The organism is Streptomyces sp. NPDC033270, from assembly GCF_055576575.1.
The window spans coordinates 1-57671 of the sequence record NZ_JBVIRA010000003.1; the positions used below are offsets into that span (position 1 = coordinate 1).

General features: G+C 70.0%; 41 protein-coding genes and 6 pseudogenes (1 of these 47 running past the window's edge). 33 read left to right on the top strand and 14 right to left on the bottom strand.

What is annotated here, in order from left to right:
- Window positions 1–344: 344 nt before the first annotated feature.
- Entirely contained in the window at window positions 345–1010 is a 666-nt protein-coding gene (locus ACZ5XZ_RS06195; protein ID WP_468974916.1) for a bifunctional 4-hydroxy-2-oxoglutarate aldolase/2-dehydro-3-deoxy-phosphogluconate aldolase, read from the top strand.
- 191 nt (window positions 1011–1201) lie between these two features.
- Window positions 1202–2029: a transporter substrate-binding domain-containing protein gene (locus ACZ5XZ_RS06200; protein ID WP_468974917.1), complete on the top strand. Its 828-nt coding sequence runs from the start codon at window positions 1202–1204 to the stop codon at window positions 2027–2029.
- Between the two features lie 9 nt (window positions 2030–2038).
- Here ACZ5XZ_RS06200 and ACZ5XZ_RS06205 read toward each other — a convergent pair whose 3' ends face one another.
- Window positions 2039–2407 (bottom strand): VOC family protein, encoded by a 369-nt coding sequence (locus ACZ5XZ_RS06205; protein WP_468974918.1) that lies wholly within the window; start codon window positions 2405–2407, stop codon window positions 2039–2041.
- A 239-nt stretch (window positions 2408–2646) separates the two neighbouring features.
- Here ACZ5XZ_RS06205 and ACZ5XZ_RS06210 point away from each other — a divergent pair, with 239 nt between their 5' ends.
- The 9 genes from ACZ5XZ_RS06210 (at window position 2647) to ACZ5XZ_RS06250 (ending at window position 11752) form a co-directional block, all read left to right on the top strand.
- Window positions 2647–3366 carry a GntR family transcriptional regulator gene (locus tag ACZ5XZ_RS06210; protein WP_468975310.1) on the top strand — a complete coding sequence of 240 codons (720 nt, stop codon included), beginning with the start codon at window positions 2647–2649 and terminating at the stop codon, window positions 3364–3366.
- 352 nt (window positions 3367–3718) lie between these two features.
- Window positions 3719–4744, top strand: a complete 1026-nt coding sequence (locus tag ACZ5XZ_RS06215; RefSeq protein WP_468974919.1) for a sugar ABC transporter substrate-binding protein — start codon at window positions 3719–3721, stop codon at window positions 4742–4744.
- Between the two features lie 221 nt (window positions 4745–4965).
- Window positions 4966–5979: a sugar ABC transporter substrate-binding protein gene (locus ACZ5XZ_RS06220; protein ID WP_468974920.1), complete on the top strand. Its 1014-nt coding sequence runs from the start codon at window positions 4966–4968 to the stop codon at window positions 5977–5979.
- A complete protein-coding gene (locus tag ACZ5XZ_RS06225; RefSeq protein ID WP_468974921.1) occupies window positions 5976–7046 on the top strand; it encodes an ABC transporter permease in 1071 nt (356 codons plus the stop codon). Before ACZ5XZ_RS06220 ends, ACZ5XZ_RS06225 begins: the two co-directional genes overlap by 4 nt.
- Window positions 7043–7906: an ATP-binding cassette domain-containing protein gene (locus ACZ5XZ_RS06230; protein WP_468974922.1), complete on the top strand. Its 864-nt coding sequence runs from the start codon at window positions 7043–7045 to the stop codon at window positions 7904–7906. Before ACZ5XZ_RS06225 ends, ACZ5XZ_RS06230 begins: the two co-directional genes overlap by 4 nt.
- 229 nt (window positions 7907–8135) lie before the next feature.
- Window positions 8136–9257, top strand: coding sequence for an ROK family glucokinase (locus ACZ5XZ_RS06235; protein ID WP_384436056.1), 1122 nt, complete (start codon window positions 8136–8138; stop codon window positions 9255–9257).
- The gene (locus ACZ5XZ_RS06240) at window positions 9254–9826 is read left to right on the top strand and encodes a hypothetical protein (RefSeq protein WP_468974923.1); all 573 of its coding nucleotides are present in this window, start codon (window positions 9254–9256) and stop codon (window positions 9824–9826) included. Before ACZ5XZ_RS06235 ends, ACZ5XZ_RS06240 begins: the two co-directional genes overlap by 4 nt.
- Window positions 9827–10299: 473 nt before the next feature.
- Complete coding sequence (locus ACZ5XZ_RS06245; protein WP_468974924.1) at window positions 10300–10857, top strand: hemerythrin domain-containing protein; 558 nt, start codon at window positions 10300–10302, stop codon at window positions 10855–10857.
- Between the two features lie 337 nt (window positions 10858–11194).
- Window positions 11195–11752, top strand: a complete 558-nt coding sequence (locus tag ACZ5XZ_RS06250) for a hemerythrin domain-containing protein (RefSeq protein ID WP_468974925.1) — start codon at window positions 11195–11197, stop codon at window positions 11750–11752.
- Window positions 11753–12209: 457 nt separating this feature from the next.
- On the opposite strand, the gene ACZ5XZ_RS06255 is transcribed toward ACZ5XZ_RS06250, so the two are convergent.
- Window positions 12210–12560 (bottom strand): darcynin family protein, encoded by a 351-nt coding sequence (locus ACZ5XZ_RS06255; RefSeq protein WP_468974926.1) that lies wholly within the window; start codon window positions 12558–12560, stop codon window positions 12210–12212.
- Between the two features lie 251 nt (window positions 12561–12811).
- Between ACZ5XZ_RS06255 and ACZ5XZ_RS06260 the strand changes: the two genes are divergently transcribed.
- Window positions 12812–13540 carry a TetR/AcrR family transcriptional regulator gene (locus ACZ5XZ_RS06260; protein WP_468974927.1) on the top strand — a complete coding sequence of 243 codons (729 nt, stop codon included), beginning with the start codon at window positions 12812–12814 and terminating at the stop codon, window positions 13538–13540.
- Window positions 13541–13875: 335 nt separating this feature from the next.
- Here ACZ5XZ_RS06260 and ACZ5XZ_RS06265 read toward each other — a convergent pair whose 3' ends face one another.
- The 3 genes from ACZ5XZ_RS06265 to ACZ5XZ_RS06275 form a co-directional block, all read right to left on the bottom strand.
- Window positions 13876–14727: a hypothetical protein gene (locus ACZ5XZ_RS06265; protein WP_468974928.1), complete on the bottom strand. Its 852-nt coding sequence runs from the start codon at window positions 14725–14727 to the stop codon at window positions 13876–13878.
- Between the two features lie 197 nt (window positions 14728–14924).
- Window positions 14925–16421: a hypothetical protein gene (locus tag ACZ5XZ_RS06270; protein ID WP_468974929.1), complete on the bottom strand. Its 1497-nt coding sequence runs from the start codon at window positions 16419–16421 to the stop codon at window positions 14925–14927.
- Window positions 16422–17114: 693 nt separating this feature from the next.
- Window positions 17115–17489 (bottom strand): cupin, encoded by a 375-nt coding sequence (locus ACZ5XZ_RS06275; RefSeq protein WP_468975312.1) that lies wholly within the window; start codon window positions 17487–17489, stop codon window positions 17115–17117.
- A 334-nt stretch (window positions 17490–17823) separates the two neighbouring features.
- Here ACZ5XZ_RS06275 and ACZ5XZ_RS06280 point away from each other — a divergent pair, with 334 nt between their 5' ends.
- A complete protein-coding gene (locus ACZ5XZ_RS06280) occupies window positions 17824–18270 on the top strand; it encodes a MarR family winged helix-turn-helix transcriptional regulator (protein ID WP_468974930.1) in 447 nt (148 codons plus the stop codon).
- 26 nt (window positions 18271–18296) lie between these two features.
- Window positions 18297–18823: pseudogene (locus ACZ5XZ_RS06285) on the top strand (MFS transporter).
- A gap of 171 nt (window positions 18824–18994) precedes the next feature.
- On the opposite strand, the gene ACZ5XZ_RS06290 reads toward ACZ5XZ_RS06285, so the two are convergent.
- The 4 genes from ACZ5XZ_RS06290 to ACZ5XZ_RS06305 all read right to left on the bottom strand — a co-directional run bounded on the left by ACZ5XZ_RS06290 (window position 18995) and on the right by ACZ5XZ_RS06305 (window position 22912).
- Window positions 18995–19537, bottom strand: a complete 543-nt coding sequence (locus tag ACZ5XZ_RS06290; RefSeq protein WP_468974931.1) for a restriction endonuclease — start codon at window positions 19535–19537, stop codon at window positions 18995–18997.
- A 306-nt stretch (window positions 19538–19843) separates the two neighbouring features.
- Window positions 19844–20053 carry a hypothetical protein gene (locus ACZ5XZ_RS06295; protein WP_468974932.1) on the bottom strand — a complete coding sequence of 70 codons (210 nt, stop codon included), beginning with the start codon at window positions 20051–20053 and terminating at the stop codon, window positions 19844–19846.
- A gap of 727 nt (window positions 20054–20780) precedes the next feature.
- A complete protein-coding gene (locus ACZ5XZ_RS06300) occupies window positions 20781–21017 on the bottom strand; it encodes a hypothetical protein (RefSeq protein ID WP_468974933.1) in 237 nt (78 codons plus the stop codon).
- Between the two features lie 44 nt (window positions 21018–21061).
- Window positions 21062–22912: a Hint domain-containing protein gene (locus tag ACZ5XZ_RS06305; RefSeq protein ID WP_468974934.1), complete on the bottom strand. Its 1851-nt coding sequence runs from the start codon at window positions 22910–22912 to the stop codon at window positions 21062–21064.
- 493 nt (window positions 22913–23405) lie between these two features.
- Between ACZ5XZ_RS06305 and ACZ5XZ_RS06310 the strand changes: the two genes are divergently transcribed.
- Entirely contained in the window at window positions 23406–23789 is a 384-nt protein-coding gene (locus tag ACZ5XZ_RS06310) for a hypothetical protein (protein WP_468974935.1), read from the top strand.
- A gap of 103 nt (window positions 23790–23892) precedes the next feature.
- On the opposite strand, the gene ACZ5XZ_RS06315 is transcribed toward ACZ5XZ_RS06310, so the two are convergent.
- A complete protein-coding gene (locus ACZ5XZ_RS06315) occupies window positions 23893–24015 on the bottom strand; it encodes a hypothetical protein (protein ID WP_468974936.1) in 123 nt (40 codons plus the stop codon).
- A 163-nt stretch (window positions 24016–24178) separates the two neighbouring features.
- Here ACZ5XZ_RS06315 and ACZ5XZ_RS06320 point away from each other — a divergent pair, with 163 nt between their 5' ends.
- From ACZ5XZ_RS06320 to ACZ5XZ_RS06330, 3 genes and pseudogenes are all read left to right on the top strand, one after another.
- Window positions 24179–27307 (top strand): hypothetical protein, encoded by a 3129-nt coding sequence (locus ACZ5XZ_RS06320; protein ID WP_468974937.1) that lies wholly within the window; start codon window positions 24179–24181, stop codon window positions 27305–27307.
- A gap of 86 nt (window positions 27308–27393) precedes the next feature.
- Window positions 27394–27636 (top strand): annotated as a pseudogene (locus tag ACZ5XZ_RS06325) (hypothetical protein); the annotation flags it as partial.
- Window positions 27636–27731, top strand: a pseudogene (locus ACZ5XZ_RS06330) (DUF2267 domain-containing protein); the annotation flags it as partial. The pseudogenes ACZ5XZ_RS06325 and ACZ5XZ_RS06330, both read left to right, overlap by 1 nt.
- Before the next feature lie 158 nt (window positions 27732–27889).
- On the opposite strand, the gene ACZ5XZ_RS06335 reads toward ACZ5XZ_RS06330, so the two are convergent.
- From ACZ5XZ_RS06335 to ACZ5XZ_RS06345, 3 genes and pseudogenes are all read right to left on the bottom strand, one after another.
- A complete protein-coding gene (locus tag ACZ5XZ_RS06335) occupies window positions 27890–28048 on the bottom strand; it encodes an STAS domain-containing protein (RefSeq protein WP_468974938.1) in 159 nt (52 codons plus the stop codon).
- A 79-nt stretch (window positions 28049–28127) separates the two neighbouring features.
- Window positions 28128–28244 (bottom strand): annotated as a pseudogene (locus ACZ5XZ_RS06340) (STAS domain-containing protein); the annotation flags it as partial.
- Window positions 28245–28385: 141 nt separating this feature from the next.
- Window positions 28386–28775 carry an ATP-binding protein gene (locus tag ACZ5XZ_RS06345; protein ID WP_468974939.1) on the bottom strand — a complete coding sequence of 130 codons (390 nt, stop codon included), beginning with the start codon at window positions 28773–28775 and terminating at the stop codon, window positions 28386–28388.
- An 870-nt stretch (window positions 28776–29645) separates the two neighbouring features.
- Between ACZ5XZ_RS06345 and ACZ5XZ_RS06350 the strand changes: the two genes are divergently transcribed.
- The 11 genes and pseudogenes from ACZ5XZ_RS06350 (at window position 29646) to ACZ5XZ_RS06400 (ending at window position 44324) form a co-directional block, all read left to right on the top strand.
- Window positions 29646–29984: a MerR family transcriptional regulator gene (locus ACZ5XZ_RS06350; RefSeq protein ID WP_468974940.1), complete on the top strand. Its 339-nt coding sequence runs from the start codon at window positions 29646–29648 to the stop codon at window positions 29982–29984.
- A 135-nt stretch (window positions 29985–30119) separates the two neighbouring features.
- Window positions 30120–30209 (top strand): annotated as a pseudogene (locus ACZ5XZ_RS06355) (3-oxoadipate enol-lactone hydrolase); the annotation flags it as partial.
- Window positions 30200–30319, top strand: a pseudogene (locus ACZ5XZ_RS06360) (hypothetical protein); the annotation flags it as partial. The pseudogenes ACZ5XZ_RS06355 and ACZ5XZ_RS06360, both read left to right, overlap by 10 nt.
- A gap of 630 nt (window positions 30320–30949) precedes the next feature.
- Complete coding sequence (locus ACZ5XZ_RS06365) at window positions 30950–32431, top strand: DUF3375 domain-containing protein (protein ID WP_468974941.1); 1482 nt, start codon at window positions 30950–30952, stop codon at window positions 32429–32431.
- Window positions 32428–33054 (top strand): DUF4194 domain-containing protein, encoded by a 627-nt coding sequence (locus ACZ5XZ_RS06370; RefSeq protein ID WP_468974942.1) that lies wholly within the window; start codon window positions 32428–32430, stop codon window positions 33052–33054. Before ACZ5XZ_RS06365 ends, ACZ5XZ_RS06370 begins: the two co-directional genes overlap by 4 nt.
- Complete coding sequence (locus tag ACZ5XZ_RS06375) at window positions 33051–36467, top strand: ATP-binding protein (protein ID WP_468974943.1); 3417 nt, start codon at window positions 33051–33053, stop codon at window positions 36465–36467. Before ACZ5XZ_RS06370 ends, ACZ5XZ_RS06375 begins: the two co-directional genes overlap by 4 nt.
- 1 nt (window position 36468) lies before the next feature.
- The gene (locus tag ACZ5XZ_RS06380) at window positions 36469–37701 is read left to right on the top strand and encodes a Wadjet anti-phage system protein JetD domain-containing protein (RefSeq protein WP_468974944.1); all 1233 of its coding nucleotides are present in this window, start codon (window positions 36469–36471) and stop codon (window positions 37699–37701) included.
- Window positions 37702–38482: 781 nt separating this feature from the next.
- Window positions 38483–40054, top strand: coding sequence for an ABC transporter substrate-binding protein (locus ACZ5XZ_RS06385; protein WP_468974945.1), 1572 nt, complete (start codon window positions 38483–38485; stop codon window positions 40052–40054).
- Between the two features lie 32 nt (window positions 40055–40086).
- Window positions 40087–41043, top strand: a complete 957-nt coding sequence (locus ACZ5XZ_RS06390; protein ID WP_468974946.1) for an ABC transporter permease — start codon at window positions 40087–40089, stop codon at window positions 41041–41043.
- On the top strand, window positions 41040–43553 hold the full coding sequence (locus ACZ5XZ_RS06395) for an ABC transporter ATP-binding protein/permease (protein ID WP_468974947.1): 2514 nt from the start codon (window positions 41040–41042) through the stop codon (window positions 43551–43553). Before ACZ5XZ_RS06390 ends, ACZ5XZ_RS06395 begins: the two co-directional genes overlap by 4 nt.
- An 18-nt stretch (window positions 43554–43571) precedes the next feature.
- On the top strand, window positions 43572–44324 hold the full coding sequence (locus tag ACZ5XZ_RS06400; protein ID WP_468974948.1) for a thioesterase II family protein: 753 nt from the start codon (window positions 43572–43574) through the stop codon (window positions 44322–44324).
- Here the strand turns inward: ACZ5XZ_RS06400 and ACZ5XZ_RS06405 are convergent.
- A complete protein-coding gene (locus tag ACZ5XZ_RS06405; RefSeq protein WP_468974949.1) occupies window positions 44311–46008 on the bottom strand; it encodes an MFS transporter in 1698 nt (565 codons plus the stop codon). The genes ACZ5XZ_RS06400 and ACZ5XZ_RS06405 overlap by 14 nt on opposite strands.
- A gap of 127 nt (window positions 46009–46135) precedes the next feature.
- On the opposite strand from ACZ5XZ_RS06405, the gene ACZ5XZ_RS06410 reads away from it, so the two are divergent.
- The 4 genes in view from ACZ5XZ_RS06410 to ACZ5XZ_RS06425 are tightly spaced (each overlapping or abutting the next) and all read left to right on the top strand, a layout consistent with a single transcriptional unit that may run on beyond the window.
- Window positions 46136–53722 (top strand): amino acid adenylation domain-containing protein, encoded by a 7587-nt coding sequence (locus ACZ5XZ_RS06410; protein WP_468974950.1) that lies wholly within the window; start codon window positions 46136–46138, stop codon window positions 53720–53722.
- Entirely contained in the window at window positions 53719–54819 is a 1101-nt protein-coding gene (locus ACZ5XZ_RS06415; RefSeq protein WP_468974951.1) for a saccharopine dehydrogenase NADP-binding domain-containing protein, read from the top strand. The genes ACZ5XZ_RS06410 and ACZ5XZ_RS06415 overlap by 4 nt, the downstream gene beginning before the upstream one ends.
- Entirely contained in the window at window positions 54816–57080 is a 2265-nt protein-coding gene (locus tag ACZ5XZ_RS06420) for a Gfo/Idh/MocA family oxidoreductase (RefSeq protein ID WP_468974952.1), read from the top strand. The genes ACZ5XZ_RS06415 and ACZ5XZ_RS06420 overlap by 4 nt, the downstream gene beginning before the upstream one ends.
- Window positions 57074–57671, top strand: partial view of a VOC family protein gene (locus ACZ5XZ_RS06425; protein WP_468974953.1) — the 5' portion only. Its footprint extends 110 nt past the window's final position; only the first 598 of its 708 coding nucleotides appear in the window; it begins with the start codon at window positions 57074–57076; the stop codon falls past the right edge of the window. Before ACZ5XZ_RS06420 ends, ACZ5XZ_RS06425 begins: the two co-directional genes overlap by 7 nt.

Below are 57671 nucleotides of genomic sequence, written 5' to 3' on the forward strand. Positions count from 1 at the left end.
CCCCCCCCCCCCCCCCCCCCCCCCCCCCCCCCCCCCCCCCCCCCCCCCCCCCCCCCCCCCCCCCCCCCCCCCCCCCCCCCCCCCCCCCCCCGCCGTGCTGTGCGCCCCCTTTTACCTGCCTTTTCTCGCCTTCTTGGCGGAAGGGGCGCATGGGGCGCACCCCCGAGGCACGATTGTCAGTGGTTCCCGGTAGCGTTTCGGTAGAAACGAGGAGCGGGCGGGCATCGGCGGACAAGGGACCATGTGCGGTCAGCTGCCGCGGCGCGCCCCGTAAAGGCCGTATCCGCCATGGGTCTGGCGAGTCGGCATGAGGCGCTGAAGAAAAGGAAGGACGGCGAACTGCCGTGTATCGCTGGGAGATCACCCGGGCCGCACTGGCGCAGCGAGTTTTCGCCATCGTCCGCAGCACGACGTACGACGAGGCGAGCGCCACGGCCGACACCCTGCTGTCCGCCGGCATCACGAGCCTGGAGATATCCCTCACCACCCCCTTCGCGCTGGAGGCGGTCACGACGCTGACCCGCGAGCTGGGTGATGACGCGGTCATCGGCGCGGGCACGGTCCTTGACGGGGTGTCGGCCCGGATGGCGGTCGACGCAGGCGCCCGCTACCTGGTCTCACCGAGCCTGGACGCCGAGGTCATCCGCACCGGCCACCGCTACGGCGTCCCGGTCTTCCCCGGAGTGTCGACGCCGACCGAGATGGTCCGCGCACTCGAACTGGGCGCGGACGCCGTCAAGCTGTTCCCCGCCTCGGCGCACGACCCGTCCTGGCTCAGGGACGTCCGCGCCGCCCTGCCGCAGGTGCCGCTGCTGCCGACGGGCGGGGTGACGCTCGACAGCGCACCGGAGTGGATCGCTGCCGGCGCCGTCGCCGTCGGCATGGGCTCGGCGCTCTCCGAAGGCGACCGCGACACCGTCGCCAAGCGCGCCGCCGAACTCCTCACTCGCCTCGCCGAGGCCACTCCGGATCAGGAGTCAGGCCCCGCCGTGGGCCTCTACGACGACTGACGGCCCCGAGGCTTCCGCGGCGGTCCCCTCCCACCGGCCGGTCGAGGGGTTCACCGCGGCCAACGGCTCTGCCACGCTGAGCGCTTCGGCCATGTGATCATGCCGCCCTGCGCGCCGTTTCCTGCCCGGCGCGCACCGCGGCCGAGCGCGTGACCGCCCGACCAGGAGCCACAGGAGCCACAGGAGCCCATATGAAGCGCGCCGCCACCCTGTCCGCCCTCGCCTGTCTGCTCGCCGTCACCGCCGCCGCCCCGGCCGCCTCCCAAGCCCCCGCCGCGCCCGGGGGAGCCGTATCGGCGGCCGGCAAGAAGGCCACGGCCCTCGACACCGTCCCCCGGCGCGGCGTGCTGCGCGTCTGCACCACCGGTGACTACCGCCCCTTCAGCCACCTCGACCCCGCGACCGGCAGGTACCGCGGAGTGGACATCGAGATGGCTCAGGACCTCGCCAAGAGCCTGGACGCCAGGCCCCGTTATGTCGCCACGACCTGGGCCCGGCTCGTCGCCGACCTGTCGGCCGGCCGCTGCGACATCGCCATGGGCGGGGTGTCCATCACCCTCCCGCGCGCCCGCTCCGTCTCCTTCAGCGAGCCGACCCGCACGGACGGCAAGACGCCCATCGCGCGCTGCACGGACCAGGACAGGTACCAGACCCTGGAGCAGATCGACCGGCCGGGCACGACCGTCATCGTCAACCCCGGCGGCACCAACGAGGAGTTCGCCCGCGCCCACATCAAGCGAGCCACCCTCAAGGTCCATCCCGACAACACCACGATCTTCGACGAGATCGTCGCGGGCCGCGCCGACGTGATGATGACGGACGCCAGCGAGACCCGCTACCAGGCCAAAATCCACCCCGAACTCTGCCCGGTCCACCCGGACAAGCCCTTCACGTTCTCCGAGAAGGCCTACGCCCTGCCCCGCGGCGACACCGAGTTCACGGCCTATGTGAACCAGTGGGTCCATCTGGCCACCCACGACGGGACGTACCACGGGTACGAGGAGGAGTGGATGAAGTAGCGGGAGGGCTCAGGTGGCCGTGCCGCGCTCCGCCGCATGCCCGAGCACATTCACGACCCGGCCGTTGGGGTCCTTGGTGAAGAAGCGGCGTACGCCCCACTCCTCGTTCTGGAGGGGGTGGACGATCTCGGCGCCGGCGGCCAGCAGGGTGGCGTACACCGCGTCCACGTCGTCGACCTCGATGCTCATGTCGGGGGTGACGGGGGCGGTCCGGTCCTCGGTCATGAAGATGAGCTGTGCGGTGGGGTTGGCGGGGGAGGCGAGGGTCATGACCCAGCCCAGGTTCATGACCTCCTCGAAGCCCAGCAGGCCGTAGAATGTGCGGTTCTCCTCCAGGGCGTCGGAGTGGATGTCGGGGACGACACGGCGTACGGACACGGGGCTTCCTCGGTCGGGGTCTCACTGGCTATCAGAAAAGGCCACGCGTGCGCAGGGACTCGGCGCGGGCGCGGCCTGCCCTGGCCGATCAGCCGATCACAGGCCCTCGGGTGGTAGTCCTTGTCCGGACAATGTGACCTCTGGACTTCCCGTCATCTGCCGGGGCGGATACGCTCGCCAGCGTGGGGAAACGCGATACAGAAGATGCCCTGGGCGCCGAGAGCCCCGTCCAGTTCAGCGTGGACCGGAGCAGCCCGGTCCCGCTGTACTTCCAGTTGTCCCAACAGCTGGAGGCGGCGATCGAGAACGGCAGGCTCGCCCCCGGCAGTCTGCTCGGCAACGAGATCGAGCTGGCCGGCCGGCTCGGGCTGTCCCGGCCGACCGTGCGGCAGGCGATCCAGTCGCTGGTCGACAAGGGGCTGCTGGTGCGCCGCCGCGGCATCGGCACCCAGGTCGTGCACAGCCAGGTCAAGCGCCCCCTGGAGCTGAGCAGCCTCTACGACGACCTGGAGGCGGCCGGGCAGAAGCCGGCCACCCGCGTGCTGCTCAACACCACCACCGAGGCCGACGCCGAGGTCGCCGCCGCGCTGGGCATCGCCGAGGGCGCGGAGGTCGCGCTGGTCGAGCGGCTGCGGCTGACGCACGGTGAGCCCGTGGCCCATCTGCGCAACCACCTGCCCGCCGGGCTGCTCAGGCTGGAGACCGCCGAGCTGGAGGAGACCGGCCTGTACCGGCTCATGCGGTCGGCCGGGATCACCCTGCACAGCGCCCGTCAGGCCGTCGGCGCCCGGGCCGCGACGGCCGAGGAGGGGCAGCGGCTCGACGAGCCCGAGGGTGCCCCGCTGCTCACGATGCAGCGGACGACGTTCGACGACACCGGGCGCGCGGTCGAGTTCGGCTCGCACGTCTACCGCGCCTCGCGCTACGCCTTCGAATTCCAGCTGCTGGTCCGCCCCTGAGCGCTTCGGGAGGGGCGCGTCGGTATGTCGTCTTCGGGGTCGCCGGAAAGTCCGGCGGCCCCTTCGTTGTGCCGTGGTTGTGTCTTCGCCGTGATTTCGTGATGTTTTCTGTGGGTGTTTGCGTGGGTGTTTTGCGTGGGGTTTTCGGCGGGGATTGTCGGGCGGGTGATCCTCTTTCGGAGTCCGGCCGGCGCCTGCCCTGGGCCCGTAGGGAGGGGTGATGCGAGTGGCTATGTCCGGATATGGTGCAGGCCCGCGTCAGAATGTTCGGACAAAGTATTGACGTGGCTCCGTGGGCGCCTTAGAACTCTTCCAGCCGCATTCAGGCGGCCGGGAGAAAGGCGGTCCCACGATGATCGGCGTGCGAAACGTACGTATGGCTCGACCCGTCAATGTCCTCAGCGCGGCGGCCCTGGTGGCGGCCCTCGCGCTGGTCACCGGATGCAGCAGCTCCGGGGGAAAGGGCTCCGAAAGCAAGCCCGGGGCGTCCGGCAGCGGCGGCAAGACCGCCGGTACGCCCCGGCTGACCATCGGCATGGTCAGCCACTCCGGTGAGGGCGACACCTTCTGGGACATCGTCCAGAACGGCGCCAAGGCGGCCGCCGCCAAGGACAACGTGAAGTTCCTCTACGCCAGCGACAAAGAGGGTTCCAAGCAGGCCCAGCTGATCCAGTCCTACATCGACGCGAAGGTCGACGGGCTGATCGTCACCCTCGCCAAGCCGGAGGCCGTCAAGACCGCCGTCCGCAAGGCCGTCGCGGCGGGCATCCCGGTCGTCACGATCAACTCCGGCGGCGAGTTCTCCAAGGCGTACGGCGCGCTGACGCATATCGGCCAGGACGAGTCGGTGGCCGGCGAGGCCGTCGGCGAGGAGCTCGCCGGCCGGCACGCCAAGAAGGTCCTGTGCGTCATCCACGAGCAGGGCAACGTATCGCTGGAGGACCGCTGCGCGGGCGTCCGCAAGGGCTTCGACGGCAAGGTCGAGAACCTCAACGTCGACGGCACCAACGCCCCGGCCTCGCAGTCCTCGGTCGAGGCCAAGCTGCAGTCCGACACGTCCATCGACTCGATCGTCACGCTCGGTGCCCCGATGGCGGCGATCTCCGTCAAGGCCAAGGAGGAGGCGGGCAGCGACGCCCAGGTCGCGACGTTCGACCTGAACCCCGCCGTGGTCAAGCTCCTCAAGGCCAAGGACGTCGCCTTCGCCGTCGACCAGCAGCCCTACCTCCAGGGCTACGAGGCGGTGGACCTGCTCTGGCTGAACAAGACCAACGCCGATGTGCTCGGTGGCGGAAAGCCGGTGCTCACCGGCCCGGCCCTGGTCGGCCAGGAGGACGTGCCGACGTTGGAGGAGTACACCGGGCGCGGGACCCGGTGAAGCCGTAACGGAAGGCGGGACCCGATGAACCGGTACAGATCGCCGGTAACGGATACTTGGGCGGTTGGAGCCGGCCGCCCGGTAGCGGCGTGCGACACCGTGAAGGCGCAGCCAGGACGGCCCGGAGGGGCCGGAAGGGCGAGACAGCCAGGACGGCCGGAGCAGCCAACACGGCCTATACAGCCAACACAGCGTGACATCAGCGGGAAGGGCAAGTCCTCGTGGCAAGGGTTCGAAGAAGGGGACGCGTCGTGAGCGCCGTGGTGGCGGCGACGCTCGGCGCCTCGCTGGCGGGATGCAGCGCCACCGGCGGCAAGCGGGCCGAGGAGGAACGCGCTGCCCAGGCCGCCGGCGGCAAGGCCGCGGTGAACACCCCCAGGTGGACGTTCGCGATGGTCACCCACTCGGGAGACGGCGACACGTTCTGGGACATCGTGCAGAACGGCGCCGAGCAGGCCGCCACCAAGGACAACATCAAGTTCGTCTACGGGCACGACAAGGAAGCCAGCCGGCAGAGCCAGCTCGTGCAGTCCTACATCGACCAGAAGGTCGACGGGCTGATCGTTTCGCTGGCCAAGCCGGACGCCATGAAGGACGTCGTCCGCAAGGCCGAGAAGGCCGGTATACCGGTGATCACGGTGAATTCCGGGGCCGAGGAGTCCAAGGCGTTCGGCGCGCTGACGCATATCGGCCAGGACGAGACGGTGGCCGGCGAGGCCGTCGGCGAGGAACTGAACAAGCGCGGTAAGAAGAAGGCGCTCTGCGTCCTGCACGAGCAGGGCAACGTCGGCCATGAGCAGCGTTGCGACGGTGCCGGGAAGACGTTCAAGGGCGATCTTCAAAAGCTCTACGTCGAGGGCACGAACATGCCCGACGTGCAGTCCTCGATCGAGTCCAAGCTCCAGTCGGACCGTGGCATCGACTCCGTGGTCACCCTCGGCGCGCCGTTCGCCGCCACCGCGGTCAAGGCCAAGGAGCAGGCCGGCAGTGAGGCCGAGATCGACACCTTCGACCTCAACGCGCAGGTCGCGGACGGCCTCAAGAACGACTCGCTGGGCTTCGCGGTCGACCAGCAGCCCTATCTGCAGGGCTACGAGGCGGTCGATCTGCTCTGGCTCTACAAGTACAACTCCGACGTTCTCGGCGGCGGCAAGCCGGTGCTCACCGGCCCCCAGGTGATCACCAAGAAGGACGCCGCCGCGCTGCAGGAATACACGAAGCGGGGAACACGATGAGCGCCACCGACGCACCACCTCTGCAGCCCGCGGGCCCGCCTGCCAAGCACGCCGACGAACGCCTGCTGCACCGCTCCCTGGCGCGCCGCCTGATGGGCCGCCCCGAGCTCGGCTCGGTCGTCGGCGCGGCCGCCGTCTTCCTCTTCTTCTCCTTCGTCGCCGAACCCTTTCTGCAGGCCTCCAGCCTCTCCACCGTGCTGTACGCCTCGTCGACGATCGGCATCATGGCCGTGCCCGTGGCGCTGCTGATGATCGGCGGCGAGTTCGATCTCTCGGCCGGTGTCATGGTCGTCAGCTCGGCGCTGATCTCGTCCATGTTCAGCTACCAGATGACGGCCAACACCTGGGTCGGCATCGGGGTGTCGTTGCTGGTCACCCTGGGCATCGGGGTCTTCAACGGATTCCTGCTGACCCGTACGAAGCTCCCGAGCTTCATCATCACGCTCGGCACGTTCTTCATGCTGACGGGCCTCAATCTCGGCTTCACCAAGCTGATCAGCGGCACCGTCTCCACGAAGTCGATCTCCGACATGGAGGGCTTCGAGTCGGCACGGGCGGTCTTCGCCTCGCATCTGACGATCGGCAGCGTCGACGTCCAGATCACCATCCTGTGGTGGATCGTGCTGGTCGCGGTGGCCACCTGGATCCTGCTGCGCACCCGCGTCGGCAACTGGATCTTCGCGGTGGGCGGCAACTCCGACGCCGCACGGGCGGTGGGCGTCCCGGTCACCAAGACCAAGATCGGCCTCTATATGGGCGTCGCCTTCGCCGCCTGGGTCTCCGGACAGCACCTGCTGTTCTCGTACGACGCGATCCAGTCCGGCGACGGGGTGGGCAACGAGTTTCTCTACATCATCGCCGCGGCGGTCGGCGGCTGTCTGATGACCGGCGGCTTCGGCTCGGCGATCGGTGCCGCGGTCGGTGCCTTCATCTTCGGCATGACCAGCAAGGGCATCGTCTACGCCCAGTGGAACCCGGACTGGTACAAGTTCTTCCTCGGCGCGATGTTGCTCCTCGCCACACTCCTGAACGCATGGGTCCGCAAGCGGGCGGAGGAGAAGTCATGACAGACCTGGACAAGAAGACCGCCGAGGGCGACGGCGAGGGTGAGGGCGGGAAGACGGCCCTGGTCGAGCTGACGGATGTCAGCAAGTTCTACGGCAACATCAAGGCCCTGGAGGGTGTGTCCCTGGAGGTGCACGCGGGGGAGATCTCCTGTGTGCTCGGCGACAACGGCGCCGGCAAGTCCACCCTCATCAAGATCATCGCGGGCCTGCACCAGCACGACGCCGGCACCTTCACCATCGAGGGCGAGGAGACCACCCTCTCCTCCCCGCGCGAGGCCCTGGACCGCGGTATCGCCACCGTCTACCAGGACCTGGCCGTGGTCCCCCTGATGCCGGTGTGGCGCAACTTCTTCCTCGGCTCCGAGCCGACCACCGGTGTGGGCCCCTTCAAGCGGCTCGACGTCCGAACGATGCGCGAGACCACCCGCAGCGAACTGCTGCGGATGGGCATCGACCTGCGCGACGTCGACCAGCCGATCGGGACCCTCTCGGGCGGTGAACGGCAGTGCGTCGCCATCGCCCGGGCCGTCTACTTCGGCGCCAAGGTCCTCGTACTGGACGAGCCGACGGCGGCGCTCGGCGTCAAGCAGTCCGGCGTCGTGCTCAAGTACGTCGCGGCCGCCCGGGACGCCGGGCTCGGCGTGGTGTTGATCACCCACAACCCGCACCACGCCTACCTCGTCGGCGACCGTTTCGTCCTCCTCAAGCGCGGCACGATGGCCGGCAGCCACGCCAAGTCGGAGATCGCCCTGGAGGAGCTGACCCGCCAAATGGCGGGCGGCAGCGAACTGGAACAGCTCAGCCACGAGCTGGCCCGCACCGCGACACCGGAATTCCCCGGCGGCCACCGCCCCGACTGATCACCGGCACATGCTTCCGCGCCCCGCGACGCACCGCGGGGCGCGGAAGCATGTGCGCGATGCGCCGCACTGCCCTGGTGATGCACAATCGCAGCGAACCAGCACATCGAGGCCCCGGCCTCCCGAGACCCGCAGGGACGAGACGACTCTTGCGCGCACGCAGCAGCCGCACGGGGGCACCACCCACGCCCTTCAGGCAGTGGGGGAGCAACGGCGAAGAGGTGGGTCGATGAGCATGTACCGGGACCGGGTGCACCGGGGATCCGCCAGAGCCACCGTGCTGCGCACGGTCGGCACCCGCGAGCGGCGCTCGCATCTGACCGCGCCCCGCGTGCCCACCGTCGGCATCGACATCGGCGGCACCAAGGTCATGGCGGGCGTGGTCGACGCCGACGGAACCATCCTGGAGAAGGTCCGCACCGAGACGCCGGACAAGTCCAAGAGCCCCAAGGTCGTCGAGGACACCATCACCGAGCTGGTGCTCGACCTCTCCGACCGGCACGACGTCCACGCGGTGGGCATCGGCGCGGCCGGCTGGGTCGACGCCGACCGTTCCAATGTGCTCTTCGCCCCCCATCTGAACTGGCGCAACGAGCCGCTGCGCGACCGGCTCGCCGGCCGCCTGGCCGTCCCCGTCATGGTCGACAACGACGCCAACACCGCCGCCTGGGCGGAGTGGCGGTTCGGCGCCGGCCGCGGCGAGGACCACCTCGTGATGATCACCCTCGGTACGGGCATCGGCGGCGCCATCCTGGAGGACGGCGCGGTCAAGCGCGGCAAATACGGTGTGGCGGGCGAATTCGGCCATATGCAGGTCGTCCCCGGGGGCCACCGCTGCCCGTGCGGAAACCGCGGCTGCTGGGAGCAGTACAGCTCCGGCAACGCCCTCGTACGGGAGGCCCGGGAGCTGGCCGCCGCCGACTCCCCGGTCGCGTACAACATCATCGAGCGGGTCGGCGGCCGTATCGGCGACATCACCGGGCCACTGATCACCGAGCTGGCCCGGGAGGGCGACGCGATGTGCGTCGAGCTCCTCCAGGACATCGGCCAGTGGCTCGGCGTCGGCATCGCCAACCTCGCCGCCGCCCTCGACCCGTCCTGCTTCGTCATCGGCGGTGGTGTCAGCGCCGCCGACGACCTGCTGATCGCCCCGGCCAGGGACGCCTTCCGGCGCCACCTCACCGGCCGCGGCTACCGCCCCGAAGCCACGATCGCCAAGGCCCAGCTGGGCCCGGAGGCCGGAATGGTCGGCGCCGCCGACCTCGCCCGCCTGGTGGCCCGCCGTTTCCGCCGCGCCAACCGCCGGCGCGTGGAGCGCTACGAACGCTACGAACGGGCCGGCCGCCGATGACCGAAACCGAGTCGCCCACCATGCACGACGACCACCACCCCGCCCCGCCGCCCCGCGTCAAGCGCCGCCGCCCCCTGCTGACGGCGCTGATCGTCTTCCTGCTGATCGCGATCCCGGCCGGCTACATCGTCATCTCCGCCGAGCAGAGCCGCGACAGCGGCGAGGGCAAGGAGCAGGAGGCCGCCGCCACCGGCCTGACCAACGCCTTCCCCTCCAAGGTCCAGCAGCGGATCTACAACGTGCCGGTCCCGATCGGCTCCACCCCGGTCTGGTACTACGAGACCAACTCCTGGCAGACCAGCTCGCTCTTCGTCCAGTTCCGGACCAACGACTGGGGCCTGGAGCACTACCTCGAGGCCGTCGGCACCAGCACCGCAGCCCTCAAGAAGGACCGGCAGACGATCCCGCCCGCACAGGCGGCGAAGGTCGGCTGGGACTTCGGCGTCGACTGGCCCTGGGCGGGCACGACAACCACGAGCAAGGCACCGCACCCCTACCAGCGGATCATGGTCAGCTACGACGAACCGGGGCACCCGGTCGTCTACACCGTCTCGACCGTGAGGTTCTGACCTGCGCGGACCCCGCTCCGGACGGGGGCGGCGGGGCGCTGCGGGCCCGTGACGGGTCAGGGTGGCCGCCTCCCTATGGCAGGCAGCTCCGCGCTGCGCTCCGCGGCCGCCGGCTTTCGCCGTGGAGCGCCGTGCGACAGGCGGCCGGGGGGAGGCTTGCGTAGCGCCATGGCAGCACCACCTCCTCCTGTCTCCCATGGCGCCTTCCAGGCGCGAAGATCGCACGCGGGCGGTTTGACCCGCGCTTCGGGCAAGGGCCCACCAAACAGGTCGCATGCATCGGCGAGGGACTCCGCAGCCTCTTCGCTGTACATCGAGCGGCCAGCCGGTAAAGCGACTCACTGAGCGGCATCTGTTCCTGCATCCGGTGCAATCTCCGCCGGCTTGGCGACATCCGCCGCCTGGCGGGGAACTCGTCCTCCGTGGCGCACCGATGACCAGCGCGTCACGGAGGACGGAAGGCGGGGCGGAGGGTGAAGCACGACAGGGACGTCATCGAGGAACTGACCCATGACCACCGGGAGGTGGACGAGCTCTTCGAGCAGCTCGACGAACGGCCCCCCGGATGCCTTGAGCGCAGGATGCTGCTGGACGCGCTGACCATCGAGCTTGTTCGGCACTCGGTCGCCGAGGAACAGCACCTCTACCCCGCCGTGCGCGAACACCTCGAAAACGGAGACCTGCTGGCCGACAACGAGATCGCCGACCACAGCCGCTTCGAAGAGCTGCTCAAGGACCTCGAAGGACGCCCGGCCGACGACCGGGACTTCGACCGCCTCGTCCGCGAGCTGCGCACCGTCGTCAGCGCCCACGTGGAGGACGAGGAACGCAGCCTCTTTCCCCAGCTGCGCGCTGGTGTCCACCCCTTCGTCCTGGAGAGCCTCGGCAGGAAGATCCGCGACGCGAAGAAGACCGCCCCCACGCGCCCCCACCCCAAGGCACCCACGACCCCGCCCGCCAACAGACTCCTGACCCCCGGCCTCGGGCTGGTCGACCGCATCCGCGACTACGTCACCGGCCGGGGCCAATAGCGCGCTATCGCTCAGCGGACCAGGGCGGCGAGTTCGCTCAGGTGGGGCGGAGGGCGGCGGGCGGCGCGGAGGTGATCGGCGCGTGATGGGGCGACGAGGCCCACGTTGCCGCCCGCCACCAACTTGCCTGGCAAACGACGCCTCTCGGGAGGGCGACGCAAGCGGTTGCGGGCAGGGGCGACGGTGGGGAGGGAAACGAACTCGTTTGGCCTTGTCGTCCTGCCCATACGCCTGTATTCGGCGGCAAGCCGTTACGGGTCGGCAGCTGGGGGAAACCGTTCCCTGGAGGAGTGCCAGGAACGGGCTGCGCCCGCACCGAGGGAAGGCGAGATGGGGCATGGAACACAGCCCGGATGTCATTGCGGAGCTGACTGCCGATCATCGCGAGATGGATGAGCTGTTCACGCGGATCGAGGAGAGCATGCCGGGGTCGGCGGAGCGCAAGCAACTGGTCGACCAGTTGACCATCTTGCTGGTGCGGCATGCGGTGGCCGAGGAGCAGTATCTCTACCCCGCGGTGCGTGAGCATCTGGAGGACGGCGATGCGCTGGCGGACAGGGAGATCGCCGACCACGGCCGGGTGGAGCAGCTGCTCAAGGACCTGGAGGGCCTGGACGCCGAGCACCTCGATTTCACTCGCCTTCTGGTCAATCTGAAGATGGAGGTCTTCGCTCACGTCAGGGACGAGGAGGCCGACCTCTTCGCACAGCTGAGCAAGGGGTGCCACCCCTTCGTCCTGGAAGCCCTCGGGGAGAAGGTCCGGCTGGCGAAGAAGACCGCCCCCACGCGTCCCCATCCCGCAGCCCCTACTACTCCGCCGGCCATCAAGCTCCTGGCACCCGGTGTGGGATTGGTCGACCGCGTCCGGGACTTTGTCACCGGCCGCGGTAAGTAGGTCGACGGACTCGACGGACCCGCTCATGGTGGCGCACCCGAGGACCGTGGCAGGCGACATCATGTCGCGCAGTATCGAATGCGTCGACGCTGAGGACGGCATCGTGGACGGCGCCCTCGTACCCTGCTCGCCCTCCACACCGGACCGGAAGACTGCTCGCGCGGCGCCTGGGTGTTGAAGGACCCCGCCCACCCGGCCTGACCGACCACAAACGAAGGCGTGACCGACGCCGCCGCCCGCGGCTTTCTGCGGCAGCTGCTGCGCTGGATGCGTAACTCTCCTCACGAGCGGCCTCGGTGGCCCGCTTTACCAGTGTGCCGGTGGGTTCGGGTGGGGCGGCCCCGTCATGGGGAGAGGGAGGGTCTGGGTGACGCGCAACAGGCGGCGAGGAAGGTCGCCCTGTCGCCGGTGTGGCGGACGGTGTAGATACGACGGCGCCGGGCTTCGGCCGGGGCGGTCATCGGCCCGCCGCCGGACTGTGGGTCAGGCTGTTCTCGTAGCGGCGGAAGCCGTCTTCGATCCCGAGGTGTATCTCGTCCAGCGCCAGGTAGCCCTGGGCGATGAGCGCAGAGTCGCGCAGGGCTTCGATGAGGAAGTAGTAGGCCCGTAGGTCTTCCGTCTCCAGCAGCACGAAGTCGGAGAACCGTGTGTGGAATGCCTCGGCGTCGAAGAAGCGCGCCGAGACGCGGTCCGCGTACCGGGCGAAGACCGGCTCGATGTGGGATGCCCGCATCGTGTTGCGCTCCTCGCGGGAGAGCGCCAGCCACTTCGGGGCGAAGGCGTAGGTCAGGATGATTGCGTACTTCATGGCAGAGCTCTCCCTTTGCAGGTCAGGGGTCAGGTCCTGGGTGTGTCTGGTTCCTGGGCGTTCGGCGGCCGGTCCGTGGGCGGGCAGGCCGAGTTGCCGTCGTGGCGGACCACCACGACCGACACCCGAGCGGAGTAAACACCGTTAACTCTCGGCGCTCAGCTAAAGTGAAAGGTGTTAACTCTGTCAAGCCGCAGTCATCGGCACCCGCCGGACCAGGCGCCGCCGACGACTGGAGAGGCCACCGCCCCATGACCAGCCAGCGCCACAGCGAGCCCAAACGCCGCCTGCGAGTGCGCGAAGAAGCGATGGCGGAAATCCTGCGCACCGCCCGCCGCCTCCTCGTCGAGCAGGGCCTGGCCGCCGTCTCCCTGCGTGCCATCGCCCGCGAGATGGGTATGACCGCGCCCGGCCTGTACCGCTACTACGGCAACCACCACGACCTGATCCAGGCCCTGGCTTCCCATCTCTACGACGAACTGGCCGGCGAACTGACAGCCGCCCGCGACCAGTGCCCCGACCCCGAACCGGGCCCACGCCTCGAAGCCGTCTTCCGTCGCCTGCGCCAATGGGCACTGGCCCACAAACGCGAATTCGGCGTGCTGTTCGCCAAGCCCATCAGCGACGCCGACTCCGCCCCCGGCAACCCCTCCCACGACCCCGGCTGGCGCTTCGGCGGGATCTTCCTCGGCCTGATGGTGGAACTCTGGGAGCGGGGAGCCCTCCGGTTGCCCGACGAGGGCCGGCTGGACCCCGTATGGCTTCGCCAGCTGGAAGAAGTACGTGAACACCTGGCCGGTGAGCCGGTACCACTGGAAGCCCTCTACGTCTTCGTCCACGCCTGGGCACGGCTGTACGGCGTCCTCGCCGTCGAGGTCTTCGGCCACCTCGACTTCGCCCTCACCGACCCTCAGCCGCTCTTCGAGCACGTCCTACGGGACGTCATGGCCGATCTCGACAGCGCGACGGAACGCGAGTAAGCACGGGACGCCCCGGCGGAGCGACCCCGCACGAGGAGGGGCAGCGGTCCTCGCCGGCGTGTGACCGATTGCGGTGTGGCTGTGGGGTGGGTGGGGCGAAGGTGGACTACTGCGTCTAGGCCGCCCGTGGGGTGGGGGTGGAGATCCCCGTCGGGGGCGCCGTTCGCCGAACATGTCGACGCGGCGGCCTGGATGTCCTTCGTCGGCTCCGTGAAGGCCGGAGCGCTGCACGGCGCCGCCCCCTGACCGGCTCAGAGCCTCCGCCGGCGGACGGGGCTGCGCGGTCCGGTGGGTGAGCCGGACCGCGCAGAGTTGCCGTCACTGGGTGGGTGTTGTCAGTGGTTTCGGGTGGCGGAGTCGTCGTGGACGCCGCATCGGGTCGTCCTCTTGGTCTGGCTCAGGGGGAGGTCGATGCCCAGCCCGGGGTTGCCGCAGGTCTGGTTCTGGCGGCCGTTCTGAGCGGTGTTGGTTTCGGGTCCGACGACCTGCCCGCCGTCGGCCAGGGCCCGGCCGCGGCGCTCGAGGCCGTGGCCGTGGCCGTGGGAGTGGTCGACGGCGATGCACGTGGTGTGCTTGCGGATGGTGCCCAGGACGTTGACGGTCAGGGTGTCGGCGGAGTTGCCGCAGTACAGGTTCTGCTTGCCGGTCTGCGCGGCGTTGACCGCCGGTCCGATCGCGGTGCCACCCAGCGCCGAGGCGTTGCCCCGGTGGGCGTGCCCGTGGCCGTGGGCGTGCCCGTGGCCGTGGGAGTGGCCGCGGTCGACGGCGACACAGGTGGTTTCCTGGTTGAGGGTGCCTGCGACGTTGACGGTGATCAGGTCGGCGGAGTTGCCGCAGGAGAGGTTCTGCTTGCCCCTCTGGGCGATGTTGGTCTGCGGACCGAGGGTGGTGGCGCCGACGGCATGGGCGCCGCTGTGGTGGGTGGTGTGGCGGTGGGTGTGGCCGCCGAGGTCCACACAGGGCTTTTCCCGGTGCGTCGTCTCGACGAGGTTGACGCGCAGCAGGCGGGCGGAGTTGCCGCAGGAGAGGTTCTGCTTGCCGGCCTGGTCGGTCTGCTCCTGCCCACTGAGCGGGGTGAGGTCCATGTCGGCGAAGGCGCTGGTGGCGCCCGCCGATACCCAGGCGCCGGCCGAGAGCGCGACCATCACGACCCTGCGGACCTTCTGACCGCTGGCCCCGTGCGCCACGCACCGTCCCTTGTTCCCCATCGAGTGTGTCTCCCGCCGTCGCATCGTGTGTGCCGCGCCCCACCGGCGCCCTGCCGCGCACCGGTGAACCGCCGTCATGGCCAAGAACGCCAATCGTGACGAAAGGTCACGATATGCCCGTAAGGGCGAGGCCCCGCCCGGATGTCGGGCGGGGCCGATCAGGCTGGGCGCGCGGTCTACCGGTAGACGGAGCCGATGTTCTTGGAACGGTCGACGGCGACGCACTGGGTGCGGACACGGGAGCCGGCGGCCGTCACGTTCAGGTCGTTGGCGTTGCTGCAGTTGTTGTTCTGCCGGCCTTCCTGCGCGGTGTTCTGCTGGAACAGCCCCGCCAGGCTGGAGCCGCCTTCGGCCTCGGCGCCGTCGCCGATCTCCGCGGTGCGCACACGCTTGGAGCGGTCGACCGTCGCGCACTTGGCGTCCACGTCGGAGCCCGTCAAGCGGAGAGCCGTGTTGTTGACGTTGCCGCAGTTGTTGTTGTGCCGCCCTTCCTGGGCGGTGTTCTGCTGGATCCCGAAGGTCGTGACGCTGGATCCACCGTGGGAGTGGGCGCCACCGCCCTTGGTCAGCGTGCGCTGGCTACGGGAGCGGTCCAGGTTGGCGCAATGCCCCTCGGCCCGTCCCCCGGTGACGGTGATGCTCGCGGCATCGGACTTGGCGCAGTTGTTGTTCTGCCGGCCCTCCTGCGCGGTGTTTTGCTGGTACGTGGCGATGGGGGCGGTGCCGCCGGTGGTGTGTGCGCCGCCACCCTTGGTCAGCGAACGATGGTTGCGCGAGCGATCCAGGTTGACGCAATCGCCCTCGGCCCGTCCCCCGATCACGTCGAGGATCGTGCTGTTGAGGTCGGCGCAGTTGTTGTTCTGACGGCCTTCCTGCGCGGCGTTCTGCTGGAACACTTGCGCGGCGCCGGAGCCGCCGGTGGTGTGGGCACCACGGCCCTTGGTCAGCACGAGATGGTTGCGCGAGCCGTCCCGGTTGGCGCAATGCCCCTCGGCCCGGCCGCCGGCCACGGTGATGTCCGTGGTGTTGGCGTTGGCGCAGTGGTTGTTCTGCCGGCCCTCCTGCGCGGTGTTCTGCCGGAATGAGCCGAAGTTGCCGCCGGAGCCGCCGGTGGCGTGGGCGCCGCCGCCCTTGGTCAGCGTGCGGTGGTTGCGCGAGCCGTCCCGGTTGGCGCAATGCCCCTCGGCCCGGCCGCCGGTCACGGGGAGGTGGACCCAGTTGGCGTCGGCGCAGTTGTTGTTCTGCCGGCCCTCCTGCGCGGTGTTCTGATCGAACACGCCCGCGGTGGCGGAGCCGCCGGTGGCGTGGGCGCCGCGGCCCTTGGTCAGCGTGTGATGGTTGCGGGAGTGGTCCAGGTCGGCGCAATGTCCCGCGGCCCGGCCGCCGGTCACGGTGATCTCCGTGAAGTTGGCGTTGGCGCAGTTGTTGTTCTGCCGGCCCTTCTGCGCGGTGTTCTGCTGCACGGCGCTGACGCCGGAGCCACCGGTGGCGTGCGCGCCGCCGCCCTTGGTCACGACGTGCTTGTTGAGGGAGGCGTCGCCGACCACACAGCGGCCGTCCGTACGGCCTCCCGTCAGTACGGCTTCAGTAGCTCCGAAGGGCAAGCCGTTCCAGAGGGAGCAGTTGTTGTTCTGCCGGTGCCCCTGCGCGGTGTTCTGCTCGATTGCGTCCACCGCGGCGAAGCCACCGCGGGCAGTGGCTCCGCGACCGTGACCGTGATCGTGGCCCTCGGCGAAGGCGATCCCCCAACCTGTGGACGCCCAGCTGCCCACCGCCAAGACCACCAGTGCGGCCCTTCCAACCCTTCGCAAGCGCACAATTCCTCCCGGAATGAGTCGAAAACTCCTACATCCTCCCTTCAACGACCTTTCGATCGCCGATGACACGGCATCACCCCGGACCTCCCCCGGACAGCTCACCGCCTACTTGATCAGGGCGTTCGCCACGGTGATCACCAGGCCGGTCACTATGTCCATGCCTCCTGACCCGCAGGCCACCGGCCATCCCCGCCCGGCGACGCGAGCCGCCCAGGCGCCTCACTCGAACAACGCGACGGCGTTGAAGAGCAGCGACGCGCCCTCGGCCACGCTCTCGGTCCTTCACCTGGCGACCGGGCCGAGCAGCAGGCCTGTGGTGGGCAGCACGGCGACGACCAGCGGCTCCGATGGCGCCCCCTCGCGGTAGGTCCAGTCAGCACCGCCCGCCGGTGTAGAAGCCGACCTCGGATGGCGCCCCCTCGCGGTAGATACCAGTCAACTCGCTCGGTCCCGTGCCGTACTCACGCACCTGCACCTGGTTGGGGCTCCCCGGGCTGCCGCGTGCGGGTGGCCCGGCAGCGCATCTGCCGGGGCCGGGCCACCTTTCGTTCAGCGAGTGTCGGTGCGCTTTTCGAGGCGGGTGCCGTGGCGCAGGGTGATCGGCATCAGGTCGCTGGGGGCGTCCAGTTCCAGGCGGTGCCAGCGGCCGCGGGGGACGATCACGGCGTTGCCTGGCTGCAACTGCACCATGTCCTCGGTGCCGCCGGGCCTGACGGGGCGGAGGTAGAGCCGGACGCCGCCGGTCAGGCAGCACACCGCCTCCTCGGCCTCCGGGTGCATCTCCCAGTGGTCGGCGTGCACGTCGGCGTCGGTCTCCACGTGGAACGTCGCGAGCTGCCAGGCGCCGGAGTCGCCGCTCGTCATCCGTCGTTCGGCGACTCGGACGTCGCCGTCGGGGTGGATGTGCAGCGCCGAGGCGAACAGGTCGTACTCAACTGGCGCGGGCGGAGGATTTCGGGGCCACCCTGCGCGAGCGCCTCACCCAAGCCTCCACCGTTTGAACTTCCACGCTCAGGTATGTGCACGCTCTGCCCGGTGGTGAGTCGACCGGGTCAACCGACCTGCCCGGCCGCGCCGTTCGAGTTCGCGGACGGATCCGAGGGGTGGGCGAAGAGCCGGTCGAGGTGGGTGCGCAGGATGATAGCGCCGCCTATCTGCCGGGGGGAGCGTTCATCAGCCCCAAGGCCGCCCACCTGCTCTCCCTCAGCCACGGCCTGGCATCAGCGTCCTGGTCGGCCAGCGCACCGCTGATGGGGCCATGGGCGGCCGCACGCTGACGCGGCTGGCCGCTTCGGTGCTGGCCAACCTCCGGCACAGCGGTGTGTTGACCCCGTCCGAGCTGGCCGCTATCGAAGGGCTGCAGGTGCAGTCCCTGACCCGGGTGCTTAACGAGTTGGAGGAGCAGGGGCGTATCCGCCGTACGCGCAGCGAGGTGGACGCACGCCGCCAGAACATCGTGCTCACGGAGGCAGGGCGGGAAGCGCTGAGTGCGCACGTGCGGGATGACAATAAGTGGCTGGCCGCGGCGCTGCGTCAGACATTGTCGCCGGCCGAGTGCAGCGCGCTGCAGATCGCCGCCGGACGCGGAAGGGGCGGCTCCCGCGCTATGACCACTCGCCGCACCGGGAAGGGGCCCTCGCTCTTCGTGCCCCGAGCATGGGGTTCCGGTCAAGAGTGCGGCTGTTGGTGGTGCTGGCCGGGCTGAGTGCCGCCAGCCCGCTGGTCACGGACATGTACGTGCCGGGGCTTCCGGACCTGGCGCGCTCGCTGGGCACCGACGCCTCTGGCGCCCAGATGTCACTGACCGGCTTCCTGGCGGGCATCATCGTCGGGCAGCTCCTGCTGGGGCCGCTCAGTGACGCGATCGGGCGCCGCCCGGTCCTCATATGGGGGCCGTTCTGTTCGCCGCCTTCTCCGCCCTGTGCGCAGCGGCTCCCACCCTGACGGTGCTCAACACGGCACGGGCCGGGCAGGGCCTGACAGGAGCAGCAGGGACCGTGGTCGCCCGCGCGGTCGTCGCCGACCTGTTCGACGATGGTGACCTCGCCACGGTGTTCTCGCGATTAGGCGCGATCACCTCCACCGCTCCGATCCTTGCCCCACTGGCAGGGGGAGTTCTGATGCTGGTGGTGCCCTGGCGGTACGTCTTCGTGGTCCTCGCTTCCGTCGGCCTGCACCTGGCCCTCGGCGTGATGCGCTGGGTGCCGGAAGCGTCCCCTCCGCACCTCACAGCGTCAGCCGAGCCATCTCGCTGGTAGCGAGCAGCATGTCTTTCTGCCTCTCTAGCAGTGCGGCTGTTCATCATCGGCGGTGTTGGCCCCGCCGTAGGCGGTGGTTTTGGAACCCTCGATGATCAGGAAGTCGACCTTGATGGAGACCTTCATCCCGGCCGAGGCTGCACGAGCGGTTGACGCAGCTGGAACTTGCGGTCAGGGACCCCAGGGTGGGCGACCTCCGGAGACCCAGCGGCCGAGGGCGCGCCCGTCGACGAGGCGCAGAGGATGGTCGAGTTCGGCGTTGGCGCGTTGTGCGGCTGGGGTGAAGGCGCTGGTGGTGACGATGACGGCCTGGTCACAGCGGTGGTAGGCGCGGTAGGTGCCGTTCACGGCGTAGATGACAGGTGCCCCGACGCGGTTCGATGGCGCGTAGCGCTTGCACTGGATGGCAATGCGGCGGCCGTCGCTTAGGTGGAGGAGGACGTCGAGGGCTCGGTCGTTGGCGCCGCCGGAGACGGTGGCAGTGCGGACGGAGGGATCGCGGCGGGCGAGGTCGGCGATGGCGTGCTCGAACTGGGTGCCGGTCATGTGCTGGTACGCGGCGATGCTGTGGGTGAAGTCTGCCCGCGTAGCGGTAGGCAGTGTGGGCAGCTGGATGCGACCGGTGCGGACGAGGAGAAGGAGAACGGCCGCCGCTAAGGCGAGGGCGGCCAGGATGCTGCTGGTGACGGGGTATTCGCGGATTGCTGCGATCACAGTTGCCACGACGATGGCGGCGGCGACGAGGCGGCCGGTGGCGGCCTCACGCCTACGGCGCCGGACATTGCGGCGCCGGGGCCTCGTGGCGGGGCGGCGGGTACGTGTGGATCGGCGTCGTCGTGCCGGTGCGGCCATGCTTCCCCCGGGTGAGGCGCTCGATACTGGCTGTGTGATGCGGCGCGGGCTCGCCGTTAGCGGGCCCGGAGGTTGCACGATCGTCCGCCGGATTACCGCTCCGAGTTCGCTGCGCGGGCGGCTTTGGTGGCAATCGTTCGCTGAGAACGGTCAGGTGCGCGGTGGCGCTCATTGACCGGCTCGCGTGAGACCGTTCACGAGCTGGGTCAGGAAGTCGAGGATTCCGTGTCCTACTGCTGTCGGGGCGATCAGCACCCCGAGAGCTAGCACGATGATGACGGTGAGCTTCTCGTCGAACCGGCTTCTGGCCTCCGTACGGCGGCGCAGCCGCAGGATGACGATGACAGTGAGCAGTACTGCCACATTGATCGTCAGCAATCGCCCAGACCTCCCCCGACCATGGCCCTCCTCGCTTCGAGGACAGCCGACGTCCACCCAGCCTTCATGTGTAGTGGGAGCCCAGCAGCGCTGTGCCTGAGTTGCCTGTCATTGGCAATAAAGTGCTCTCCTGGCTGGATTCCGCAGGTGAGCGGCTTGGGCCGCCAGCCTGGGTGGCCTCCCAATAGCCGCTGCCTCTCAAGCCGCGCCGGCTGAGACGCAGTGCGATGACGACGGCATTCGCACCCGTCCGGCGGAGCATCGCTGCCGCGGCGCGCACACCGTCCCCTTTAGAGGCCTTGCGCCCCACGGCTGGTCGCCCGCCCCGGATCTCCGTGCCGTCGATGATGCCTGTCTTCCCGCTCACGCCGACATATTCGACGACCTCAGCCAATGTCCGCAGCCGGACGCCGGGAGTGACGGTGCACCCCGATCGGCGAGCGGGGTCCGCACGTCGCCGACGGCTTAGGTGAAGCAGGTCGGCCTGCCGACTGATTGCTGGCAGGCCGACCTGGGAATCTTCCGCAGATTAGTGTCAAGGCCCGGGTCTTGGGATGCTCAAAGCGTGCGGAGTCGGCAGAGTGGTAGCCACCTATCGTCAGCAGAACCACGGTACTTGCATGGCGAAGGCGCGCGTACGAGACCTGCTATTTGTTGAACACGTCACTCCCCGTGTCAATCGGGAGGATCGAGTTCCACGGCGGCGCGACGTCGAACATCAGGGTGTTCACTTTCCGAAATCTCCGAGTTCCGCAATCAGGCGTTCGCGTGCCGCTTCCAATTGACCGGAGTAGTTGGAGTCGAAGATCTGAGGTAGTCCGGTCTCCAGTGTCCCACTGATCGTGAGAAGCGCGGACCAGACGGCGCGGTCATCCACCAAATTCGAGAAATCCTCTCGATGCATGACACGGTCCAGCCAGTCTGACAGGACAAGGGCCTGGTCGCCCGTCAACTCAATGTTCATTCGAATCCTTCCCGTGATCCGGGCCGCACAATCGTGCCCCGACGTCATAGGATGCCGTCCCGAAGCAGGTAGGTAAGCTGGTCACCCTGAGACCGCCAGCCTCCAAGGTACTCCCCAACGTTAGGTCCGCTGGCGGCAAACGAGGCGTGCAGCCCGGTCGCGTCCACGTAATGGACCGCCGGCTGCCGTCTGAAGGTTCCCTCAATTTTTCGCGTTTCGGGGCTCTTCACCAGACGTTCAATGGCCTGGACGAACTTCGCGCCGTTCTGTCGGTTGTACGGCCCGTCTATCCCAAATTCCTTTGCGTGCGTGACTCTCTGATCATTCTTCCGCATGTAATGATGCGGCAGGCGTCCGGCGGAGATCCAGTGTGAACCACTTCCAGGCCCACTGTTGTGGACCAGTAGGGAAGTGTCGCCGGCCATCACGTAGTAGGTGTGGATGCCCTCCACGGTGAGGTTGTAGGTACGTGCTTCCTTGTCGAAAGAACGATTGGCAAGTACCCGTACGGAACTTCCGTCGTCGCTCAGGAGGCTCACGCCAGTCTTGATTTCGTATGCCTTGACCCAACGTTGCGCCGAAGAGCTCCAGAACGGATGTTCGTAAGTGGCCGTCACCTTCGTGGGGCCATTCTTTGTAGCGACTTCCAATTCGTTGAAGTGCTTGTCGTCTTCGGTGACGATTACGCGAGTCACTCTGCGGGCGGACGTCTTGCCTGTTTTGGGGTCGGTTGCCCTGACCTGCTCGCCGACCTGGATGTCCTCAATGGTGCGTGTGGTGGCGTCCCCCATGAGGACCTTGGTGCCGGCGAGGAAGCATTGTGTGCATCCTCGGTCGAGGTGGCGCAGTGCTTCGTAGGCCCTGGAGAGAAATTTGAGTTTGGTGCCGAAGGTGGCGTCCCGTGCGAGTTGGATGCAGGAGTCGAAGTCTCCGGTGTGTACGCATTCCTGGAGCATGCCGATGCCGACGAGGTCCTTCTCGAATTCCCAGATCTTCTTGAGACCGGGTTCGAGTTTTGTTCCTGCGGCGAGGATGGTGCAGTAGCCCTCGTTGCGTATGCACCAGCTGGGGAAGTTGTGGGCTGCGTCGCAGCCCATGACTCCGCACATGTACTGCTCCCGGGCGATTTTTCCGGGATCCTTGGCGGCCTTCTTCTTTGCTTCGGCCTCTGCCTTGCGCTGGGCTTCCGCCTCGGCCTTGAACTTGTCGACTGCGATGTCGAAGGCGTCGCTGGCCGCCTTGCGGGCGGCGGTGGCGTCCTTGCCGGCAGCTGTAGCGGAGGCGCGGGCGCGGCGGGCTTCGGCCCAGGCGGTGTTGGCGGAGACGTGCGCCAGTTGTGCGGATGCCGCGGCGTCGGCGGCGGAGGTCGCGGCGTTGGACGCAGCATGGTTGGCGTCGGCCTCGGCCTTGCGGCCCTTGCTCACGACATCGTTGGTGTCGGCGCCGTCCTGGCCGGCTTCGGCGGCCAGGCGCTGCGCGTCGGCCTGGAACTTCTTGAGCTCCTCGGCTGCGTTCGTCCGGTCCGCTTGCAGTTGGTCGTTGTCCGCTTTGAGGTCCTTGGCGCGCTCGATTCCCTCGTTCGTGCGCGTGAGGATCTCCGCAGCCTCGATCTCCCGCGCCAGGCCGTAGATGTCCTTCGCCTTATCGACCGCCGCACTCGCGGCGTCCGCGTTGGCGTGGGTCGCGGCCGACCGAGCGGCATCGCGCGCTTGGCCTGCGGCCGTGGCGGCCTTGCGGGCAAGGGAGGTGGCGGTGGATTCGGGGTGTTCCGTGAGCTGCGATTGACGATGCTCTCCTGGCCCTGGGCGGGGCTCGTGAGTTCCGGGAGGATTGGTGGATGCTGTCCTGCGGCAGGGTCTGACTCTTGAGATTTCTGACCGGGGTGTCCTGCTCACGCTGTGTCGACCGCTCGCGGGGGACGGTGCGTTGCTGGTACCGGGGCGGCCGGGTCTGTCTCGATAGGGGCCTGCCGACCAGCCAGGCGTTGTCACAGTTCTGACCGTCCGCGCCGGTCCGGTGCCGGCTACGCGATGCGCCGTCGCGTCGGATCCAGCGGGCGGGATGAGCTGCACGCGTGTGTATGTGTGCAAGTGAATTTGACGTCCCCGTCAGGCGCTGTCTGACGGGACGTCGTCTGGGTGGGGTGACGGCAGTAGTTGACGGTGACGGCAACGTCAGCGGATGGAAACCGCGCAGAGCGGTGGTTCGTCGCCGTCGTCGGGCACGGCGGCGATCTCGGCGTCTGAGTCCCGGTGTGGACGCCGCCGGGATGCGCGCATCGCCGCTGTTCGTCTCCCTGCTGGGAGAGGTGATCTGCCCCGCAGCCTTCCCTGCCCGTATGGTCGGCGATCGCCAACTGTCCGATTGGGCCCGGTAGTTGGGTGTGGTGTGCGCCGGGCCGGGGTGGAGAGGGCCGGCAGCTATGGTGCGGGCCTGTGCTGCTACCTGCTGGCCCAGCGCGTCGAGGTGATCGATGTGCACCGGCCCGACCGGTCGGTCCGCTGTCGGCGCGGGAAGTCGGACCCGGCCGATGCGCAAAGCGCAGCGCGGGCGGTGCCGAGTGGGCGGGCGCACGCCCGGGCCAAGTCCGGCGAGGGACCGGTTCAGATCGCCAGGATGTTCAAACTCGCCAAGGGCTCAGTGGCCAAGGCCCGCCCCCGCACTCAGGCGATCAACCAGCTCAAGGCCGTACTCGATACTGCCGACCCGGTCCTGCGGGAAGAACGGGAGAGCGGGAAGAACGGGAAGAACGGGAAGAACTGGCCAGGCTGAACAACCGGCACCGATCATGACCGTCGTCATAGGGGCAGTGTGATACCGCGTGAGAGGTGATGCCCCCCGCCGGCTTGCCGACGGGGGGTCATCAGGTGTGGGGCTACGAGTCGAGCTGGTCGAGGATCCAGGCGGCGGCGGCGCGGGCGGTGCCGGCGAGGACACTGATCAGCATCGTGCGGGCCGTGGTGAGGCGTTCGCGGGGGGTTGGACGCTTGCGGGGCATGGGACCTCCACAGGTCGTGGTCAGTGGGTGGTAGCCGGCCGGCTTGCTGTCCAGCCTGGGGCCCGCGCGAAGATCCACTCCCAGTTGCGGCGAGAGGCAAGTGGGCACCGTAATCAGGGCTGTTCAGCCCATGCGGGACGCAGGGCGGGGGCATGATGGTGCGATGAGTCGCGGCAAGGGGGGCGGTCCGGTCAAGCGGCCGCGGGCCATGGAGCGGGAGCGGGTGGGATGGCCCCGTGCTCTGCGGGAGTTGAAGGATCTGCTGTACGAGGCATACCTCGCGGCGGACACGCCGAGCGCGGATGCGATTGCCGCGGACATCGCCGAGCACCCGCACCTGCGAGGGGCGCCGAGCGGGGACAGCGTGCGTCGCTGCATCGCCGGGTCTGTGCTGGGCAAACAGGCCGATGTGCACGCCGTCGCGGTGGTGCTGGCTCGCCATGCCGTGTGGGATCAGGAGGATCTGGCCGCACGGGCGTGCAACCTGTGGGTCGCTGCCAAAACAGCCAAGGGCGTGGGGCGGCCGCTCGGCGAGTTCGACGACGGGCTCGTGCTGACCGACCTGGAGGTCCACCCGGCGCTCGATGCCGTCGCTGCTCGTGATCGGCTCGGGGCCCTGCCGCTGTACGTTCCAAGGGAGTTCGACGCACAGCTGGACGCGGTGGTCGCTGCCGCAGCGGCCGGGGGGAGCGGTATCACCGTCCTGGTCGGCGGTTCTTCGACGGGCAAGACCCGGGCGCTGTGGGAAGCGGTCAGGAAACTGCCGGACAGCTGGCGGTTGTGGCACCCCCTCGCGCCCACCCACCCTGATGCGGTGCTGGCCGGGCTGCCCGACATCGCTCCCCACACCGTGGTGTGGTTGAACGAGGCTCAGCACTACCTGGCGCCGGACACAGTGGGGGAGCAGGTCGCTGCGGGGCTGCGGGACCTGCTGCGTGATCCGGCGCGCGGGCCCGTACTGGTGCTGGCGACTTTGTGGCCGGAGCACTGGGAGACGCTGACCACGCGTACCGACGAGGACCGGCACGTCCACGCACGGGAGTTGCTGCGCGGACGCCGGATCGACGTGCCGGATGAGTTCACGGACACCGACCTTGCCGCGCTGATGGCCATGGCCGGCGCAGATCCGCGGCTCGCCGAGGCCGCCGAGTGCTCACAGGACGCTCACGTCACGCAGTATCTGGCCGGGGTGCCCGTACTGACGGACCGCTACCACGCTGCCCGGGGGGCCACCCGAGCCCTCATCCACGCCGCCATGGACGCCCGGCGCCTCGGCGCCGGCCCGCGCCTTCCGCTGGCGTGGCTGGTCGATGCTGCCCCCGGTTACCTCACCACCACCGCGAGGAAACAACTCCCCAAGAACTGGCTGTCCCAGGCCCTCGACCACGTCACCCGACAGTGCGACGGCATTCCCGGCATCCTCACCGCCATCAAGACCAGCCCTCTCCACAACGAGCGCGACCGCTACCCGAATGCCGTGAGCGGCCCGGCTGGCGGGCAGTCCGACGGGGACGCACAGGGGCCGCAGTACGAGCTGGCCGACTACCTCGACCAGTACGGTCGCCGCCACCGCGTCGACAAGATCCCTCCCATCGACTTCTGGACCGCCGCCGCGAGGCACGCCGACACGTCTGACCTGACCGTACTCGGCAATGCCGCATGGGACCGGGGTCTGTACTGGGATGCGGCCCAGCTCCACAAACTCGCGACCACCCGTGGCAATCCCCACGCCGCCAACACCCTCGTCCGCCACCTCCACGCCCTGTTCCCCACCGACCACCGCCCCGCCCAATGGGCCGTCGCTCACGTTTCCCTCGACGACCCGCGCGCGCTGGCCTTTCTGCTGGGCGGGCTGCAGGAAGCCGGGGCAGTGGAGCCGGCCGCCACCCTGGCTGCACGAGCCGCTGCTCACGTCCCTCTCGATGATCCCGCCGCGCTGGCCTCGTTGCTGTACGGGTTGCGGAAAACGGGGGCCGGTGAGCAGGTCGCCACCCTGCTGGCCCGTGATCCCGCCGCCCATGCCGCCGTCGACGACCCGGGCTCGGTTGACCTGTTGCTGGGCTTCCTGCGGTTCGGCGAGGCCGTGGAGCAGGCCGCCGCCCTGGCTGCACGAGCCGCCCCTCATGTCGCTCTCCACGACCTGCGCGCGGTGGAGAGGCTGCTGCTGAGCCTGCGGGCTGCCGGAGCAGTGGACCAGGTCACGGTTCTCGCTGGGCGGGCCGCCGCTCACGTGGCCGTCGACGATCCGGACGAGGTGGCAATGGTGCTGGACAGCCTCCGGGCAGTCCGGGCAGACGAGCATGCCTCCGCCCTCCTGGCCCGTGATCCCGCCGCCCACGTGGCCCTCCACGACCTGCGCGCGGTGGGCTTGTTGGTGGGAAGTCTGCGGGCGGCGGGGGCCGACGAGCAGGCCGACGCCCTGGCTTCGCGGGCCGCCGCCCATGTCCCCCTCGACGACGCGGGTTGGGTGGCCTTGTTGTTGCATATCCTGCGGGCGGCCGGGGCCGTGGAGCAGGCCGAGGCTCTGGCCGCGCGGGCCGCCGCCCACGTCGCCCTCGACAACCCGCGCGCCGTGGACCTGTTGCTGGGCGGGTTGCGTGCGGCCGGGGCCGACGACCATGTCGCCACTCTGCTGGCCCGTGACCTCGCCGCCCACGTCGACCTCGACCACCCCGGCAAGGTGGCCACACTGCTCGACACCCTGCGTGGGGTCGGGGCGGACGAGGATGTCACCGCTCTGCTGGCTCGTGATCTCGCCGTTCACGTCGTACTCGACGACCCGGGCGACGTGGCCAAGTTGGTGGGCAGTCTGCGGGCGGCCGGGGCCGCGAAGCAGGCCGACGCTCTGGCAGAGCGGGCCGCCGCCCACGCCGTCGACAATCCAGGCCCGGCGGCCGTGTTGCTGGACAGCCTGCGTGCGGCCGGCGCCGACGAGCGTCTCGCCGCTCTGCTGGCCCGTGACTTCGCCACTTACGTCGCCCTCGACCACCCGGGGACGGCCGGGCTGCTGAACGAGCTGCGGGCGGCCGGAGCGATGGACCGTACCTCCACCCTGAGTGCGCGCCTCGCCCTCCACGCCGGCCTCCGCAACCCGACAGTGGTGACCACCACGCTGGCCCGGCTGCGAGAGGCCGGGGCGGTCGATGAAGCCGCCGCGCTGATCGCGCGGCTTCCCGCCGCAGGGCACTTCCACCAGTTCATCGAGATGAGCGATCACCGGGAACGCTTTCGATACGGACGGGAGCCCGACGGGCGTGCCGCTCCTGCATGGACGTGGGAGAACCTGAAGTGATCCGGGCGAGAGGCAAGGGGGCAGGGCAAATCGTGGCGGTGACCGGCGGGCCGACGCCGTCCTGTACCGGATCGTGCAGACCCGCCTGCGTGCTGGAGCAGCTGCACCGCGTGCTGAACCGGCGCGACGTGTTCGCCGCCCCCTCCAACCGGTGGTCCGACCCGCGCGCGAGGCTGCTGGACGGGGCCCGGTGGGAGGCGATGAAGTCGGATGTGCTGGCGGGCCTGTCCCTGACCGAGGACGCCGACGAGCATCTGGTCCAGCTCACCCGCGGGCTGGATGCGGCGTGGCGGCAGATGGCCGGGCGGCTGGAGGAGGCCGGGGACGCCACGCCGGCCCCGGCCTGATCACCCGTATCCTGCACCAGCTCCCCACCGGCTGGGCCCTGCTCTTCGGCCGCGCCGAACTCGCTCCGGCCGCGTAAACCGCCACCCGGCCCCCGGGGCCGCAACAGGGGCCCGCCCCGCCCCGGTCGCTCTGCGGCCGGCCTCGTATGGGTGAGGTCCCCGATCCGTGCGATCGGGGACCTCACGTTTGCTACGGCCCGCAGAAGAAGATGCGAGAACGGCTGTGGGTGACCGTTCAAGGCCACCTCGGCGCAGGTCCTCTCGCGCAGAGGGCGCCCAGCTTGGTGATGTCGTCGAGTTCGACGCCGAGTTGGACCAGGGCCAGGGCGACGGCGGGGCATATGCCGACCAGGACGGGGTGGGCACCGAGCAGGTTCGCGACGGACGCGATCACGGAGAGCCTGGCGGCCGACGAAGGTGTCGACGGAATCCAGGGCCGTGACGTCGATGACGACGCCGTGGGCGGCCGTGTCGACGATTCGGGCGGACAGGTCTTCCTGGAGGGAGAGCACCGTCGTCTCGTCCAGGTCCGCCGGAACGGTCACCAGGAGGATGCCTCCGATGCTCAGAACCGCGACGTGCTCACTCATGATTTCTCGCTCTCCCCGAGGGCGCCGACGGCAGGCTGTCCGGCCGAACTCGCCGTTCGCCAGGAGAGCCACGGCGATTCACGGGCACCTGCCCCGCACCTGGTCCGATACCCCCACGCCCCACCGAGGCGCCCTGGGCCGCTATCGGGGCAGCAGGGCGCTCACTGTCTTCCCGCCGGCCGCCCAGCGGGTCACGGCGGTGGTGCGGGCGAGGTGGTTGACCAGAGGCCAGCCGAAGCCGCCGGTGCCGCCGTTCAGGTCGGGGGTGCGCATCCGCGGAGTGCGGGGGCTGCGGTCGTGCACGGCCACCTCGATGTCGTCGGGGTGCGCGGTCAGGCCCAGGGTGCAGGTGCCGCCGCCGTGTCGCAGGGCGTTGGTGACGAGCTCCGAGACGACCAGGACCACAGATTGCGCAGCCTCGCGGGTGAGGGGGCGGGTGAGGCTGTCGAGGAAGAGGCGGGTGCGCTCGCGTGCGTCGGCGGGGGAGGCTGCGGACCGGCCGGCTGCGACGTCGACGCTGATTGTGTCCATCACATCACCCTGGTCTCTGATCGCCGAAGCCCGCTCGCCCGGTTCTTCTGCCCCGCCCTGAGGTGGTTAAGCCGGGTGGAGCCCGCCGTGCGACCTTCGACGAGGGCCGATTACCTCTCCACCGGACACGCAAAAATCTGTGCTGGCTGGAGTAGACATTGGGCGGTGGACTGGTTATGGTTTCTCTCGTAGCCAGAGAGATCAAAGGGCCCGGCAGAGACGAACTGCCGGGCAGCAGTACCGGTAGTCGCAGTACGCAGGACGGTGCGGTGGCGGAGTTCCGAAGCCAGAGCGGTTGCAGGACGGCGACGGGACTGGCGACCGGACCGGGTGGCCCGCAGTCATCAGGGGCCGCCGACAGTGGTTGACGCAGTGGCAGTACCCAGCAGTGAAGTAAGCGGTACCTCGGTGAAGGCGTCGGCTGCGGGCGCGCGCACCGGGAGTTTCGGCAGTGGGGTTCCAAGCCAGAGCAGACGCAGGACGGGCGACGGGGCTGGCTGCCGAAGAGTGGCGCTCGCACAGGTCACCGGTAGGTCGCATCACCAGCAGTACAAGCAGTTCGCAGTATCAGCAGTACGCAGTCCCCCCCCCGTTTGGTAAGGCAGTTCATTCAGAGGGAAGAACGGAGGAACCAGACGCCATCAGGATCGCCCGGACGGATTGTCGAGTCCGGGTACCGCAGGACATCGATAGTGAGGTGGTCTCCGGTCAAGCAACCGCGATCCCCGCACCCCCGACAGCATCTCGGTCGGGTACGCGGAAACAGAAGTCCGGCGCAGTACCAGGGCCGGCAGATGGTGTAGCAGTTCCTTCGGGGCCCGGGCGCGGGTAAGCGCCCGGGCCCCTCGACGCGTTCCACAGAGAGGTGACATGACAGCAGACGATTCCTTCGGCCGTCTCGATGACGACGACTACCCCGCCTACACCATGGGCCGGGCCGCCGAGATGATCGGCGCGAGCCCCGGCTTCCTGCGCGCCCTCGGCGAAGCCCGCCTGATCACTCCGCTGCGCTCCGCCGGCGGCCACCGCCGCTACTCCCGCTACCAGTTGCGCATCGCCGCCCGCGCCCGCGAGCTGGTCGACCACGGCACGCCCATCGAGGCCGCCTGCCGCATCGTCATTCTCGAAGACCAGCTTGAAGAAGCCCAGCGCATCAACGCCGAATACCGCAACGCCGGAGGATCCCCGAACCCTACGACCGCCACCTGAAACGGAACGCGGGGGCGATCTGTACTGGTGTATTCCGGTTCGGGTGCGGTCGGCGGCCACGCCGAGCCGTCCTCGTGTCGGCTCTTCCTGACCCGGGTGTCAGGACCGCGTCAGCGTGTTCGGTAGCGTGGTCGGGTGAGTGAGAAGACCCTGCAGCACCGGATCGACGGCCCCGACGACGCCCCCGTACTCGTCCTCGGTGCGGCGCTGGGCACCACATGGCACAGGTTGTAGATCGCGTCTTGTGCGGTCCAGGTGGTCTAGGACAGGGGCGTTTTCGCGGCTTAGGTCCTTCTGGTCCAGGTGCGTCGACGCTGTTGGTGAGACGCATGTGATAGCAGGTGAGAGGTGAGGAACCCCCGTCGGCTGGCTTCGGCGGGGGTTTTCTGCGTTCGGGGATGGGTCTGGTGCGTGGTGTTCGACGCGGTCTTGCTGTGCTCCGGCTCGCCGTGGTGGCACAGATGTGTCCAGGGTGGTGCTTGCGCGGTGGCGTTGCTGGCCGAGCGGTTGAGGGGCGTCAGACCGCAGGTGCGAATGCGGGGCGGGGTGCTGGCAAGCGTTCGTGAAGGCATCGGCATGGAGGGATTGAGCGGGGGTCCTACTGCTGGGGTGCCTGGGTGGATGGCGGGGCCAGATCGCAGCCTTGCGGCTGTGGAAGATCAATATGCTCGGCAAGGGTTCCGAGGCGAGATCGTAATTTTATTCGAAATGGACTGCGGTGCGGGGCGGCGGGGATCTGGATCCTTCTGCGGCCTGACCTGCCGATTTCCACCTTGACGGCTGCCCGGGACGCCTGGTGGCCCGCTCTATCAACCCCCGTTGTCAGTGGTGGGCTCTACGGTTCATTTGTGGTCGGCGCGGAATGTTCGCGCACCGCTATGTGGGCGCTGGCCGCGCAGGACGTGCGTTTTCGTCGCTGGCGAGAAATGCCGTCGCACCCGCCGGGGTAGTGAGGGGCAGGATGCATGGAGTTGGACTACGACCGCCTGGTCGCATTGCGCAAGCAGAGTGCCGCGTGGCGGCTGCTGACGGCCGGCAATGCGGCGCTGATGCTGAGCTTTTTCAACAAGGTGTTTGTCGAGCAGGGGGCTCGCTCCATTGCCGGTACGGAGCTGGTCGAACGCTTGGACGACGAGTTGTTCGCGCTCAATGAGCGGCTGGGACAAGGCGCGTTTCCCAAGTCTGCCAAGGCGTATCTGGATGACTGGTCGGCGCCGGAGAACGGCTGGCTGCGCAAGTATTACCCGCCGGATTCGGATGAGCCGCACTATGACGCCACGGCTGCGGTCGAGAAGGCCATCGCGTGGGTCCGGTCGCTTGAAGAGCGTACGTTTGTCGGCACGGAGTCGCGCCTGAACACGATCTTCGATCTGTTGCGGCAGATGACGTTCGGGACCGAAACCGACCCCGAGGCGCGGCTGGCGGAGCTCACGCGGCGCCGGCACGAGATCGACCAGGAGATCGCGCGGGTCGAGGCCGGCGAGGTGGACGTCCTGGACAGTGCGGCGTTGCGGGACCGCTACCAGCAGGTGACTGCGACGGCCTATGGGCTGCTGGCCGACTTCCGCGAGGTTGAGGCGAACTTCCGGGGTCTGGACCGCGACCTGCGGAGCAAGATCGCCGCGTGGGACGGGGCCAAGGGCGAACTCCTGGACGAGGTGCTGGGCAGCCGCGAGAGCATCGCGGAGTCGGACCAGGGCCGGACCTTCCAGGCGTTCTACGACTTCCTGCTCGCTCCGAGCCGTCAGGACGAGCTCAAGGTGTTGTTGGCCGAGGTAGAGGCGATGGAGGCCATCGGAGAGCCCGACCCGAGGATGCGGCGCATGCCCCGGGACTGGCTGGAGGCCGCCGAACGCACCCAGACCACAGTGAGGCAGCTGTCGGATCAACTGCGCCGGTTCCTGGACGATCAGGTGCGCTCGGAGGATCGCCGTGTCCTGGAGCTGGTCCGTGGGATCGAGTCTCAGGCCCTGGCCCTGCGCGATGTGCCCGGCGTGGGACTGGTCGCCGAGATCGATGCGGCAGCTCCGGCCATCGCGCTGCCCATGGAGCGGCCTTTGTATGCGCCGGTGGTCAAGGCACCGATCGACAGTACCGGGATCCAGGCAGGGGACGAGGAGTTCGCCGCCGACGCTTTGTTCGAGGCGGTGTATGTGGATCCGGCCCGGCTCACGGCTGCGGTGCACCACGTCCTTGGCTCCCGCACACAGGTGTCCTTGGCCGAGACGCTGCGCGAACACCCCCTGGAGCAGGGACTTGCCGAACTGGTCGCCTACTTCGCGTTGCCGGACGACGGGTTCACCACCGTGTTCGACGACCACCGTCAAGAAGAGATCGCTTGGATCGGCGAGGACGACGTCCAGCAGGTCGCCACGGTGCCCGTGGTCACCTTTGCCCGCACCAGCCCCGGCATCGCCTGGGCGTCCAGCCTGAAGGAGGGGCGATGACCACGCCTGCCACCCCCACCCCGCAACAGCCGTACACCCTCTCGCTTCCGGTCAACCAGCTGCTCAAAGGACCGGTATTCCGCGACCAGCACGAGCGGGCCTGGGATGCCCTGCTGCACCACAGTGCCGGCGTGAAGGACTACGTCGACGTCATGGGGCTGCGCGTGGTGATCGACGAGATGGAGGGCTACGCCTTCCTCCAGTCGAAGCCCGACGACGAAAACGACGTCCGAGACCCCCGCATGGCGCCGCCGCGGCTGATGCCCCGCCGGTCGCTGTCCTACCCCGTCAGTCTGCTGATCGTGCTGCTGCGCAAGCGGCTCGCGGAATTCGACGCAGGCGCGGACGACACCCGCCTGATGATCACCCGGGACGAGATCGTCGAGCTGATCCGCACGTACCTGCCGGCTGGCAGCAATGAGGCACGACTGGTCGACCAGATCGACGGTCACATCAACAAGGTGGTGGACCTGCAGTTCCTGCGCCGGGCCCGCGGGCAGGAGCAGCTGTTCGAGGTGCAGCGGATCATCAAAGCCTTCGTCGACGGGCAGTGGCTCGCCGACTTCGAAACGAACCTGGCCCAGTACGCGGCCACCCACACCCCTCAGGAGGAGCAGCGGTGATCCCCGCCCAGCCCGGCCCCGCCGACACGGCCCCCTCCACCGACGTTGCCGCGGCCGGTTTCCGGCTGGAGCGTCTGGAGGTCTACAACTGGGGCACGTTCGACAAGCACGTGTGGTCCTTCGGCCTCGGCGGTGCCAACGCCCTGCTGACCGGGGACATCGGCTCCGGCAAGTCCACCCTGGTGGATGCGATCACCACCCTGTTCATGCCCGCCCACAAGATCGCCTACAACAAGGCTGCCGGCGCGGAGAGCCGCGAGCGCAGCCTGCGCTCCTACGTCCTGGGCCACTACAAGTCCGAACGCAACGAGACCACCGGGACGACCAAGCCGGTGGCGCTGCGCAAGCCGGGCAGCTACTCCGTCATCCTGGGCGTGTTCCACAACCCGGCGCTGGCGGCGACCGTCACGCTGGGGCAGGTGTTCTGGCTGGCCGACCCGAACGCCACCAGCCCCGAGCGGCTGTTCCTCGTCGCCGATCGGGCGCTGTCCGTCGCCGGTGACTTCGCTGATTTCGGCACCGAGGTGCGGGCCCTGAAGAAGCGCCTCGAAGCTGGCGATGTCCGCGTCCACAAGACGTTCCCGCCTTACAGCAAGGACTTCCGGCGCCGTATGGGCATCGAGTCCGAGCAGGCGCTGGAACTCTTCCACCAGACGGTGTCGATGAAGTCGGTGGGCAGCCTGGACGACTTCGTGCGCAGTCACATGCTTGAACCGTTCGATGCGGCGGCCATGACCGACAACATCGTGAGTCACTTCGACGCGCTGACCACCACCTACAACTCGGTGCAGCGGGCCCGCGCCCAGGTCGAGGCCCTCACCCCGCTGCTTGAGGACTGCGACGCCTACGAGGGCCTGGCCGCACGCATCGACGAGGCCGACGCCCAGCAGGCCGCCCTGCGGTACTTCATCGCCGAGCGCACGTCGGTTCTGCACGAAGCCCAGCGCGCCGAGTTGGAAAGGACGCTCACCCGCCTGGACAGCGAGAAGAAGACCGCGAAGGACGAGCTGCAGCGGCTGCGGCGCCAGGAACGCCGGTGGGAACTGCAGCGTGAGGGCCTGGGTGGCGGGCGCCTGGGTGAACTGGAGCGCCAGATCGAGGAGACGGAGCAGCGGCGCGCCGCTCAGGAGAAGCGCGCCCGCCAGCACGCCGCCCTGCTGGAGCAGGCCGAGCTGACTCCGGTCACCGATCAGACCCAGTTCACCGACCGGATTGAGGAGATCGCCCGAGCCCAGCAGGACGTCGCCGCGACGACACAGGAGACGCGCACAGCGCTGGAGACCCTCGCGGTCGAGGCCGCACGGCTGAAGCAGCAGGCCGAGGACCTCAACGAAGATCTGATCAGTCTGCGCTCGCGCCGCAGCAACATCCCCCGAAAGCAGCTGGAAGTACGCACCCGCCTGAGCCGCGAACTCGGCATCGAGGAGAGTGTCCTGCCGTTCGCCGGCGAACTCATTCAGGTCCGCGACGAGGAACAGGCGTGGGCCGGAGCCGCCGAGCGGCTGCTGCGCGGCTTCGCGGTGTCCCTCCTGGTCCCCGGCGACCAGTACGCCCGTGTCTCCGACTGGATCAACGACCACCACCTGGGGACGAAGCTGGTCTACTTCCGCGTCCCGGACAAGCTCCCGCCGCGGCGCCTGCCCACAGGCGCGTCCACGGCGCTGTTCACCAAGCTCGAACTGCGCGACGACTCGCCGTTCGCCCCGTGGCTGGCCGGCGAACTCGAACGCCGCGCCTCCCACGCCTGCGTGTCGACCATGGAGGACTTCCGGCATGCCGAACTGGCCATCACCGCACAGGGATTGATCAAGGGGGCGCGGGGCCGCCACGAGAAGAACGACACCACCCGCATCGACGACCGCAGCACCTATGTGCTCGGCTGGACGAACCAGGCGAAGACCGATGCCCTCCTGGATCAGGCAGGGCGGGTCCATGGCGCCCAGCGCGAGACGGACAAGAAGAGGCGCGGGCTGGGGGCCGCCTACGAGGACGCCATCAGCCGTGACAAGGTCCTCGACCGGCTGGCGGCGATGCAGGACTACAGCGAGATCGACTGGCCGTCCGCGGTACGGCGCATCACCGAGCTGACCGGCGAGAAGCAGCGTCTGCAGGCCGACTCCAAGGATCTGGACGAACTCACCCGGCGCCTTACGGAGATCGCAGGCGAAATCACCGAAAAGGAAGCCGCTTACGAGAAGGCCAGCCAGAGCTGGGGCCGGGTCTGCGGCGAACGGGACGCCGCTGAACGCGCTCGCGACGAGGCCCGCGCCGTACTCGACGAACCGGCCGCCGTCGACGCGAAGGCCCACTTCTCGGCCCTTGAGCAGCGCCTGACCACAACCCGGTTGGCGTGCCGGACCGCGCAGGAGTGCGCCCAGACCGAAACCCGGCTGCGCGAGGAGATGACGGCGCACAAGCACCGCTGGGCCAAGGAGCAGACTCGCCTCGCCCAGACGATCGCCGCCCAGATGAGCGCCTTCCGCAACACCTATCAGGTTGAGACCAGCGAGCTCGACGCCTCCGTCGCCTCCGCCCCCGGATACCGTGCTCTGCACCGGCAGCTCGTCGCCGACGACCTGCCGCGCTTCCAGGACCAGTTCCGCACCTACCTGAAGACCAATGTGATCCGCGAAATCGCCGGATTTCACGCGCAGTTGAACATCTGGGCCGACGAGATCGGCGACCGCATCAACACCATCAACGAGTCGCTGGCCGACATCGACTACAACCCGGGCCGCTACATCATGCTCAAGCCCGAGCAGACACCCAACACCGAGATCCGCGAGTTCACTGCGGAACTGCGCGCCTGCACCGACGACGTCCTGTCCGGCGATGACTCCGACCTGTACTCCGAGGAGAAGTTCCACCAGGTCCAGCGCCTGATCGAGCGCTTCAAGGGCCGCGAAGGCTCCACGGACAGCGACCGCGGCTGGACCAAGCGTGTCACCGACGTGCGGTACTGGTTCGTCTTCAGCGCCAGTGAACGGCGCCGCGAGGACGACTCCGAGTACGAGGTGTACTCCGACTCCGGCGGCAAGTCCGGCGGCCAGAAGGAGAAACTCGCGTACACCATCCTGGCCGCCTCCCTCGCCTACCAGTTCAAGCTGGACACGACCAGCAGCAGGAGCCGTACCTTCCGCTTCGTTGTCATCGACGAAGCCTTCGGACGCGGCTCGGAGGAATCCGCCCGCTTCGCCCTGGACCTCTTCAAGCGCCTGGGCCTGCAACTCCTCATCGTCACCCCGCTGCAGAAGATCCACGTCATCGAGCCCTATGTGTCCGCCGTCGGCTTCGTCGACAACCCGACCGGACACCACTCCCGTCTGCGCACCCTGACCATCGCCCAGTACCGCCAAGAGCGCCTCGCCCACACCCTGGCCGCCCTGCAGCCCGCATCCGGGCAGGGGCGTTGACATGGCAGCCACCAACAGCTCCGACTGGACCACACCCCGCGATGTCGTCGCGCGTCTGCGTAAACGCTGGGAGCGCGGCGATTACCTTGCCGAACTCGCCAACGGCACCGACTGGGAATCCTTCAACATCCCCCTGCGCGGCCCCAAGGCCGGCGACATCACCCAGCACTACGAGGCAGCCCTGGCATGGGCCAGGTCATGGGCTCCTGAGGTACACAAGCACGTGCGCATCGAGCACCGGCGGCTCGGCGGGCGCCTGGCCGGCGTGAACGACGTGCCCGCTCGGGTATGGATCGAACGGCGCGAAGACCTGTGGAGACTCCTGGGCGTCACCAGCACGGTCCACCGCTACGAAGTTCTCCTGGCCTCCGCCCGCGAGGCCCTGCCCCGCCTCGCTACCTGGATGGCCGACCACCCGATGAAGGTCGTCCAGCGGGAAGCCGACTGGCCACGCCTGCAGGCCACCATCCGGTGGATCAACGGCTACCGCGGGCCGGCCGTCTACCTGCGCCAGCTCGACGTACCCGGTGTGGACACCAAGTTCATCGAACACCACCGCGCCATCTTGACTGCCCTGCTCGAGCACTGCCTCCCCAGCGACCGCATCGACACCGAGGCTGCGCGCACCGACTTCGCCGCCCGCTACCGCTTCCTACGCAAGCCCGCCTACTTGCGGTTCCGGCTGCTCGGTGACGAGTCACTGGCAGGCTTCAGTGAACTCACGGTCCGTGCTGACGAATTCACCTCCCCACCGCCCGGCATCACGACCGTGTACGTCGTCGAGAACGAAACCACCTACCTGGCCTTCCCGAACCAACCCCGCAGCATCGTGATCCTCGGTGGCGGCTACGCCGTCACACAACTCTCCGCCCTGCCATGGCTCCACCACGTGCGCCTGATCTACTGGGGCGACCTGGACACCCACGGATTCGCCATCCTCGACCGGCTGCGCCGAGCATTCCCGCACACCCAGTCCATCCTGATGACCAGGAACGTGCTGTTGGAGCACCGCAACCAATGGGTGAAGGAGGATTCCCCCACCCACGAGCACCTCGCCACACTCACACCGGAAGAAGCCGATCTTCACGAAAGTCTTGTGGAAGGAGAATTCGGTCACAACGTACGACTGGAACAAGAACGCGTGCGGTACCACCTGCTCGAAGGTGCCTTGGACGAGCTCCACCAAGAGTCGCGCAATCCATCTGCCGGGACTGCTTATGCCGAGCAGGGTTAGGAAGTCGGGGGGTAACCCTTGCGCGGTCGCAGGTGGAGACGGGCGCCGTTCATCCCTGACGGTCCTCCTGGGGGGAGATGGGGAAAGCACAGTTCGACCTTCGGCCCTACGTTCCCTTCCCTGTATTCCTTTCCATCCGCCGCCTGTTTACCCCCGTGCCGAGGGAGCCATGGTGCGACGAGCCGCGGTCGGCCCGGGCCGGTCGGAGGGTGCCGGTTCTGGATTCGGGCGTGCCGCGCACAAGGGACTATTCAGACCTCCTTCGACGGTCCGCAGGCTGGCCGTCCACCAGCGCGACGCGCTGGCTGACCGCTCACGCCTGCTCCTCCTGGAGCTCAGCCGGCACCCACCGGGGCGCCGCCCGCTGTGGACGCCGTGATCGGCGACGACGGCTGGACCAACGCCCTCGACCTGGACCGCCCGTTGGCGAAGGAGTAGGCCGGCCCGCGAGTGCGCTCTCGACAGTGGCCACGAGCAGCCTCCTCCTGTGCGGATCCAGCCCCGTGGATGATGACCGCTCCGCCGGTGTTGCTCCCCGTCACTCAGCAGTTCGTCAGCTCCGGCCCGAGTTCGGGGCGATCTCCCAGGGTGGGTGATCTGCGTGAACTCAGGTGCCATCGCTGCCTCGTGCGCTGTCATGACCGGCAGCCTGCCGGATTTCCGGTCGCGGATGAGCTGCGCGGATCCCGCTCGCATAGTTATTGAAAATCGTTTTCGTTTTCTGTTAGCTTGCGCGTGGTGATGTGCCGTACCGGGTGACCGGTTGGGAAGAGGAGTGACGGTGGAGGATCGGCAGATAGCGCGCAGGTCGGTGCTGCGGGGCATCGGTGGCGGTGCCGCGGCAGTAGCGATGGGCGGATCGCTGACCGCGTGCGGCGGCGGTGCCGGGGGCGGTCGGCAGCCGGCCGCGGGCGGCGGGAAGCCGCGCCGCGGCGGCCGGTTGCGCGCGGCCTTCACGGGGTCGAGTGCCGAGTCGTCGGACGTCCTGCGGGCGACCGCGACCCCTGTCGACTACGTAAGGGCGCGGGTTCTATGGGACACGATCGGCGAGATCGACGGCAGCAAGCCGGTGTGGCGGGTCGCCGAATCCGTCGAGCCCAACGGCGACGCCACGGTGTGGACGGTGCGTGTCCGTGACGGCATCACCTTCAGCGACGGCAAGGCCCTGACCGCCGCCGATGTGCTCTTCAGCCTGCGGACCTTCGCCTCGCAGCCCACGACACAGAGCGCCTTCCTGGCCGGGCTGGACACGAAGGCGTCCAAGGCTCGTGACAAGAAGACCCTGGAGCTGCGGCTGAAGAGCGCGGACGGCTTCTTCGATCTGGCCCTCGCCCAGTCGATGTTCGTCTTCCCGGACGGGACGAAGGACTTCGCGAAGGCGCCGGGCTCCGGTCCCTTCGTGCTGAAGTCGTGGTCGCGGGGCAAGAGCAGTTTGCTGACCGCCCGCAAGGATTACTGGGGTGAGGGCGGGCCGTACCTCGACGAGATCGAGCTGCTGTCCGTCACCGAAGCGGGGGCGCGGCTGAACGGGCTGAAGGCCGGGCAGTTCGACTACGCGGGCGCCCTGACCCTGCCCGCGACCCGGGCCGAGGCGAACAACTCCCGGCTGCGGATCACCACCGCCCCGCGCGAACTGTGGGGCGAGCTGGCCTTCTCCATGAACCTGTCCACCGATCCGTTCACGCACGCCCAGGCCGTCGAGGCCATGCGCCATGCGATCGACCGCGAGGCCATGGTGCGCACCGTCACCCTGGGCAAGGGCGAGGTCGCCGACGACGCGATGGGCCGTCACCAGTCCTGGTACGACGGCTCTCTGCCGCGTGTCGCGTACGACCCTGACCGGGCGCGGCGGCTGATGTCCTCCGGCGGGCTGAAGGGCGCGAATCTGTCGATCCGCACCAGCGACTACGAGTACGGTCCGCTGGAGGCCGCCACCGCCTTCGTCGAGCAGGGGAAGAAGGCGGGGCTGAAGGCCGCCGTGGACAAGGTCCCGGCCGCCGACTTCTACACCGACATGAAGTCCCTGCTGGGCGCCCCGCTGAAGACCAGCTTCTACCACCCCCTTCCGCTGCCCCTCGCGCTGAGCACCTATTACGGGCCCAAGGCGTCGTACCCGTTCACCGGCCCGTCCGACGGAACGCTGAACGGTCTGATGAGCGCCATGCACGCAGCCGTCGGCGACAAGCGCGCCCGCGCCGTGCACGACGTGCAGCAGTACCTGTACAAGCACGGCGGTGACGCGGTGTTCGTGCGCGTCCCGACCGTGGCGGGGGCGACGCCCGCTGTAGGCGGAGTGCAGGCGTACGGCTTCTTCGACTATCCGTCGCTGCGTGACGCCTACCTCGCGGCGTGACCGCGATGCAGGGGGGATTGAGGACGGGACGGATGGGCCCCGTCCTGTGGTGGTTGCGGCGCCTGGGCGTGGCGGTCGCGACGCTGCTCGCCGCCTCCGCGCTGGTCTTCGGGGCGACGCTCCTCGCACCCGGCGACGCGGCGGCGGCCCGGCTCGCGGGGCAGGGCGCGAGCCCGCAGCAGATCGCCGGGCTGCGGCACACCCTGGGGCTGGACCGTCCCGCGTGGGAGCGGTACGGGACCTGGCTGTGGCACGCGCTCCACGGTGACCTCGGCCGTTCGTACGCCAACGGGGAGACGGTCTCGGGGCTGATCGCCGAACGGGCCGGGAACTCGCTGGTGCTGGGGGTGGTCGCGGCCGTGCTGCTGGTGCCGTCGGCCATCGGGCTCGGGCTGTGGGCGGGGTTGCGTGCCGGGAGGCCAGCCGACCGGGTGGTGTCCACGGGCACGCTGGCGCTGGTGAGCCTGCCCGAGTTCGTCATCGGCACCCTGTTGATCCAGCTCTTCGCGGTCGGTGCCGGATGGCTGCCCGCCGTGTCGCTGCCGCCCGCCGGGCAGGGGCCGCTGTCCCAGCCGGAGATCCTGGTGCTGCCCGTCCTCACACTGCTGTCGGTCTGCCTGGCCCAGAACGTGCGCCTGGTCCGGGCGGGGGTGACGGAGGCGGCCGGTTCGGACGCGGTGCGGGCGGCCCGGCTCGGCGGTGTGCCCGAACACCGCGTCGTGCTGCGGTGGGTCCTGCCGGCGGCGGTCGTCCCGGCGATCCCGGTGCTCGCCCGGTATCTGGCGTATCTGCTCGGCGGGACGCTCGTGGCCGAGACGCTCTTCGGATATCCGGGCCTCGCGGCGGCCCTCGTGGGCGCCACTGCCACGCGGGACGCACCGGTCGTCCTCGGCGTCGGCATGCTCGTCGCCACCGTGACGGTGATCCTGAACCTGCTGGCGGACGTCCTCGCCGCCGCGCTCAACCCCGCTGCAAGGAGGCCGAGTTGACCCGCCCGACCCAGCTGTGGACGGTCGGCACCCGTTTCGCGTGGCTGCGCCGTCGAGCGGTCCCCGTGGCCACCGGTGCGATCCTGGCCGCCGCGGTGCTGCTGGCCTTGATCGGGCCGTGGCTCGCACCGCACCCACCGGGTGCCGTCCTCGACATGCCGTACGCGCCGGCCGGGGGAGGTGCCCCGCTCGGCACCGATCACCTCGGCTCCGACGTGCTCAGCCGCTTCCTGGCCGGCGGGCGGTCGCTGGTGCTGCTCTCCCTGGGGGCCCTCGTCGTCGCGTATGCGCTGGGCGCTGGCCTGGGCATGCTCGCGGCCCTGAGAGGCGGGGCCACCGACACGGTCGTGCTGCGCCTGGTGGACGTGCTGCTCAGTCTTCCGTCGTTCCTGCTGCTGAGCGTGGTCGTGGTGGCCGTCGGGCGGGGAACGGGATCGGTTGCGGCCGCCACTGCGGTCGTGCTGTTCCCGGAGATCGTGCGCGTGGTGCGGGCGGCGACGCTACAGGCGTTGCAGCACGACTATGTGGAGGCCGCCGTTGCGCGCGGCGAATCGACCCGGCATGTCCTCGCCCGTGAGGTGCTGCCCAACCTGCTGCCGGTGCTCGCCGCCGACGCCGGTGTGCGCTTCGTGGGCTCGGCGTTCACCGTGGCCACCGCCGCGTTCCTCGGATACGGAGCCCAACCCCCGGCCGCCGACTGGGGGTTGATGATCCTGGAGAACCGCGACGGGCTCGCGCTCCAGCCGCTCGCCGTCGCCGTTCCCGCGATGGGAATCCTGGTGCTGCTGCTGAGCGCCAGCCTGCTCGTCGACGTGGCGCTTCCGGCGGACCGGATCCCGCGGCGGAAACGCCGGAGCGCCGCAGGTAGCAGCGCATCGGACACGGACACCGGTGACATCGGTGACTGTGCGCTGCGCGTCCGGGACCTGACCGTCGAGGCCGACGGGGTGCGCGTGCTCGACGGCGTCGGCCTCGATGTGTCCCGCGGACGTATCCTCGCCCTCGTCGGACCGTCGGGATCCGGCAAGACCACGCTGGCGCTCGCCGCCTTCGGTGAACTGCGCCCCGGCCTCACGCGGACCTCCGGTGCGGTGTGGCTGGCAGGTCAGTCCGTCCTCGGGCTGCGGTCGCGGTCGTTGCGGCGGCTGCGGGCACGGCACGCCGCGTACGTACCCCAGGATCCGCGGACGTCCCTGGCGCCGACCCTGCGCGTGGGTGACCATGTCGGGGAGTTCCTGCGGGCGCGCGGCGTACCACGCGCCGAGCGGCACGATCGAGTGCGCGCAGCGCTGCGTGCCGCCCAACTCCCCGACGACCAAGACTTCCTGCGCCGTCGCCCGCATGAGCTGTCCGGTGGGCAGCGCCAGCGTGTGGCCTTGGCCGCCGCGCTGGCCCACCGCCCCGACCTGCTCGTCCTTGATGAGCCCACCAGTGCCCTCGACCCGGTCACGGCCACTGCGTTCCTCGCCGACCTGGCCCGGACCCGGGGGAGCGGCGGCCCGGCGGTCGTACTGATCGCCCACGACCTGGCACACGTGGCCGCGGTGGCTGACGACGTCGTGGTGCTGGAACGCGGCCGGGTGGTCGAACAGGGGTCGGTGGAGCAGCTCTTGAGCCAGCCGGTCAGTGAGCCCGCCCGGAGCCTGGTCGTCGCGGCACGCGCGGCCGAGGCGCCCCGGTCCGGGGCCCTCCGGACCGCGGCGACGTGGGACGGTGAGGGTGGCAGCGGCACGCTGCTGTCCCTGCGCGGTCTGTGCGCCGAGCGCGGCGGCCGGCGCGTACTGGACGGCATCGATGTGGACGTTCCGGCCGGTGGGTGCCTGTCGATCGTGGGGTCCTCGGGCGGCGGCAAGACCACGCTGCTGCGCTGTCTCGCCGGACTGCACAGCACCTGGACGGGTGAACTCAACCTGAATGGAAGGGAGTTTGCGCCAGGAATGCGTGGCCGTACCCGCGACGACCTGCGCCTGTTGCAGCTCGTGCCGCAGGATCCGTACGACTCCCTCAACCCCCGCCACACCGTGGAGCGGATCATCGCCCGGCCGCTGCATCTGTTCCGGTCGGACCTGGAGGCCGACGCCCGCCGCACCGAGGTGCACCGGCTGCTAGAACGCGTCGGACTGGACCCCGCACACGCGAGCCGGCGGCCGGCCCAGCTCTCCGGCGGCCAGCGCCAACGCGTCGCCCTGGCACGGGCGTTGGCAGCCGAGCCACGGGTCCTCCTCTGCGACGAGGCGACCAGCGGACTCGACGCCCCCACGGCCGCCACCGTGCTCGCGCTTCTCGACGAGCTGCGCCGGGATCTCGGGCTCGCCCTCGTCGTGGTCACGCACGACATGACGGTGCCGGTGCGGCTCGGCGGCGACCTGGCGGTCCTCGCCGACGGCCGGATCCGGGAGACGGGGACGGTCGAGGGCGTCATCGCATCGCCTCAGGACGCGGTGACCGCCCAATTCCTGTCCGCGGTGCCGAAGCTGCCCGTCCCCACATTGCCAAGTCACAGACCGTAAGAGAGGACGGGCCCACCCGTGACCCACCCCGCCGCCACACCATGGCTGCGCCGCCCCCGCCCGCATCCGCACCCAGCCGTACGGCTGGTGTGCCTGCCCCACGCCGGCGGGTCGACCGCGCTCTACCGTCGGTGGAAGGACCTCCTGCCACCCGAGGTAGAGCCGGTGCTCGTGTGCCCGCCGGGGCGCGAGGACCGGTTGGACGAGCCGCTGCCCGAGGAGCTGCCGGATCTGGTGGCCGCACTCGGGCGGGCCGTGGTGCCGCTGCTCGACCGGCCGTGGGCGGTGTTCGGGCACAGCATGGGGGCGACGGTCGCGCACGAACTCGTCCTGTGGCTGCTGCGGCGGGGGTATCGCGCGCCGGATCACCTCTTTGTGTCCGCACGCGAGGCGCCACAGCACCACCACGGCGGGACCGTGCATCTCCTGGACGACGACGCCCTGTCCGCCGAGCTGATCCGGCTCGGCGGGACCTCCCCCGAGCTGCTGGCGATGGCCGAGGTACGGCAGCTGGTGCTCCCCGCGGTCCGTGGTGACTACCGACTCATCGAGACGTACGCCGCGCAACCGGAGGGCCCGGTGCCATGCCCACTGACCGCGCTCATCGGCGCCGACGACACGGAGTTGATCGCCGGGGAGGCCGCCGGCTGGGAGAAGTGGACCACTGGTCCCTTCCAGCTGCTGACCTTCCCCGGCGGTCACTTCTACCTCTCGGACCGGCCGGGAGCGGTCGTCGACGCGGTGCGCCGGCGACTGCTCAGCGGCGCGTAGCCGCCTCGGCCGCGGGCTCGTCCTTCTCCTTACCGGCGTCCGAGGCCCCACGGGAGTCCGCGGTCGCACCGGCGTCCGCAGGCCGGTAGGTGTCCTTGTCGCGTACGAGGACCAGGCTCGCGCCCGCGGCCACCAGCCCGGCGATCCCCGCGATCCAGAAGATCTGCGACAGCGCCTCGGTGTAGGCGCTGTGCGCCAGGTCGAGGACGGGGCCGCGGGCCGCCTTCGGTACGGCGGAGCCGACCGCGTCGAACCGGCCCGCCGTCACGAGCTTGCGCAGCTGCCCGGCGGCCGCGTGCGGCACGGAGTGCTCGCCGAGCGCGGCCGTGGACATGATCGTGTTGACCTTGCCGGTCAGGACGACGCCAAAGAGGGCGACACCGGTGGCGGTGCCGAGCGGGAAGAAGCTGTTGGCCGCGCCCGAAGCGGTGCCGGCCCGGGACGGCGGTACGACGTTGACCGCCAGCGACAGCAGGTGGGGGAGGGTCAGGCCCGCACCGAGACCGATCAGCACCAGCATGGGCAGCAGGACCGTCCAGTTATCGCCCGGCTCGATCCCCACGGTCAGCAGGATCCCGATGCCGACCACCAGCATGCCGAGGGCCAGTACGCGCGACACCGGCATCACCTTGGCCAGCACCCCGCTGAGCGGTGCGCCGATGATCAGCGCGATCGACTGGGCCAGGAGGACCAGTCCGACCTTGAACGGAGTGAGGTGGAGCATCCCGCCGAGCCACAGGGTGAGGAAGGGCAGCATGCCGAAGCTGAAGATGCGGGCGGCGAAGCTGAGCAGCAGCGCCCCGCTGAAGCTGGGGATCGCGAACAGCCGCAGGTCCAGCATGGCGCGCGGGCCCAGCCGCCACTGCACCACGACGAAGGCGGCGGCCAGGAGCGCGCCCAGGGTCAGTGCCGTCAGCACGGTGGGCGTGGTCCAGCCGTCCTCGGAGCCGGTCAGCAGACCGTAGTTGAGGAGGAAGAGCGCCAGGACGGCCAGTACCGCACCCGCGTAGTCGACCTTCCGCGAGCCGTCGGGGTCGGCGCTCTCGGGTACCTTGCGGACGGCGCCGTAGAGGATCAGCAGTCCGATGGGCACGTTGACGGCGAAGAGGAACGGCCAGCTCAGCCATTCGACGATCGCGCCGCCGACCAGCGGTCCCAGTGCCGCGGAGACGGCGCCGCCGGCCGTGAACAGGCCGATGGCGGTCGTCCGTGCCTTGGCCGGAGCGCCCTCGAAGGCGCCGGATATCAGGGCGAGCGAGGTCCCGAGGACCATCGCGCCGCCCGCCCCCTGGACGGCGCGGGCGGCGATCAGCACCCCGGCGTCCGGGGCCAGCGCGCACGCGGCGGAGGCGAGGGTGAAGAGCGCGACGCCGGCCAGGAAGATCTTCCGCCGACCGATCAGGTCGGACACGGAGCCTGCCGTGAGCAGCAGGGCGGCGAAGCTCAACGTGTAGGCGTTGACGATCCACTGGAGGCTGTCCAGGGAGGCACCGAGATCCGTGCCGATCTCGGGCATCGCGACATTGACGACGGTGATGTCGAGCGTCATCAGCGCGGCCGCCAGCGCCGTCACGGCGGTCGTCCAGCGCCGTGCGCTGCGTATCCCGGGCGGGGTGTTTTCCTTTGCTTCCTCCTTCAACTCCTCGGTTCCGCCGCTGTTCTGGGCGGTATCGGCTTCAGTCATGGCATTCCTCTCCAGTGCGTTCCTGCGGGATGACGCTAGCGAGATTCCAGCCTATTGTAAATGAAAATCGTTTCCATTACTGTGGGTGCGGCTGGCTCGAACTGTGTGTTGAGGAGGCTGAATCCAGGTGTCGCAGGAACCCGCGGACGCGGTGATCGATCTGCCCGGTGCTGTCGGCGAGATACTCGGCGTACGGCCGGGAGAGATCGACGAACAAGCCCCTCTGATCCAGCTCGGACTGGACTCCCTGGCGATGATGCGGCTGGCCGGGCGCTGTCGCCGCGCCGGTCTCGACATCGGATTCGCCGACCTGATCAGCGAACCGACCCTGGCGGCCTGGCGGCGGCTCGTTGCCGAACGGCAGGGGCTCGGCCGCGGCGCGCAGGCCCAGCGGGTGGACGAATCCCAGCCCTTCCAGCTCGCGCTGATGCAGCACGCCTACTGGGTGGGGCGCGGCGAAGGGCAGCAACTGGGCGGCGTCGCCGCGCACTTCTATCACGAGTTCGACGGGCAGGACGTGGACCCCGCCCGACTGGAGAGCGCGGTGCGGGCCGTCCTCGCTCGTCACGGCATGCTGCGGGTAAGCATCCTCGACGATGGGCGCCAGGTCCTCCTGCCCGAGAGCCCTTGGCGGGGGCTGCGCGTCCACGACCTGCGGGAGACGAGCGAGGCGGACGCCGAGGAGCGGCTGGCCGGACTGCGCCGGGAGCTGTCCCACCGCCGGATGGACCTCGCCGCCGGAGAGGTCTTCGACGTACGGCTGACCCTGCTGCCCGACGCCCTCCGCAAAGGCGGCACGCGTCTGCACATCAACCTGGACATGATCGCCGCCGACGCCCTCAGCCTCCGCGTCCTGCTCGCCGATCTCGCCAGCGCCTACGGTGCCCCCGAAACGACGCTGCCCGCCCTCGACTACAGCTTCCCGCGCTACCTCGCCGAGCGCCGCGCCGCCCAGGAGACACCGGCTCGCAAGGACGCCTTGGACGCCGACCGCGCGTACTGGCAGCAGCGGCTGCCGGACCTGCCGGCCGCGCCCCGCCTGCCCGTTGCCGCCGAGGGCGCCGACGCCACCGCCACCACCGTCGTACGGCGCCACCTCCACCTGGACGCAGGCCGGATGCGGCGCTTCGAAGCAGCGGCCCGACGCCACGGGCTGACTCCCGCGATGGCCCTCGCCGCGGTGTTCGCCGAGACGCTCCAGGCATTCAGCGCCGAGCCGGACTTCCTGCTCAACCTCCCGATGTTCGACCGGGAGCCGCTGCACCCGCAGGTGAGCTCGCTCGTCGGCGACTTCACCTCATCGGTGCTGCTCGCCTGGCACGGCGCGGCGCCCGGCACCTTCGCCGAGCGCGCCGTACGCCTCCAGGACCGCTTCCACCAGGACGCCGCACACGCCGGCTACTCCGGCGTCGAGGTACTGCGCGACGCGTCCCGGCTGCACGGCGAGCGCGTCCTCGCACCCGTCGTCTATACCAGCGCACTGGGCCTGGGCGAACTGTTCGCCGACGCGGTGCGGGAGAGCTTCGGCGAGGCGACCTGGCTCATCTCCCAGGGTCCGCAGGTCTGGCTCGATGCCCAGGTCACCGAGGTGAACGGCGGTCTGCTCGTCAACTGGGACGCGCGGGAGAGCGCGTTCGCGCCGGGCGTCCTCGATGTGATGTTCGACGCCTACGCCGCACTGCTCGACCAGCTTCTGACCGACCCGGACGCCTGGGACGTGCCCGTACCGCCGCTACTGCCCGCCGCGCAGCTCCAGGTGCGGGCCGAGGTGAACGACACCGCTTGGGAAGCGGGAGCGGCGAGGCTGCACGACGAGTTCTTCGCACAGGCGGACGCGACCCCGGGTGCGCCGGCGCTGCTGTGGGGCCGGGACGGCGTCCTGACCTATCGCGAACTGGCCGACGGGGCGCTGAAGCTGGCAGGTCACCTGTGGACGCGCGGGGTGCTGCCCGGCGATGTCGTGGCGGTCACCCTGCCCAAGGGTCCCGAGCAGATCGTTGCCGTACTGGGTGTGCTCGCCGCTGGTGGCGCCTACCTGCCGCTGGGCGTCGACCAGCCCCGGGCCCGGCGCGAGCGCATCCATGCGTCCGCCGGGATACGCCTGGTGCTCGACGACCTCGCCGTACCCGACGACACCGAGCCGCTCGCCGCGCCCGTACCCGGCACCATCCGCGATCTGGCCTACGTTCTCTACACCTCCGGGTCCACCGGTGAGCCCAAGGGCGTCGAGCTCACCCACGCCGCCGCGATGAATACCATCGCCGACCTCAACGACCGCTACTCGGTGGTGAGTTCGGATCGCGTCCTGGCGCTCTCCGCGCTGGACTTCGACCTCTCCGTCTACGACATCTTCGGCACCCTGTCGGCGGGCGGCGCACTGGTTTGCGTCGAGGAGCCCGCGCGCCGCGACGCAGACCACTGGGCCGAGCTCGCCCGTATTCACGGCGTGACCGTCGTCAACTGCGCGCCCGCGCTGCTGGACATGCTGGTCACCGCGGCCGAGGCGGACGGCCTCCCACTTCTGCGGCTGGTGCTGCTCGGCGGCGACTGGGTGCCGCTCGACCTACCGGACCGCCTCCGCTCCGTCGCAGCCGACTGCCGCTTCGTGGCGCTCGGCGGCACTACCGAGACTGCCATCCACTCCACCGTGTGCGAAGTCGGCGACGTACCGGCCGACTGGGTTTCGGTGCCGTACGGGACCCCGCTGCGCAACGTCGTATGCCGGGTTGTCGATCCGCTCGGCCGGGACTGTCCGGACTGGACGCCGGGCGAGTTGTGGATCGGCGGCGCCGGGGTCGCTCGCGGCTACCGGGGCGACGAGGTCCGCACCGCCGAGAAGTTCGTCGAGGACGGTGGGATGCGCTGGTACCGCACCGGTGACCTGGCGCGCTACCGGCCGGACGGGACCCTGGAATTCCTCGGCCGCGCCGACCACCAGGTCAAGGTGCGCGGAGTGCGCCTCGAACTGGGCGAGGTCGAGGCGGCGCTGACTGCGGCCCCCGGCGTACGGCGGGCCGTGGCGGTGGTCGGCGCGGACCGCCGGCTGGCCGCCGCGGTCACCGGCGACGCCGACCCCGACCTGCTGCGCTCACACGCCACCGAGCGCCTGCCCGCCGCGATGATCCCCGAACAACTCGCCGTACTCGACGAGTTGCCGCTCACCCCCAACGGCAAGACCGACCGCAAGGCCGTCGCCCGCATCCTCGCGGAGCGCGCCACAAGCGCGTCCCCCGAACCCGGCACCCCGCCGCGCGGCGAGGCGGAGCAGCGGGTCGCCGCCGCCTGGTCCGCGGTGCTCGGCGCACCCGACATCGCCCGCGAGGACAACTTCTTCACCCTCGGCGGCGACTCCCTGCTCGCCACCCGCCTGGTCGCCCGGCTACGCCACGACGGCTACGGGGATGTCCGGCTGGCCGATCTCTTCGCGCACCCGGTCCTCGCGGATTTCGCCGCGCAGAGCAGACCCGTCGGCGGCCCTCGTGCGGAGGCCGCCGTGCAGGCCGACCCGGAACACCGGCACGACCCGTTCCCGCTCACCGATGTGCAGCGCGCCTACTGGCTCGGCCGCGGCGAGGACTTCACCCTGGGCGGCACCGGCTGCCACTTCTACCGCGAATACGACGTCGAGGACCTGGACGTGGCCCGGCTGGAGTCGGCCCTCAACCGCCTCATCCGCCGCCACGACATGCTGCGCGCCGTCGTCGACGACCAGGGCGAACAGCGGATCCTGCCCGAGGTGCCGTGGTTCACCGTCCCCGTCACCGACGCCGGGCCCGACCCGGAGGAGGCGTGCGCGACCCTCCGTGAGACCGCCTCGCACCAGATGTTCGACCCCGGCTCGTGGCCGCTGTTCGCCGTCCGCGGAGTGCGCAGGGGACGCCGTACCCGGCTCGGCATCGGCATCGACAACCTCGCGCTGGACGCGCTGAGCATCCTCATCTTCTACGCCGAACTGGCGGCGCTCTACGCCGACCCGGACGCGGAACTCCCGCCCGTGGGCGTCTCGTTCCGCGACTACCAGCGCTCCGCCGCGCCCGACCCCGAGTCGCTCGCCGCCGCGCGCGCCTACTGGACCGAGCTGCTTCCGCAGTTGCCGCCCGCTCCCGCGCTGCCGCTCGCCAAGGACCCGGCCACCGTCGGGCGCCCCCGCTTCAGCCGCCGTGCGGCACACCTCGACGCGAACCGCTGGCAGGCCCTCACCGAACGGGCCCGGCAGCACGGCCTGACCCCGTCCGGCGTCCTGCTCACCGCCTTCGCCGAAGTGCTCGGCCGGTGGAGCGCGCGAGCCGACCTCACCCTCAATCTGACCCTTTTCGACCGCCGCGACGTCCACCCCGACATCGGCAACGTCCTCGGCGACTTCACCTCCCTGATGCTGGTCTCCTCCCGCCCGCAGCCCGGCGACAGCTGGCTCGCTCGGGCCCGGCGGGTCCAGGAGGAGCTGTGGCGGTCCCTGGACCACCGGGAGGCGTCCGCCGTCTGGGTGCTGAGGGAAATCGCCCGCCGAACTGGCGAACCGGAGACCACCATGCCGGTGGTCTTCACCAGCGCGCTGGGCCTCGGCAACGAGGCGCCACAGGCACCCTTCGACCGGCCGGTCTGGGGTGTCTCCCAGACCCCGCAGGTCTGGCTTGACCACCAGGTCACCGAGGACGCCGGCGGCATTCGCCTCAACTGGGACGCCGTCGACGAACTCTTCCCCGAGGGTCTGCTGGACGCGATGTTCGCCGCGTATCTGCGGCTGCTCGACGGGCTCGCCTCCGACGACTGGGACGCCCCCGTCCGCCAACTGCTGCCCACCGCCCAGCGGGAGATACGCGAAGCGGTCAACGCCACCGGACCCGGTGAGCCGGGCCTGCTGCACGACACGTTCTTCCGCCGGGCCGTCGAACAGCCGTACCGCACGGCGCTGTTGTGGGGTGACGACGGCGCGATGAGCTACCGCGAGCTGGCGGACCGCGCGCTGCGACTGGCGACCGTCCTCACCGAGCAGGGCGTACGGCGCGGCGAGGCCGTGGCCGTCCATCTGCCGAAGGGACCCCAGCAGATCGTGGCGGTGCTCGGCGTCCTGGCCGCCGGCGCCGCGTACGTCCCCGTCGGCATCGACCAGCCGGCAGCCCGGCGCGAGCGCATCCACCGGCTGGCCGGTGTACGTCTCATGGTCACCGACGGCACCACGCCGGACGAGCCGTCCGGCGTGCGCACCGTCGCCGTGGACGCGGCGCCCACCGTGGACCTGGCAGCGGCCCCCGTCGCGCTGTCGCCGGACGCGCTCGCCTACGTCATCTTCACCTCGGGCTCCACCGGCGACCCCAAGGGAGTGGAGATCACCCACCGGGCGGCCGCCAACACCGTGACCGACGTCAACGAGCGGTTCGGGGTGGCGGAGTCGGACCGGACCCTGGCGGTGTCCGCGCTCGACTTCGACCTGTCCGTCTACGACATCTTCGGCCCGCTCACGGCCGGCGGCGCCCTCGTCCTCATCGAGGAGGACGACCGGCGCGACGCGCGACGCTGGCTCGACCTCGTGCGCCGCCACCGCGTCACCGTGTGGAACACCGTGCCGGCCCTGCTCGACATGCTGCTGGTCGTCGCCGAGGCCGCCCAGGCCCCCGACCCGCTGCGCCTTGCGCTGGTGTCCGGTGACTGGGTGGGACTCGATCTGCCCGGGCGGTTCGCCGAGCAGTGCCCCTGGAGCCGGTTCGTCGCACTCGGCGGCGCCACCGAGGCCGCGATCTGGTCGAACGCGTACGAGGTCGAGGAGGTGGATCCCGGCTGGCGCTCGGTCCCGTACGGGCATCCGCTGCGCGGCCAGCGCTTCCGCGTCGTCGACGGGCATGGCCGGGACTGCCCCGACTGGGTGCCGGGCGAGCTGTGGATCGGCGGCGCCGGCGTCGCCCGTGGCTACCGCGGCGCCCCCGGGCTGACCGCCCGGCAGTTCGTCGAAGACGGCTCGGAGCGCTGGTACCGGACCGGTGACCTGGGACGCTACTGGCCGGACGGAACGCTGGAGTTCCTCGGACGGGCCGATCAGCAGGTCAAGATCCGCGGCCATCGCATCGAGCTCGGCGAGATCGAGGCCGCGCTGCGCGATACCCCCGGTGTGGGCCGGGCGTGTGTGGCGGTGGCGGGGGAGGGCGCTGCCCGCCGTCTGATCGCTGCGGTGGTACCTGAGCAGAAGCCCGGCGAGGTCGTGGTCGAAGCCATGCAACTCCCGCTTTCCGTACGGGAGTTCCGGGCCGAGGCGCTCCGTCCGGAAGCAGCCGTGGCGGAAGCGTTCCTGGCCCGGCTGCTTGGCCTGGACGAGATCACGCACGAGACGGCCGGGCTGACCGTTCCGCAGTGGGCGGCCCGCCTGGAGCTGGCCGAGGAGCAGCGGCCGGTACTGCGACTCTGGCTGCGCTGGCTGGTGGAGCGGAAGGTCCTGGTCGAACGGGACGCGGTGTACGCGGCAGGCCCCGAGGCCGCCGCGGCGCTCACCCGGGAAACCGCTGCCTCAGGCACGGGTGTGTACGCCGAGCTGATCGGCCGTGCGCAGCAGCGGCTGACCGAACGCCTGGTGGACTATCGCGAGATCCTCGCCGGGAGGCTGGATGCCGCCGTGCTGCTGGAGGACGACGTGCTGGCACCGGCCCGGCTGGCGGCCGCCGACCCCGGCAGCGACCACGCGGCCGAGGAGATGTCCCGGCGGATCGCCGAGCTGGCCGAGGCCGTCGGCCGGCCGCTCGATGTGGCCGAGCTGAACGGCGGCGACGGGCAGGGCGCCGCACGACTGCTGAACCGGCTCGCCCCCGGACAGGTGCGCTACACCCTGCTCGATGCCGACCCAGCTCAGCTGGACGCGGCGCGACGGCACCTCGCGGACCTACCGCATGAGGTCGACTGCCGGCGGCTGTCCGGCCTCCTCGTGACCGACGAGCTGCGGCACCGCTTCGACATCGTCCTGGCAGACCAGGCGCTGCACCGCTACCCCGACCCCTCCCACGGACCCGCGCTGGCGGGGCTGCTTACCCGACAGGGCGGCACCCTCCTGGTCGTGGAACGCGCCGAGCTGACCCCGGTGGCCATGCTCACCGCCGCGCTGCTCGACCGCGGCTACACCGGCTTCGACCGCGAGCGGCGCAGCGCGGGCACCCCCGTGTTGCCCGCCGCGCGCTGGGGCGAGCTGCTGGGGGACGCAGGCTTCGGCGAGGTGGCGCACCGTCCGCTGGGCGACTCGTTCAGCGAACTGCTGACGGCCCGCCGGCCCATGGCTGCGCTGGACCTGGAGCCGGCGGCCCTGCGCGAGCACGTCGCCGCGCGGCTGCCGGCCCACATGGTGCCCGAGCGGGTCGACGTCCTGCCGTGGCTGCCGCTGAGCGCCAACGGCAAGGTCGACCGTTCGGCGCTGGCCGCCTTGGCGGCGACCGGCGGCACCGACGAGGCGGACGAACCGCCGCAGGGCGAACTGGAGGAGGCCCTGGCCGGACTGTGGCGGGAGGTGCTCGGGGTGACCGCCGTCGGCCGCCGGCAGAGCTTCTTCGTGCTGGGCGGCGACAGCCTCCTGGCGACCCGCTTCCTGGCCCGGCTCACCCAGCGCCACGGCGTACGGCTGCCGCTGCGCCGGATGTTCGCCGCCCCGGCCCTGTACCAGGTCGCCGAGGCCCTCGCACAGGAACTGGCGGAGCGTCAGGGAACCGACCCGGACGTCGACATCGAGGAGGGAGCGCTGTGATCGGGATTCTCGGCGGCTATGGCGCCGTGGGCGGCCACGCCGCGCGGCTGCTCGGCCGATGGGGCGCGGGACCGCTGCGGATCGGCGGCCGGGACGCCGTACGGGCCAAGGCGTTCATCGCCGACCACCTGCCGGACGCGGACGCCCACCCGGTCGCCGTCGACATTTACGACGATGCCTCGCTGGCCGCCTTCGTCCGGGGCTGCTCCCTGGTCGTGCACTGTGCCGGCCCGTCGTACCGCACCTCCGAGCGGGTCACCTACGCCGCGCTGGTGGCCGGAGCCGATGTCGTCGATGCCGGGGGCGGCGACCGGCTGGAGCGGATCGGCTCCGCCGTCGGCGAGCGCACCGCCCTCTACGCGGCCGGTGCCCTGCCCGGCCTGTCGGGGCTGCTGCCCCGCTGGGCCGCCGCCCGGCACTTCGACACCGTGCACGCGCTGACCGCCTACGCCGGGGTGCTCGACCGGTTCACCGCGACCGGCGCGGCGGACTACCTCGACGGTGTCCTCGACGGACCGAACGAGCCGCTCGCCGCCTGGCGGGACGGCGAGCGACGGTCCGGGGCCCTGACGCGTCTGACGCGACATCACCTCCCCTACTTCGTACGGGAGGTGACCGCCCACCCCTATCTCGACGCGGAGGGGGAGCGGCTGGCCCGTGACCTGTCGCTCGACCGTGGCAGCTGGTACACGGCCGTGGACGGCGTCCAGCTGTCGGCCGTGCTCGACGCGGCCCGCGGCCTCGACCGGGCCTGCGCGGTCCAGGGCCTGTGCCGGGCCACCGCCGTCGACACCGCGGGCCGTACCCCGTACGTCACCCTGCTCGCCCAGCTCGACGGCAGCGCCGACGGGCGGCCCGCGACCCGCACCGCGGTCCTGCGGGCGCCCGGTATCGCCCCGCTCACCGGGGCGGTGACGGCCGTCGCCGCACTGGCGGTGCTCTGCGGCGAAGTACCCAGCGGCGCCCACTGCGTCGACACCGCGCTGGACCCGGTGACGGCGGTGGACCGGCTCCGGACCGAACCCGGCATCTGCGAACTGACCATGCACGACGCGGCGATCGATGACCTCGCCGTGGCCGAGGAGGGCGCCCTGTGAACGGTGTGAACGGTCGCAGGCTCAGGACCGTGGTGTGCGGAACGACGTTCGGCCAGTTCTATCTGGCCGCGCTCGCCGCCCGGCCGGCCGAATTCGAGATCGCCGGTGTGCTGGCGAGCGGCAGCGAACGGTCGGCGGAGTGCGCCGCCCGTCATGGCGTACCGCTGTACACCACGGTGACGGAGCTGCCCGATGACGTCGACCTCGCCTGCGTCGTCGTGCGTTCCGGTGTGCTCGGCGGGTCCGGAACCGAACTGGCCCTGGAACTGCTGCGCCGCGGCATCCACGTCGTCCAGGAACAGCCCGTGCACCACGACGACCTGGCGGCCTGCCTGCGCGAGGCACGCCGCAACGGTGTCCGCTACCGGCTCGGTGACCTGTACGTACGACTGCCTGCCGTACGGCGGTTCGCCGCCGCCGCACGCAAGGTGCTGGCCCGGCAGCCGCTGGCGTACGTCGATGCCGCCTGCGCCTCACAGGTCGCCTTCCCGCTGCTGCATCTCCTCGGCGACGCGCTCGGCACCGTACGGCCCTGGCGGGTGAGCGCGGCGGCGGCCGCGGCCGGGGACGCGCCGTTCGCCGTGCTCACCGGCCGGATCGGCGGTGCGCCGCTCACTCTGCGGGTGCACAACCAGGTCGATCCGGACGATCCCGACAACCATCTGCACCTGCTGCACCGGGTCACCCTCGGCACCGACGGCGGGGCGCTGACGCTGACGGACACTCATGGCCCGGTGCTGTGGAGCCCCCGGCTGCACATCCCGGGATCCGTCAAGAACCGCTTCGACTTCACCGCCCCCGGCACCGAGCACCTGACAGAACCGGCCAGTGTCCCGCTCGGGCCCGCCGCACCGCCCGACTACCGGCATGTCCTCAGCGAGCAGTGGCCGGCCGCCATCGGTCAGGACCTGAGCGCGGCGCGCGCGGCCATCCTCGACACGCCGGATGCCGAACGGCCCGAGCAGTACCACTTGACCCTCAGCCGCATGTGGCAGGACCTCACCAAGGAGCTCGGCTACCCCGTACTGCGGCCCGGACAGCATCACCAGCCGTTCTCCGCAGCGGAGTTGACGGAACCGGCGGCCACGGATGATCCCGCGGAGCTGATCCGGTACGCCGCCGGTGCCGCCGACCGTCGGGTGGGACCCGTGGACCCCCGGCAGGTACGCGACTTCGTACGAGAGCTGGACGACGCGGTGCTCGGCTCGATGCTCGGCGCACTGCAACGCTCCGGGGCGCTCACCGACCCCGGGCGCGGCCAGACGCCGCAGGAGATCTTCAGCGCGGCGCGGGTCGCACCGCAGCACCACGCGCTGATCGGGCGCTGGCTGCGGGTGCTCGCCGACCGGGCGGTGATCCAGCGGGACGGTACGGGCTTCCGCGGCGCCCGGCCGGTGGACCCGGCCGCCGTGGAGCAAGACTGGGACGCTGCCGCCGCCACCTGGCAACAGGGCCTTGGATCGGCGGAGTTCATCGACTACCTCCGCGAGAACGCGCGGCGGCTGCCCCAGCTGATGAGTGGCGAGCAGCAGGCTGCCCTGCTGCTGTTCCCCGAGGGCGGGAGCGATATCGCGGACGCCGTCTACCGCGACACCGTCACCGCCCGCTACCTCAACACCGCGGTGGCCCGCGCCGTGAGCGCGCTCGCCGCCGGCCGCGAAACCTCCCGCCCACTGCGGATCGTCGAGGTCGGCGCCGGCACCGGGGCGACCACCGACGCCGTGGTCGCTGCCCTCACGGGGGGGCCGGAACGGACGCCGCCCGTCGACTACCTCTTCACCGACGTCTCCCACTTCTTCGTGGCGTCGGCCAAGGAACGCTTCGCCGGGCAACGCTGGATCCGCTACGGCCGCTACGACATCGACCATGACCCCGCCGCCCAGGGGCTGGCCCCCGGCTGCGCCGATGTGGTGATCGCTGCCGGGGTGCTCAACAACGCCCGCGACACCGACACCACCCTGAAGGCGATCGCCGGGCTGCTGGCTCCGGACGGCTGGCTGTTCGTCACCGAGCCGACCCGCGAACACCTGGAAATCCTCGCCTCGCAGTCCTTCATGATGACCGCCGCCGCCGACGCCCGGCAGGCCGCGGACACCACCTTCCTCTCCCCCCGGCAGTGGCTGGACGCCCTCACCGGCGCCGGGCTGGACCGGATCGCCACCGCCCCGGACGAGGACCATCCCCTGGCGCCCCTGGGGCAGCGGCTGTTCGCCGCCCGCGCCACCGGCCGCATACCGTCAACTGGAGCCATACCGTGCTGAGTTGCAGCCATGTCCTGTGCAAGGTCGACGACATCCGTTCGGTCGTCCGGGACTACCAAGAGCTCGGCTTCACCGTCGAGTGGGGCAGCGCACCCGAGCGTGCCCACAACGCCCTGCTGTGGTTCGAGCGGGGACCGTTCATCGAGTTCTTCCAACTGCCTCCCGCATTCCGACTGCTGAAGTGGCCCATGAGCGCGGTGCACGGTGTGGCGGCCGGTGACCGCCTCGCGCGCTGGGCCCGCCCCGGAGAGGGCTGGCGCGACCTCGCCCTGGAGACCGACACCGCCGAGCTGCGCGACGCGCACCGCGCCCTGCGCGCCGCCGGGAGCGGGGTCTCCCGCGTCATGAAGGGACGCCGCACCCGACCGGACGGCGACCGGGTGCGCTACCAGTTCCTGGCGACCCGGCCCGCCCGGCTGCCGTTCGTGGTCTCCGCCTACGACCCGCCGCAGCGCCCCGCCGCCGTACGGCACCTCAACGGCACCACCCACATCCGCACCGTACGGCTGGGGATTGCGGACCGCGACCGGGCCGCATTCGACGCGCTCGCCGGACACCTCGCCGAGGAAGGCCCGCTGCGGGTGGAACAGG

Excerpts from the sequence above, each read along its gene's own strand:
- ACZ5XZ_RS06200 (WP_468974917.1), top strand. The coding sequence starts at position 1,202 with ATGAAGCGCGCCGCCACCCTGTCCGCCCTCGCCTGTCTGCTCGCCGTC.
- ACZ5XZ_RS06215 (WP_468974919.1), top strand. The coding sequence starts at position 3,719 with ATGATCGGCGTGCGAAACGTACGTATGGCTCGACCCGTCAATGTCCTC.
- ACZ5XZ_RS06225 (WP_468974921.1), top strand. The coding sequence starts at position 5,976 with ATGAGCGCCACCGACGCACCACCTCTGCAGCCCGCGGGCCCGCCTGCC.
- ACZ5XZ_RS06230 (WP_468974922.1), top strand. The coding sequence starts at position 7,043 with ATGACAGACCTGGACAAGAAGACCGCCGAGGGCGACGGCGAGGGTGAG.
- ACZ5XZ_RS06235 (WP_384436056.1), top strand. The coding sequence starts at position 8,136 with ATGAGCATGTACCGGGACCGGGTGCACCGGGGATCCGCCAGAGCCACC.
- ACZ5XZ_RS06240 (WP_468974923.1), top strand. The coding sequence starts at position 9,254 with ATGACCGAAACCGAGTCGCCCACCATGCACGACGACCACCACCCCGCC.
- ACZ5XZ_RS06250 (WP_468974925.1), top strand. The coding sequence starts at position 11,195 with ATGGAACACAGCCCGGATGTCATTGCGGAGCTGACTGCCGATCATCGC.
- ACZ5XZ_RS06255 (WP_468974926.1), bottom strand. The coding sequence starts at position 12,560 with ATGAAGTACGCAATCATCCTGACCTACGCCTTCGCCCCGAAGTGGCTG.
- ACZ5XZ_RS06260 (WP_468974927.1), top strand. The coding sequence starts at position 12,812 with ATGACCAGCCAGCGCCACAGCGAGCCCAAACGCCGCCTGCGAGTGCGC.
- ACZ5XZ_RS06280 (WP_468974930.1), top strand. The coding sequence starts at position 17,824 with ATGGGCGGCCGCACGCTGACGCGGCTGGCCGCTTCGGTGCTGGCCAAC.
- ACZ5XZ_RS06300 (WP_468974933.1), bottom strand. The coding sequence starts at position 21,017 with ATGAACATTGAGTTGACGGGCGACCAGGCCCTTGTCCTGTCAGACTGG.
- ACZ5XZ_RS06315 (WP_468974936.1), bottom strand. The coding sequence starts at position 24,015 with ATGCCCCGCAAGCGTCCAACCCCCCGCGAACGCCTCACCACGGCCCGC.
- ACZ5XZ_RS06320 (WP_468974937.1), top strand. The coding sequence starts at position 24,179 with ATGAGTCGCGGCAAGGGGGGCGGTCCGGTCAAGCGGCCGCGGGCCATG.
- ACZ5XZ_RS06345 (WP_468974939.1), bottom strand. The coding sequence starts at position 28,775 with ATGGACACAATCAGCGTCGACGTCGCAGCCGGCCGGTCCGCAGCCTCC.
- ACZ5XZ_RS06350 (WP_468974940.1), top strand. The coding sequence starts at position 29,646 with ATGACAGCAGACGATTCCTTCGGCCGTCTCGATGACGACGACTACCCC.
- ACZ5XZ_RS06365 (WP_468974941.1), top strand. The coding sequence starts at position 30,950 with ATGGAGTTGGACTACGACCGCCTGGTCGCATTGCGCAAGCAGAGTGCC.
- ACZ5XZ_RS06370 (WP_468974942.1), top strand. The coding sequence starts at position 32,428 with ATGACCACGCCTGCCACCCCCACCCCGCAACAGCCGTACACCCTCTCG.
- ACZ5XZ_RS06380 (WP_468974944.1), top strand. The coding sequence starts at position 36,469 with ATGGCAGCCACCAACAGCTCCGACTGGACCACACCCCGCGATGTCGTC.
- ACZ5XZ_RS06390 (WP_468974946.1), top strand. The coding sequence starts at position 40,087 with ATGGGCCCCGTCCTGTGGTGGTTGCGGCGCCTGGGCGTGGCGGTCGCG.
- ACZ5XZ_RS06405 (WP_468974949.1), bottom strand. The coding sequence starts at position 46,008 with ATGACTGAAGCCGATACCGCCCAGAACAGCGGCGGAACCGAGGAGTTG.